The sequence below is a fragment of the Gilliamella sp. B2828 genome (assembly GCF_026537125.1).
Lineage (GTDB): Bacteria > Pseudomonadota > Gammaproteobacteria > Enterobacterales > Orbaceae > Gilliamella.
The window spans coordinates 57672-99719 of the sequence record NZ_JAFNMU010000009.1; the positions used below are offsets into that span (position 1 = coordinate 57672).

Annotated in this window: 39 protein-coding genes and 1 tRNA gene (1 of these 40 cut by a window edge); 27 read left to right on the forward strand and 13 right to left on the reverse strand. The window is 34.4% G+C overall.

Annotation, left to right across the window (positions count from 1 at the left end; genetic code table 11):
- The 3 genes from J3U19_RS08640 to J3U19_RS08650 form a co-directional block, all read left to right on the forward strand.
- Positions 1 to 300 carry the 3' portion of an MBL fold metallo-hydrolase gene (locus J3U19_RS08640; protein ID WP_267346051.1) on the forward strand. 699 nt of this gene lie to the left of the window's left edge, so only the last 300 of its 999 coding nucleotides appear in the window; the start codon falls outside the window, past its left edge; the stop codon is at positions 298 to 300.
- 67 nt (positions 301 to 367) lie between these two features.
- Positions 368 to 574 (forward strand): hypothetical protein, encoded by a 207-nt coding sequence (locus tag J3U19_RS08645; protein ID WP_267341485.1) that lies wholly within the window; start codon positions 368 to 370, stop codon positions 572 to 574.
- A 1-nt stretch (position 575) separates the two neighbouring features.
- On the forward strand, positions 576 to 1004 hold the full coding sequence (locus J3U19_RS08650) for an EamA family transporter (protein WP_267341483.1): 429 nt from the start codon (positions 576 to 578) through the stop codon (positions 1002 to 1004).
- Positions 1005 to 1089: 85 nt separating this feature from the next.
- Here the strand turns inward: J3U19_RS08650 and moeA are convergent, their stop codons facing one another.
- The 3 genes from moeA to rsmI all read right to left on the reverse strand — a co-directional run bounded on the left by moeA (position 1090) and on the right by rsmI (position 4571).
- Positions 1090 to 2316 (reverse strand): molybdopterin molybdotransferase MoeA, encoded by a 1227-nt coding sequence (gene moeA, locus J3U19_RS08655; protein WP_267346053.1) that lies wholly within the window; start codon positions 2314 to 2316, stop codon positions 1090 to 1092.
- A 148-nt stretch (positions 2317 to 2464) separates the two neighbouring features.
- Positions 2465 to 3556 (reverse strand): redox-regulated ATPase YchF, encoded by a 1092-nt coding sequence (gene ychF, locus J3U19_RS08660; protein WP_267346054.1) that lies wholly within the window; start codon positions 3554 to 3556, stop codon positions 2465 to 2467.
- Between the two features lie 187 nt (positions 3557 to 3743).
- Positions 3744 to 4571: a 16S rRNA (cytidine(1402)-2'-O)-methyltransferase gene (rsmI, locus tag J3U19_RS08665; protein WP_267341478.1), complete on the reverse strand. Its 828-nt coding sequence runs from the start codon at positions 4569 to 4571 to the stop codon at positions 3744 to 3746.
- Positions 4572 to 4938: 367 nt separating this feature from the next.
- On the opposite strand from rsmI, the gene nlpD reads away from it, so the two are divergent.
- The 6 genes from nlpD to J3U19_RS08695 all read left to right on the forward strand — a co-directional run bounded on the left by nlpD (position 4939) and on the right by J3U19_RS08695 (position 10589).
- Entirely contained in the window at positions 4939 to 6060 is a 1122-nt protein-coding gene (nlpD, locus tag J3U19_RS08670) for a murein hydrolase activator NlpD (protein WP_267341477.1), read from the forward strand.
- Between the two features lie 101 nt (positions 6061 to 6161).
- Positions 6162 to 6914 carry a 2,3-diphosphoglycerate-dependent phosphoglycerate mutase gene (gene gpmA, locus J3U19_RS08675; protein WP_267341475.1) on the forward strand — a complete coding sequence of 251 codons (753 nt, stop codon included), beginning with the start codon at positions 6162 to 6164 and terminating at the stop codon, positions 6912 to 6914.
- A 98-nt stretch (positions 6915 to 7012) separates the two neighbouring features.
- On the forward strand, positions 7013 to 7591 hold the full coding sequence (locus J3U19_RS08680) for a thymidine kinase (RefSeq protein ID WP_267341473.1): 579 nt from the start codon (positions 7013 to 7015) through the stop codon (positions 7589 to 7591).
- A gap of 181 nt (positions 7592 to 7772) precedes the next feature.
- A complete protein-coding gene (locus tag J3U19_RS08685; protein ID WP_267346056.1) occupies positions 7773 to 8981 on the forward strand; it encodes an aldose 1-epimerase family protein in 1209 nt (402 codons plus the stop codon).
- A 582-nt stretch (positions 8982 to 9563) separates the two neighbouring features.
- Positions 9564 to 10157 carry a UbiX family flavin prenyltransferase gene (locus J3U19_RS08690; RefSeq protein ID WP_267346058.1) on the forward strand — a complete coding sequence of 198 codons (594 nt, stop codon included), beginning with the start codon at positions 9564 to 9566 and terminating at the stop codon, positions 10155 to 10157.
- 3 nt (positions 10158 to 10160) lie between these two features.
- Positions 10161 to 10589, forward strand: coding sequence for a pyridoxamine 5'-phosphate oxidase family protein (locus J3U19_RS08695; protein WP_267341467.1), 429 nt, complete (start codon positions 10161 to 10163; stop codon positions 10587 to 10589).
- Between the two features lie 331 nt (positions 10590 to 10920).
- Here J3U19_RS08695 and pdxT read toward each other — a convergent pair whose 3' ends face one another.
- Positions 10921 to 11514, reverse strand: a complete 594-nt coding sequence (gene pdxT, locus J3U19_RS08700) for a pyridoxal 5'-phosphate synthase glutaminase subunit PdxT (protein ID WP_267346060.1) — start codon at positions 11512 to 11514, stop codon at positions 10921 to 10923.
- Positions 11514 to 12401 carry a pyridoxal 5'-phosphate synthase lyase subunit PdxS gene (gene pdxS / locus J3U19_RS08705; protein WP_267341463.1) on the reverse strand — a complete coding sequence of 296 codons (888 nt, stop codon included), beginning with the start codon at positions 12399 to 12401 and terminating at the stop codon, positions 11514 to 11516. The genes pdxT and pdxS overlap by 1 nt, the downstream gene beginning before the upstream one ends.
- Before the next feature lie 422 nt (positions 12402 to 12823).
- Here pdxS and J3U19_RS08710 point away from each other — a divergent pair, with 422 nt between their 5' ends.
- From J3U19_RS08710 to tenA, 6 genes are all read left to right on the forward strand, one after another.
- Entirely contained in the window at positions 12824 to 14224 is a 1401-nt protein-coding gene (locus J3U19_RS08710) for a PLP-dependent aminotransferase family protein (protein ID WP_267341461.1), read from the forward strand.
- A gap of 35 nt (positions 14225 to 14259) precedes the next feature.
- Positions 14260 to 15483, forward strand: a complete 1224-nt coding sequence (locus J3U19_RS08715) for an MFS transporter (RefSeq protein ID WP_267346061.1) — start codon at positions 14260 to 14262, stop codon at positions 15481 to 15483.
- A gap of 281 nt (positions 15484 to 15764) precedes the next feature.
- The gene (locus tag J3U19_RS08720; RefSeq protein WP_267341458.1) at positions 15765 to 16028 is read left to right on the forward strand and encodes a SemiSWEET family transporter; all 264 of its coding nucleotides are present in this window, start codon (positions 15765 to 15767) and stop codon (positions 16026 to 16028) included.
- A 709-nt stretch (positions 16029 to 16737) separates the two neighbouring features.
- A complete protein-coding gene (locus tag J3U19_RS08725) occupies positions 16738 to 16962 on the forward strand; it encodes a hypothetical protein (protein ID WP_267341457.1) in 225 nt (74 codons plus the stop codon).
- Between the two features lie 127 nt (positions 16963 to 17089).
- Positions 17090 to 17446, forward strand: coding sequence for a DUF1161 domain-containing protein (locus J3U19_RS08730; RefSeq protein WP_267346062.1), 357 nt, complete (start codon positions 17090 to 17092; stop codon positions 17444 to 17446).
- Positions 17447 to 17784: 338 nt separating this feature from the next.
- Entirely contained in the window at positions 17785 to 18447 is a 663-nt protein-coding gene (gene tenA / locus J3U19_RS08735; RefSeq protein ID WP_267346063.1) for a thiaminase II, read from the forward strand.
- 46 nt (positions 18448 to 18493) lie between these two features.
- Here tenA and asnA read toward each other — a convergent pair whose 3' ends face one another.
- On the reverse strand, positions 18494 to 19486 hold the full coding sequence (gene asnA / locus J3U19_RS08740) for an aspartate--ammonia ligase (RefSeq protein ID WP_267341452.1): 993 nt from the start codon (positions 19484 to 19486) through the stop codon (positions 18494 to 18496).
- Positions 19487 to 20141: 655 nt separating this feature from the next.
- Here asnA and J3U19_RS08745 point away from each other — a divergent pair.
- On the forward strand, positions 20142 to 20831 hold the full coding sequence (locus tag J3U19_RS08745) for an OB-fold protein (protein ID WP_267341451.1): 690 nt from the start codon (positions 20142 to 20144) through the stop codon (positions 20829 to 20831).
- 319 nt (positions 20832 to 21150) lie between these two features.
- Here J3U19_RS08745 and allD read toward each other — a convergent pair whose 3' ends face one another.
- The 5 genes from allD to allC form a co-directional block, all read right to left on the reverse strand.
- Positions 21151 to 22200 (reverse strand): ureidoglycolate dehydrogenase, encoded by a 1050-nt coding sequence (gene allD, locus J3U19_RS08750; protein ID WP_267341449.1) that lies wholly within the window; start codon positions 22198 to 22200, stop codon positions 21151 to 21153.
- A 33-nt stretch (positions 22201 to 22233) separates the two neighbouring features.
- The gene (locus J3U19_RS08755) at positions 22234 to 23157 is read right to left on the reverse strand and encodes a carbamate kinase (protein ID WP_267346065.1); all 924 of its coding nucleotides are present in this window, start codon (positions 23155 to 23157) and stop codon (positions 22234 to 22236) included.
- A gap of 41 nt (positions 23158 to 23198) precedes the next feature.
- Positions 23199 to 23978: a (S)-ureidoglycine aminohydrolase gene (gene allE, locus J3U19_RS08760; RefSeq protein ID WP_267341446.1), complete on the reverse strand. Its 780-nt coding sequence runs from the start codon at positions 23976 to 23978 to the stop codon at positions 23199 to 23201.
- 142 nt (positions 23979 to 24120) lie between these two features.
- The gene (locus tag J3U19_RS08765) at positions 24121 to 25380 is read right to left on the reverse strand and encodes an MFS transporter (RefSeq protein ID WP_267341444.1); all 1260 of its coding nucleotides are present in this window, start codon (positions 25378 to 25380) and stop codon (positions 24121 to 24123) included.
- A 12-nt stretch (positions 25381 to 25392) separates the two neighbouring features.
- On the reverse strand, positions 25393 to 26619 hold the full coding sequence (gene allC, locus J3U19_RS08770) for an allantoate deiminase (RefSeq protein WP_267346068.1): 1227 nt from the start codon (positions 26617 to 26619) through the stop codon (positions 25393 to 25395).
- 420 nt (positions 26620 to 27039) lie between these two features.
- Here allC and fdrA point away from each other — a divergent pair, with 420 nt between their 5' ends.
- The 8 genes from fdrA (at position 27040) to J3U19_RS08810 (ending at position 35711) form a co-directional block, all read left to right on the forward strand.
- A complete protein-coding gene (gene fdrA, locus J3U19_RS08775) occupies positions 27040 to 28704 on the forward strand; it encodes an acyl-CoA synthetase FdrA (protein WP_267341440.1) in 1665 nt (554 codons plus the stop codon).
- A gap of 13 nt (positions 28705 to 28717) precedes the next feature.
- Positions 28718 to 29974 (forward strand): DUF1116 domain-containing protein, encoded by a 1257-nt coding sequence (locus tag J3U19_RS08780; protein ID WP_267346071.1) that lies wholly within the window; start codon positions 28718 to 28720, stop codon positions 29972 to 29974.
- Between the two features lie 3 nt (positions 29975 to 29977).
- A complete protein-coding gene (locus J3U19_RS08785) occupies positions 29978 to 30934 on the forward strand; it encodes a DUF2877 domain-containing protein (RefSeq protein ID WP_267346072.1) in 957 nt (318 codons plus the stop codon).
- 3 nt (positions 30935 to 30937) lie between these two features.
- Entirely contained in the window at positions 30938 to 31861 is a 924-nt protein-coding gene (gene allS, locus J3U19_RS08790; protein ID WP_267346074.1) for an HTH-type transcriptional activator AllS, read from the forward strand.
- A gap of 64 nt (positions 31862 to 31925) precedes the next feature.
- Entirely contained in the window at positions 31926 to 33158 is a 1233-nt protein-coding gene (locus J3U19_RS08795; protein WP_267341433.1) for a pyridoxal-phosphate-dependent aminotransferase family protein, read from the forward strand.
- Positions 33159 to 33438: 280 nt separating this feature from the next.
- Entirely contained in the window at positions 33439 to 34215 is a 777-nt protein-coding gene (locus J3U19_RS08800) for a basic amino acid ABC transporter substrate-binding protein (protein WP_267346075.1), read from the forward strand.
- 25 nt (positions 34216 to 34240) lie between these two features.
- Positions 34241 to 35002 (forward strand): amino acid ABC transporter permease, encoded by a 762-nt coding sequence (locus J3U19_RS08805; protein ID WP_267341429.1) that lies wholly within the window; start codon positions 34241 to 34243, stop codon positions 35000 to 35002.
- Complete coding sequence (locus tag J3U19_RS08810; protein ID WP_267341427.1) at positions 34989 to 35711, forward strand: amino acid ABC transporter ATP-binding protein; 723 nt, start codon at positions 34989 to 34991, stop codon at positions 35709 to 35711. Before J3U19_RS08805 ends, J3U19_RS08810 begins: the two co-directional genes overlap by 14 nt.
- A gap of 78 nt (positions 35712 to 35789) precedes the next feature.
- Here the strand turns inward: J3U19_RS08810 and fabB are convergent, their stop codons facing one another.
- A complete protein-coding gene (gene fabB, locus J3U19_RS08815) occupies positions 35790 to 37001 on the reverse strand; it encodes a beta-ketoacyl-ACP synthase I (protein ID WP_267346076.1) in 1212 nt (403 codons plus the stop codon).
- A 296-nt stretch (positions 37002 to 37297) separates the two neighbouring features.
- Here fabB and J3U19_RS08820 point away from each other — a divergent pair, with 296 nt between their 5' ends.
- Positions 37298 to 38563, forward strand: coding sequence for a putative DNA modification/repair radical SAM protein (locus J3U19_RS08820; protein WP_267346077.1), 1266 nt, complete (start codon positions 37298 to 37300; stop codon positions 38561 to 38563).
- Positions 38564 to 38566: 3 nt separating this feature from the next.
- Positions 38567 to 39415, forward strand: a complete 849-nt coding sequence (locus J3U19_RS08825) for a TIGR03915 family putative DNA repair protein (protein WP_267346080.1) — start codon at positions 38567 to 38569, stop codon at positions 39413 to 39415.
- 69 nt (positions 39416 to 39484) lie between these two features.
- Here J3U19_RS08825 and J3U19_RS08830 read toward each other — a convergent pair whose 3' ends face one another.
- Positions 39485 to 40243 (reverse strand): MlaA family lipoprotein, encoded by a 759-nt coding sequence (locus J3U19_RS08830; protein WP_267341420.1) that lies wholly within the window; start codon positions 40241 to 40243, stop codon positions 39485 to 39487.
- 135 nt (positions 40244 to 40378) lie between these two features.
- Between J3U19_RS08830 and J3U19_RS08835 the strand changes: the two genes are divergently transcribed.
- A tRNA-Arg gene (locus J3U19_RS08835) sits at positions 40379 to 40450 on the forward strand.
- Positions 40451 to 42048: the final 1598 nt, after the last annotated feature.

Sequence of the window (42048 nt, forward strand, 5' to 3'; positions counted from 1 at the left end):
TTAAAAGAGATAGGTCAACGTTTTACTTGTATTGATCTGGCCTTAATTCCAATTGGTGCTTATTCGCCGCGTAGATTGTTGCAATCACAACATATCGATCCTATACAAGCTGTGCAGTTGTATGATGAACTCAATTGTCATGAAGCGGTTGCCATTCACTGGGGAACATTTGAATTATCTGATGAATCATTAGATGAGCCTGCGCAACAATTGTATGAACATCGGGCTGATCGGTACTTTCATCTTTTAAAAATAGGTGGCAGTTTAGCTATTAATCATTATGATTCTGGATTAAAATAACTTAAAAAGGTTTGGATTTTAAACCATATTTAGTCTGTTATTCTTTGCAAGAAAATAGGGAGGAGGTATGAAATTAGCAACGTTTGGATTGACTTGTATCATCTTAAGTTTAATTTTAGTAGGATGTGGAGGTAAGAATGATCAAGGGAGAAAGTATCATTGGTCAAAGGCACATGGCGTTTTAGAAGATTGCCAAGGTATGATGCGTAAATCACAACAATGTGAAAATAATTCAAATAATCAGCAGTTCCTTTTCCAAGTCGATAAGTATTAATATGAGTGCATGGCTTATTTATGCTTTACTTTCAGCCATTACCGCAGCTGGTGTGGCGATCTTAGGTAAAATTGGTTTACAGCAACTCGATGCCAATACAGCCACAGCAATTCGCGCTGTTGTTATGGCGATTTTTTTGGTTGGTGTGGTTGTGGTACAAGGAAAACTCAATCTAATTAATACCTTTTTCAATGATAAAAAAGCATTATTCATTATTGCACTTAGTGGTATTGCTGGTGCGTTATCTTGGTTATTTTATTTTATGGCAATTAAAGAAGGTAAAGTATCGCAAGTTGCACCAATCGATAAATTAAGTGTGGTTTTTGCAGTAGTTTTTGCTGCAATTTTATTTGGTGAAAAGATCAGTTTCTTATCTGGCGTGGGGGTAGTAATGATTGCAGTTGGTGCTATTTTAGTTGCTCTTTTCTGATTACTTTTTAACATAAATCACACCCTATTGAAATAGTGTGTGATTTATGTGTTACAAATTAAACTTCTATATTAAATTTACGAAATTACTTAAGCAATGTATTAAATAGTTCAATCGTCACCAACTCACCTTTATTTACATCACCGCGTTCTTGTTCAAGAATAATAAAACAGTTAGCCTGATTGAACGACTTTGTAATATGTGATCCTTGTTGACCAGTACTAATAACTTCTAATTCTCCTTGATCATCAATTTGTAATTTACCACGTTGAAAATCTAACCGACCAATACTTTTTTTAAGATTGTTTGCGGCTTTTACTTTGAAGCTAAAATCAGTATTAGATGTTGTAAGCCCAGAAAGCGCTAAAATTAACGGTTGAACGAGTTGATAAAAAGTCACCAAGGTTGATACTGGATTGCCAGGTAAACCACAAAACAACGCATTGCCAATTTGTCCAAAAGCAAAAGGTTTACCTGGTTTCATAGCAATCTTCCAAAAATTGATATGCCCTAAATCTTCTAATGCTGTTTTGGTAAAATCAGCATCGCCTACCGAAACGCCACCACTAGTTATTACAAGATTTGCTTGATTTGATGCCGTCACTAAAGCTTGTTTAATTCGGATCGGATCATCAGGAATAATACCAAGATCAATAATCTCACAGTTAAGTTTTGTTAATAATAATTTTAATGTGAAACGATTGCTATCATAAATTTTACCTTTGCCTGATAGAGGCATGCCAATTGGCGTGAGTTCATTACCTGTAGAAAAGATAGCCACTTTCAATTTGTTAAAAATGGTCACTTCGCTAATACCCAGCGTTGCCAGTGTTGAAAGTGTAGGTAGTGTTAATTTGGTACCTTGAGTAACCGTTATTGAATCTTTTTTTACATCTTCACCACATCGACGAATATTGTCACCAGATTTGATTTCTTTTAAAAAACAGATTCCTAAATCAGATTGTTTTGTATGTTCTTGCATTACAACTGCATCCGCTTCAATAGGTACAGGGGCACCAGTCATGATACGTAAACAAGTACCTTCGGGCCATTGTAAATGACCAATATCATCACCCGCAAAAATAGCACTAGCTACTGGTAAAATTTTTGATTGCTGTAGATCCGATAGTCTGACTGCGTACCCATCCATTGCTGAATTATCAAATTCTGGTACATTAATTGGCGAAATTATGGGTGTGGCTGTTATTCTGTCTAAAGCGTCAAACAAGGAAACATTCTGAAAAGTCAGTGGTTGCGCTTCAGTAGCGGTTTGTAACATATTTAGTTTAGCTTGTTTGTAGTTGAGTAACATTGATGTGTGCTTTCCTTATGTAAATAATCCGTTATTTTGACAAGAAGTTTCAGGTTAGGTATACGTTTAAGTAAAAAACTTTATTATATTCAATCTTAATGATAACTCAATGTCACAACGTCGCCAAAAGGCGACGTAAGATAGATGACTATACATTAAATAAAAAGTTCATAATATCGCCATCTTGTACGATATAGTCTTTACCTTCAGAACGCATTTTTCCTGCTTCTTTAGCACCTTGTTCACCACCATATTTGATAAAATCATCAAAAGCAATGGTTTGTGCCCGAATAAAGCCTTTTTCAAAGTCGGTATGAATTTTACCCGCTGCTTGTGGGGCTGTATCACCTACGGAGATTGTCCATGCACGAACTTCTTTCACACCCGCGGTAAAATAAGTCTGCAAATTCAGTAAGCTATAACCAGCTCGGATAACGCGATTTAAGCCAGGTTCAGTTAAACCCAAATCATTCATGAATTCATCACGATCAGCATCATCAAGCTCGGCAAGTTCCGCTTCAATTGCTGCACATACAGGAACAACAACAGACTTTTCTTGAGCTGCTATTGCTTTTACTTTCTCTAAATAAGGATTATTTTCAAATCCATCTTCATTAACATTAGCAATGTACATGGTCGGTTTTAAAGTTAAAAAGCTCAAGTATTTAACTGCATCAAGCTCTTCTTTACTCAAATCCAAAAGCAACAGTTTTTTTCCTTGCTCTAAATGGGGTAAGCATTTTTCAAGAATTTCGAGTTCAAACTTAGCATCTTTATCTCCACCTTTAGCACGTTTTTGTAAACGTGTCATTGCTCGTTCGCAGGCTTCTAAATCGGCTAATGCAAGTTCTGTATTTATGATTTCAATATCTTCAGCCGGATCAATTTTACCCGCAACATGAATAATATTTTCATTTTCAAAACAACGAACAACATGACCAATGGCTTCAGTTTCACGAATATTAGCTAAAAATTGATTACCTAAACCTTCGCCTTTTGAAGCTCCCTTTACTAATCCTGCAATATCAACAAATTCCATAGTTGTCGGTAAGGTGCGTTGAGGTTTAACAATTTTAGCCAGCTCATCTAAACGTGGATCGGGCATTGGTACTACACCCGTATTGGGTTCGATAGTACAAAATGGAAAGTTAGCTGCTTCAATGCCTGCTTTGGTTAGTGCGTTAAAAAGAGTTGACTTGCCGACATTTGGTAGTCCGACGATACCACATTTAAATCCCATACTAGTTGTTACCTTTAATTAAAAATGTCTTGAATATAAGGGGTAATTATATACTAAATCATGCTATTTATGCCAATGTTCTTATTGACATATTGGTTATAGATATGCATTAGATAGTGATGTATTTTTTAACTCGTTACTCTGCTTAAATTTGTTATACCTGAAGAGCATTATTTAACTTGTTAAATTAATCTTCAAAATTCAAACCAATTTGATAGAGTTGATTCTTTTTTAGACCATAAATTTCAGCAGTAATAGCCGCTGCTTTTTTTAATGGTAGCTCTTTTTGTAATAATTTGAGGGTATTGATGGCTTTCGGATCAATATCATTATTAACTTCTGTATAGCCAGCGACAATTAAGACAAATTCACCTTTTTGACGAGAAGGATCTTGATTTAACCAGTTGATGAGTTCATTGACAGGAAAGCTAACAATGGTTTCCCATGTTTTGGTAAGTTCCTTAGCTAAAACAATTTGCTTATCGGCACCAAAAATAGTTTGCATATCTTTCAGTGTGTCTAATAAGCGGTGGGTCGATTCATAAAAAATCAGAGTGCGAGGTTCAGTAATTAATGAAGCTAAGCTATCTTGTCGTGCTTTACTTTTAGCAGGTAAGAATCCTTCATAAATAAACTTATCGGACGGTAATCCAGCTACCGACAGTGCTGCAATCGCAGCACAAGCTCCAGGAATCGGAACTACTTTTATATCATTTTCACGGCAAGTTTTCACTAAATGATAGCCAGGATCATTGATTAATGGCGTTCCAGCATCTGAAATCAATGCAATAGAAAGACCTGATTGAAGTTTTTCAATCAGAATATGTACTTTTTCTTGTTCATTATGATCATGCAGGGAGAAAAGTTTCGCCTTAATACCTAAATGTTGTAATAATAAACCGCTATGGCGGGTATCTTCAGCAGCGATCAGATCAACACCTTTCAGTGTATCAATTGCTCTAAGGGTAATATCATCTAAATTTCCAATGGGTGTAGCAACAATATATAAAGTCATTAATTTGAGTCACATTAAAATTTCATAGAAAATAGAATAAATCTACTGTACGAACAAGTATTTTATTGTATATACTCACCACTTTCAAAAATAAATTCTATTTTCTGCTATTTGTTATAATAGTGATAATAAATAAAGATGTTGCTGATTAAATGTTGACTATTTGTCGAACAACCCATTGATAATCGAGAACAGAGGGTATATTTGTGCGAATTTAGTAGAAATTCGATGGATCGTAGTTGATTTAAATTGTATCTTTAACTATTTTATTATAGCTAGCATAACAAGGACCCGATATAATAGCTTTATATATTAAAAATGATAGATTATGCTCTTAAAACAATATTAACGAATGAAAGGTACTGCTTTGAAAAAGATTCTTACGCTAACTTGTTTAAGCTTGGTCATTACTGCCTGTACACAATCCAATCCTGCTCAAATTGAAGATATTTCGGATTTTCCTAGTAATTCATCAGAAACAGGTTATTCTAAACCTCCTGTTAATATTTCTACTGGAAGCGGGATTTCTGCACCTTCAGTATCATCAAATGCTCATTCAAAACCGGCACCTGACTCAGTAATGACGTCAAGCTCCAATAGTAATGATGCGAATAATCATGTTAATAATACAAACAGTAATAATGGTGTTGTTGTAACTAACGAACGTGTTTCATATAACCGTAATTATGATGAAATTCCTAAAGGTGGTTATCAAGGTGATACTTATACTGTAAGTCGAGGTGACACATTATATTATATTGCATGGGTAACGGGGAATGATTATCGTTCTTTAGCGGCTAAAAATAATATTAAGAAACCTTATTCCGTTGTAGTTGGACAGGTATTGGATGTAAGTGGGGGAACAACTGTTGTCACACAAAAAGTAACCAGCAATCAAACGACTCAACAAGTGGTAGCTGCCAATCCTCAGTCTACATCAACAGTAATTAAAACTACACCTATCTTAACTACTACCACTACCACTACCACTACCACATCGGGTAAAAATCAAACAACGCCTAATGTTGTTCAGACCGTTGAAACTGTTACTGAACCAGTTAATAGTAGTACAAATAATATAACAACCAATTCGTCAGATACTGGAAAGTCTGTTTCTAAAGTTGCAAATATTTCATGGCAATGGCCGGCAAAAGGCAAAATTATTGAAAAATTTTCTAATTCTAGCAAAGGGATAGATATTGCTGGCGGATTAGGGAATAAAGTAATGGCTGCCGCAGATGGTCGCGTGGTTTATTCAGGTAATGCTTTACCAGGTTATGGTAATTTAATTATTATAAAACATAATGATGATTACTTAACGGCATATGCACACAACCAGTCGATTTTGGTGAAAGAGCAACAAGCGGTTAGAGCTGGAGAGCAGATTGCGACAATGGGCGCCACGGGAACTTCGTCAGTGAGATTGCATTTTGAAATTCGTTATAAAGCAAAATCCGTTGATCCTTTAAAATATCTATCAAAAAATTAATCATTATTAACTGTAAAACAGTTAATATATCGAATTTACAAGTATTATAAAGATTATTTAAGTTAAACAGTTTTATTCTACGTAACAAAGGAGTTAGACTCATGGCAGTAAAAAAATTAGTTCTTATTCGACATGGAGAAAGTGTTTGGAATCAAGAAAACCGTTTTTGTGGTTGGACTGATGTTGATTTATCTGATAAAGGTAATAAAGAAGCAGCTGAAGCAGGTAAATTACTGAAACAAGAAGGTTTCCAATTTGATTATGCTTATACTTCTGTTTTAAAACGTGCAATTCACACTTTATGGCATGTGTTAGATGAAGTTGATCAAGCTTGGTTACCTGTTGAAAAATGTTGGAAATTAAATGAACGTCATTATGGTGCACTACAAGGTCTAAATAAAGCTGAAACTGCGGCTAAATATGGTGATGAGCAAGTAAAATTATGGCGCCGTGGTTTTGCAATTACGCCTCCTGCACTTGAAAAATCGGATGAGCGCTTTCCTGGACATGATTCACGTTATAGCCAATTACCTGAATCAGAATTACCATTGACTGAGAGTCTAGCGTTAACAATCAAACGTGTACTTCCTTATTGGGAATCAACAATTGCACCGCGCGTTGCTAAAGGTGAACGGGTAATCATCGCTGCTCATGGTAACTCTCTTCGTGCTTTAGTTAAACATTTAGACAATATCAGTGACGATGATATTATTGAATTAAATATCCCAACTGGTGTACCATTAGTGTATGAATTTGATGACAACATGAAAGTTATCAAACATTATTACTTAGGTAATGCTGATGAAATCGCAGCAAAACAAGCAGCTGTTGCTAACCAAGGTAAAGCGAAATAATTAAGCTTTAACCATTAAAAAGGTAAGTTATGCAACTTACCTTTTTTCAATCAAAACTATCTCTGTTATCCATTAATTTTATCCTTGAGAGTCTTATTTTGTCGAAAATATACTATATTTATGCCGTAATGAATGCAGGTAAATCTACTGAATTATTACAAATTGACCATAATTACTTAAGTAATAATATGCAGACTTTATTGCTTAAATCTTCGGTCGATACTCGTGATTCGGCAGTTGAAATTGTTTCACGTTTAGGTTTGCGTAAAAAAGCATTACAACTTGATGACAATAGTGTTGATGAAATCATTGAATTAATAAAGAAAAATAATTACGCTTGCATACTCATTGATGAAAGCCAATTTTTATCTCAAAGCACTATCTGGAAACTATCTGATGTGTGTGATGAATACGGTATACCGATGATGTTTTTTGGTTTAAAAACGGATTATATGGGACATTTATTTGAAGGTTCAAAAACATTATTAGAAATTGCCGACAATTTTAGAGAACTAAAAACAGTTTGCTGGTGTGGAAAAAAAGCAACCATGAATTTGCTTGAAGGAAAAGATGGGCAAATTGTTAAGTTTGGTAATTCAATTCATTTAGGGGACAGTGAGTTTCATTCAGTTTGTCGCAAACATTGGAAAGCTGGACAGATTAGACCTAAACAATAATTTTCACAATATTTCACACTTATTCAATCAAACTAATCAATTTGCTGTTTTTATTATTTGATTTTGTAAAAGTGTGAATGACCTCTCATTTTAATGATTTTTCTTTGTCGATTTCTGATGATTTATGTCATATTGACTGAAACGATTCAGTGTTGTTTTCTTAATCATAAGAGGAATTATCATGAGAGTTCAATTAGTTTCATTAGCTGCGATACTTAGTTTAGCTAGTTACAGTGCCGATGCTAAAGAATTCATATTAACGGATGTTGATAAGGGTCTTGCTAAAGGTAACTGGTCAATTTCGAGTCAAGATTTAGGTATAAAAGCGCATAAATTTACTGTCAAAAACACTGTGCTTCAAGGTGGTAAACAAGATGGTACTGAACTTTTAACCATTGCTAGTGACAACCTTACAATCAAATTAATTCCAAGCCGTGGATTAGGTATTTTATCTGTCGTTGGTGATGGCATCCGTCTGGGATGGGATTCACCCGTAGATGAAGTTGTCAATCCTAAATACCTAAATTTGGAAAGTCGCGGTGGATTAGGTTGGTTAGATGGTTTTAACGAATTGATGGTACGTTGTGGTTTTGAGTGGACTGGTCATGCAGTGCAAGCCGATGGCATGATGTATACACTTCATGGACGAGCACAAAATACTCCAGTATCAAAATTGATTGTTAATGTATTAGACAAAGCACCCTATACCATATCAGTAAAAGGATTAATTAAAGAAAATACTTTCAAAAAAAGTAATTTAGAAACTTGGGTATCGCTGAGTTACATGCCAGGTAATAAAGATTTCACTGTTCATGATGTGGTTACCAATAAGGGCGATTATGCTCGTGATTATCAAATTATTTATCACAGCAATTATGGCACACCGATTCTTGAAGAGGGCGCTCGATTTGTTGCACCAGTAAAAGAAATTTCCCCCTTTAATGATTACGCCAAAGAAGGCTTAAAAACATGGCAAACGTATTTAGGTCCAACTAAAAACTTTGATGAAATGGTCTTTAATATTTATCCTTATGCCGATGATCAAGGACAGACTCAAGTAATGATTACTAACAAAGGGGGGGATAAAGGCGCTGGTATATCGTTTAATACCAATCAATTACCTGTTTTTACCTTGTGGAAAAATACTGATACTCTAAAACAAGGATATGTAACAGGATTAGAACCTGGAACCAGTTTTGCTTATCCAGTTACGATTGAGCGTGAACAAAAACGTGTCCGCCAATTAGAACCAGGGCAAAGTACCGAATTCACCTTAGTTTACAGTTTATTATCAAGTAAAAAAGCTGTTGAGCAATATGAAGCACAAATTAAGTCCATACAAAGTAATCAAGAAACCAAAGTGATTGAAACACCACTGGCGAAAGAATAAATTTGTGGAACACAACTAACAGGGAAGTTAGTTGAAATATAATTGTTTATTACTTCATAAATCGATTATTTTCATGCTCATGAACGCATCGTTATTTATTGGCAAATCTTGCTATTTTTTTAACAAAAAAATGCATATAACATTGATTCGATACAATAAATTATCTCATTAAGGTTCAAAATCAATTATCTACGTAGATGCTCACTTGATAGCGACCTCTTATATCGGTATGATTATTTATATTTAATTATTTAAAATCAATTTTTGAAATTTATAAACGTTAAATGCAGCTTGAATAATTATCAAGAGTTATCTGATTTTATCGTGTTTGAAATGATTGATATTATTATGGTAAATCCAAGAGAATTTTTATGATTTACGATAGGTGATTAATCAACTAACACAATTTTTTATAGACTGGTGACAACTGATATTGTCTCTGACCCTATGACAAAATTAGAGGGTATTTATCGTTGTTTTGATTGCACGTTCTCCTTTATTGAAAAACAGAATTGGAATGAGTGCGTTTTCAATAAGTTGATATAAAAGTTTGGCTTGATTTTAAATAAAATAGGAATGAATATGACAGTAAAACGACTAGTAATTGGTATCAGTGGCGCAACGGGTTTTGCTTATGGCATTAAAGCTTTAGAGCTTTTAAAACCATTGGATATTGAAACACATCTAGTAATTTCAAAAGCTGCACAATTAACGCGCTCTTACGAAATACCTACTATGAGTTTGACTCAAATTGAATCATTGGCGGACAAAGTTTATTCCGTCAATAATGTTGGTGCAGCTATTGCTAGTGGTTCCTTCAAGACTATGGGCATGCTCGTTGCACCTTGCTCAATGCGATCTTTAGCTGCAATAGCCCAGAGTTTATCGGATAATTTATTAACTCGTGCGGCAGATGTCGTACTAAAAGAACGTCGCCGTTTGGTAGTAATGATAAGGGAATCCCCCCTTCATTTAGGCCATATAAAAAACATGGAGATGGTCACTCTAATGGGGGGAGTGATCTTTCCACCTGTACCAGCACTTTATCAACATATTGACAGTATTGATGATATGATCACCCACAGTGTAGCACGAGCCCTTGATCTGTTTGATATCGATATCCCGTCACTACCACGCTGGGGTGAAGATATGCACTTAAATATCAAGCCAGAATAACGTATGTTAATCGATCCTAAGATTCTTAAATTTATAAAAATTAACCATATATTAACACTGAGTGTCATAACACCAGATAATTCACCATGGGCGTGTAATGTGTTTTATGTATTGGATGAGGTGCCGTTTAATTTGTATTTTTTAACTGAATTAAAAACAGAGCATGCTAAGGCGATGTTAATGCACCCGAATGTAGCAGGCACTATTACAGTTGAACCTAAAACAATTGCTCAGATTCAAGGGATCCAATTTCTGGCACAAGCAAAACAGTTACAAGGTGAGCAAGCTAAAGATGCTTATAGACAATACTATCGTGCATTTCCCTTTGCCAGAATGATGAAGGCACCAATTTGGTCTTTACAGCTGCAACAGATAAAAATGACGAACAATCTTTTAGGTTTTGCCCATAAAACGCATTGGCAACGAAAGTGAATTCTAGTTGATAGTAGCTCAGTAATAAAAAGTCAATGGCTTAAATTTAAACATGTTAAACTTCTATCTCATCAAGTTTTACAGGAGTTTTTCATGCTTATTTGGGTTGTATTTAAAAAATAGAATGATAGAAAGTATTCTGATATTTAGTATTCATGCAACAAGTAAAACAGCAATTTGCTTCTAAAAATAATCTCAATTATCAGATACCCTTACCCAACATTAAACAGACACAAAATTTAACTCAAAACTAACAGATTATAACTTTCTGTTAGTTTACTGGGTAATGCTCAGTTAGAATTAAATTAATGCTCAATCTTACTAAGATTTATTAACAGCTGTTTACAAAATATTGCGTAATGCGATTGTCTTGTGTTAATTCAGGATGAAATGCACAAACCAAAATTTTACCTTGCTTAGCCATTACACAACGCCCATCAATAAAAGCAAGTTGTTCCACTTGTTTACTTGCTTTGGCAATATAAGGAGCACGAATAAAAACTGCTGGAATTTTTTTGCCGATTAACTTAACATCTAACCGTGTTTCAAAGCTGCTAATTTGTCGACCAAAACCATTACGTTCAACATTAATATCGATTAACGAAAGCTGTTCGATTTCATTATGGGTGGTCGTTTTTCCACATAATACTAATCCAGCACATGTTCCTAAAATACCTTTACCTTGTTGAACAAATTGTTTAATGGGCTCAAACAGTCCATTTTGTTTTATCAAACGGCTAATTGTAGTTGATTCTCCACCAGGAATAATCAAACCGTTTAGTTTAGCTAATTGCTCAGGATTTTTCACTGCTATCGCTTGCACGTTATCTAAACTGTTTAGCATAGTGATGTGTTCACTCACTGCTCCTTGTAAATTGAGCACACCAATTTTTTTAAAATGATTGGATATTTTCGATTTTGTCATTACCAACCTCGTTCTTGCATACGTTCCGATTCGGTAAGTTTACTGATGTCTATTCCTTTCATTGCTTCACCTAAGCCTTTTGATAATTCTACCAAACGTGGGTAATCATCAAAATAGGTTGTCGCTTGCACAATTGCTTTAGCAAATTTTTCAGGATTTTGTGATTTAAAAATACCGGAACCAACAAATACGCCATCAGCCCCTAGTTGCATCATCAGTGCTGCATCGGCAGGAGTTGCTATGCCTCCAGCAGCAAAATTGACAACTGGTAATTTCTCAAGTTGTTTGATCTGTTCGACAAGCTCAAAGGGTGCACCAATTTCTTTAGCAAAAGTCATCAATTCATCGTTCGATTTACTGATAACTATTCGAAGTTGCTCATTAACTTTACGCATATGGCGCACCGCTTCAACAATATTACCCGTACCGGGCTCGCCTTTGGTTCGTAACATTGATGCTCCTTCACCAATGCGGCGCAATGCTTCGCCTAAATCACGACAACCACAAACAAATGGCACGGAAAAATGGCTTTTAAGTAAATGATATTGTTCATCGGCAGGGGTTAATACTTCACTTTCATCAATATAATCGACGCCTAATGATTCTAACATCCTAGCTTCAACAATATGCCCAATACGTGCTTTTGCCATGACAGGAATCGTCACTGCCTTCATTACCTGCTCTACTATCGTTGGATCCGCCATTCGGGCAACACCTCCAGATGCTCGTATGTCTGATGGTACTCGTTCTAAAGCCATTACAGCAACAGCCCCTGCTTGCTCGGCAATTTTGGCTTGTTCGGCATTAACAACATCCATAATTACCCCTCCTTTTTGCATTCGAGCCATGCCACGTTTAACCGTTTGGGTACCTGTCACTTGATTCATATTTGCTCCTAGTAAAGTTCTGAATAATAAAGTTTGTGAGTTGGTTTTTATTATTCATAAAGATAAGAGTGGAATAAACGGCCAATTGGACTATAATTAACCCATCCAATTTTATTTTTGTGTTCGGTTTAAATCAGGCAGTTGGAATGCATTTTTAAACATTACTTAAATAACTTTTGTCTCAAAACGATAATTTCGTTTTGCAATGCAGATCGCAACAAAGTTTATATCATCAATAAAAGAATTATACGCTTGAGCCAACTTATCGGTTTCTTTGTTCGAAATAAAATTTTTTTATATGAAAAGGCATTTTACATCGTCAAAAAATAACCTTATAAAAATCATAATGGCAGTAGAAAAAACACAATTAATAATCGTTTCAAAAAATTAAATTTATCACCACGATACAAAAAGAGCAAAATATGTGGCATAAACAAAAACTTGAACCTTTTAAAGGTCCATTATTCAAAAAAGTTATTCAACTCATTGAATATTATATTGAACAGGGGATTTTAATTTCTGGTGAGAAATTACTTTCGGAGCGAGAACTGGCTAAACAATTGCAGGTTAATCGCTCAACAATTGTACATGCGTTGAACCTTTTAACTGAACGCGGTGTATTAATTCGTAAACGAGGTAGCGGTACTTATATAAATAATCAGAAATGGGGGGTACAAGTTTACTCGACAATTAATTGGCGTTTACCTAGGCATTTTTATCAAAACAAACAAACACTGTATCAGCAAAAAATTGACAAAATACGAAACAGCAAAAATCAAATATATGATCTTGCTAATGGAGATTTACCCACAGATTTAATCCCTAAATTACATTTACCCAACATTTCGTCGCAAGAATTAATTATGCACGAAAAACAGAGTGATTTGATGCAGTTGGGTTTACCTTCTCTCAAAGAACAGATTGCAAACTACATGAAAACCTGTTTTGCTATGAAAGTTAATCGTGATGAGATCCTAATTACTTCAGGTACTCAGCAATCATTATTTTTAATTACGCAGGGTTTACTGAAACCAGGAGATGCGATAGGCATAGAATCTCCTTCATACTTTTATTCTTTACCATTATTTCAAGCGGCCGGATTACGATTATATGGTATAGAATGTGATCATCAAGGCATAGTGCTTGAAAGTTTAACAAAAGTAGTCGAACAACATCAAGTTAAATGGTTGTTTTTAAATCCTGTATTTCAAAATCCAATGGGATTTGTTATGAGTGATAAACGAAAAAAGAGAATACTTGATTTTTGTCGTTCACAATGTATTGGTATTGTCGAAGATGATGCCTATAGTAATTTAGCCTTTAAGAATAATTTAGCGATTTCGCCGATTAAAAAATTTGATAATAGTGATCAGGTCATTTATTTAGGCTCATTATCTAAATATATCGGTCGAAATATTCGAATTGGATGGATGATTGCTCCTAGAACCGTTATTGAAAACCTAGCTAAAATCCGCCAACATATAGATTCAGGATTAAGTATTTTACCTCAGTTATTGGCAGAACAATATTTGCAAAACCATTATCTAGCCCATCAACAATTGTTACGCCATAAATTAAAATGCCGATCAGAGCAATTAATAGATTGGTTAAACTCGAAATTCAATGGTGAGATAACTTATCAAGTGTCATTAGGTGGATTTCATTTATATGCCAATTTACCGGTGACAAATCCGGTTCAAGAATTAATGTTTTTAAATCAACTGTTATCACAAGGTATGATAGTTGCACAAGGTTCAGATTTTGGGGATAGCTTAGGTAAAGTCAGATTGAGTTATGGACATTTTATTCAGAATTTGATTTGATGAGCAAATTCAAATTATTTTATCTGTTAATTATCATGGAAAATTTCAAAGTATCATCATCATTATCGATTAATAAACTGTTATTTGTTGCTGGCACAGGTTGGCTGTTTGATGCAATGGATATTGGGTTATTATCTTTTATTTTAGCCGCGTTAAAGCAAGATTGGGGGCTTTCCCCTGCTCAATTAGGTTGGATCGGCAGTGTTAACTCTATCGGCATGGCGGTTGGGGCATTTGTATTTGGTATTTATGCTGATCAAAAAGGGCGAAAATCGGCCTTTTTGTTTACCTTACTCATGTTTAGTATTGCCAGTGGATTAAGTGCCTTTGCATGGGGACTTGGTAGCTTACTTATATTACGATTTTTTATTGGTATGGGATTAGGTGGCGAATTGCCTGTTGCATCCACTCTGGTAAGTGAAAGTGTGGCACCAGAAGTACGCGGTAGGGTAGTTGTTTTATTGGAAAGTTTTTGGGCTATTGGTTGGGTACTTGCGGCATTGATTGCTTATTTTCTTATTCCTCTTCCAACCGTTGGCTGGCGAGGAGCGATGATAATTTGTGCTGCTCCTGCTTTTTATGCCCTTTATTTACGATTTAACTTACCTGATTCACCAACCTATATACAGTTAAATTCTGATGCCAAAAAAGATTCCATTTTGAATAAAATGCGGTCATTGTTATCTACAAAATTTCTTCGTCAAACATTAATGCTATGGATTGTTTGGTTTTGCGTAGTCTTTTCTTACTATGGCATGTTTTTATGGTTGCCAAGCGTTATGATGATAAAAGGGTTTGGTATGGTCAAAAGCTTTAAATATATTTTATTAATGACTCTTGCTCAGTTACCTGGTTATTTCACCGTTGCGTGGCTGATTGAACGTTTCGGGCGCAAATGGGTATTAGTTACCTATTTATTTGGTACATTAATAAGCGCTTATCTGTTTGGCGTTTCCGAATCTGCACATCAGTTATTCGTTTTTGGTGCATTACTTTCGTTCTTTAATTTAGGTGCATGGGGAGCGATGTACGCTTATACGCCAGAACAATACACAACCAATATTCGTGCGACGGGTGCTGGAATAGCGGCATCAATTGGTCGTATCGGCGGTATTTTAGGTCCGTTAATGGTAGGTTTATTAATGGCAAATAATGTATCAATTAGTCAGATTTTTGGGCTTTTTAGTTTATCGATCTTAGTAGCAATTATCTGTATTGTATTTTTAGGTTATGAAACGAAACAAACTAAACTAAACTAAACTAAACTAAACTAATTATTGTTAATTTTACAACTATCACCAATCGTTGAAATAAATTGATTTGTGTGGTTTTGATCGTATAAACCGATAAACCACACAATGCATTTTATAACTTAATGAATAATTAAAATATTCTACAGATGATGCAATCTCATCTGATTATCCCGTTAATTTGTTTTAGCGATAATGAGCTCTTTTGACCGAAATCGTGTAATTGCAGGCAATACTATACCTGACTATAATCATTTCAAAATCTTTAGAAAATTAAAAAGGGGACAATTTTGAAACTATCAGAAAAAGCTTTCCATTATTTAGGTATTATCGCAACGGCAGCTTCGTTATGTATGTATATTTCTTATATCCCGCAAATTATTGACAATCTTCATGGATTAAAATCTAATCCTACGCAACCCTTAGCTGCTGCGATCAACTGTTTACTGTGGGTATTTTATGGATTATTACGGGAAAAGAAAGATTGGCCAATTGCTATTGCTAATTCTCCTGGTGTAATATTTGGCTTTATTGCATTTTTAACCGCGTTATAAATTCTGGTGAGGTAATATGACAATCAATATTTGTATTGATTGTCGCTTATTTGTTGCTTTTTTCGTGAATTAAAAGGTTTATCATATCAATCCCAGTAAGTGAAAAATAATTAAATCGTTGCAATTAACTGTTTACTACAAATTTAAGTATTACAATAAAGATATGGATTGATTAATTTAAATATTAACTATTGAGAATTCTTGTTGCCTTTATGGTATTTTTCACCACTTTGAATAAGAATAATTATAATCAACAATCAATATTAATATGTGGTTGTTGCTTTTTTATTGCAATTTTTAGGATAAAAAGATTGACTCTTTAAAAAAAATAAGAAAAAAATACTTGCTTTTTCACCTGATATGTAATTGAAAAATTAAGTGGTCACTATTTGGCCTTTAAAAAATAATATTATAAATCAATACTATAAAGAGTTATCAACAGGTTTGTTAAATACTTATCAAATAGTATAGTGAATAATTTTGGGGATATATCATTAAAAAAATTTTATTAATGATTAATATTTGTCCATTGTAAAGAGTTTAATATACTATTATAGTAAAAGTGCTAATAATACTTTGATAAGGATTTAAATTTTAGGATTGATGGAACTTGTTATTCGAAGAAGTTGATGATATTAACCTTAAAGACTGGCTAATTTAAGCGAATCGTTGTTAAGTAGGTAATGACAAGACAAAAGGAATGAATATTATGACTGAGATAAATTTTTCAGATGACCTGATTAGAGAATTCATCTACTCCGTATATCGTAAAGAGGTATTGTTAAATTTAAAAGGCGTAGTATTAACTCAAGATGATCGTAAAAAATTGCACGAAAAAAGGGATTTTGTGAATAATTTATCGGAAGATGAGTTAAACGATATTCGTTCTTGGATTGTGAATAGATTGAAATTATTGGAAATTCAACACTTGTAAACGCTATTTCATTTTTTTATATTAGGCTTATCTTTATTTGCTTTTATAAACAATTATGTTTAACACAAATAGACAGATTCACCAATAATTTTATAATATTAGTAGTTGTATATTTAAAGGAAAGGAAATGAAAAAGTTAGTTTTGGTTCTTTCATTAGGTTTACCCGCGATGTCTATAGCATCTAATTGTGAGAACATTAGTGCCAATATAGCAGAAAAAATAAAAAATAATGGTGTTGCTCCTTCTAAATTTCAATTAAAACTTATACCAGTAGATCAAGCAGATCAACAAAATGAAAGTAAAATTGTTGGATCTTGTGATGGTGGTCAACAAAAAATTGTCTATGTGCGTTTTGAAGATATCTCCTTAACTACTGAATCAATCGAACAAACACCAACTACACAAGACCAAAATACTCAATCTGATACCTCAGCTCAACAAGAAGCTGCCCCCCCACCAACTATCAAAAATCAGGAACCTTAAATTGATTCAAATAATCGATATAGACGTTAATAGAATAAGTGCAATAAGTTAACTCTGCAAAGATTTCTAATAAACCTGCTGAACGGCAATGATAAAAATAAAGATTCATTTTTAGTCAAAAAATAGAAGAACAAATAAAGAGTAAAATTTCTTAATAAATTATTACTCATGTAAACGTTTCTCATTATTCCGAATGTTTTATTTATCTATGGTGCTATAGTCCGAAACTCTATCCGTAGCACCTGATTTGATTAATACCGACTAAGGGAGTTTAAAAGACGCTTTTTGTGCAAGTCTGTTTTACTCGTTAGTAACTGAGTTGTTAGAAAGGAGCTGTTATGTCATCGTTTTACTCACTTATTAAATCATGTCAAGCCGATTGGGATCATTATATTCAACATGAGTTTATCCAACGATTAGGCAAAGGAACATTAGATATCACTTGTTTTCAACATTATTTAAAACAGGACTATCTATTTTTATTCAATTTTTCTAGAGCTTGGGGACTTGCTGTGTATAAAAGTCATGATCTTGCTGAAATGAAGCAATCTTTAAATAGTTTAAAAACCATCGTTGAAGTTGAACTTGATTTTCATATCGAATATTGTAAAAGATGGCGAATAACTGAAAATGAACTCAACACGTTAACAGAAGCCAGAGCAAATATGGCATATACACAGTATGTGCTTGATGTTGGATTAAAAGGTGATATTTTAGACTTACACATTGTATTGGCTCCTTGTTTAATCGGTTATGGCATGATTGCCAATTGGTTAAAAAAACAACATTGGTATAATGCGAAAAATAATCCATATTCCAGTTGGATCAAAATGTATGTTACTAAGGAGTTTCAACAAGCAATGCAAAATGAAATTGCTTGGATTGATCAGCGCTTATTAAATATAGATACAAACCGCTTAGAACAGTTAAAGACACTATTTAAACATGCTACTCAACTTGAAGCTGATTTTTGGCAAATGGGGTTGGATAAGAGCTTTTAGTAATAAGCATACTTTACCATTTAAGGTAAAGTATGTTGATTGCAAACTAAAGAAGTTCTGTATAATTTTGTTTGGTTGATTCATCCCAAACGCTCGCTTGCACTTGACCGATATGTTTTTGTTGTAAAAGCAACATAACTAGACGAGATTGACCAATTCCGCCACCAATGGTTTGTAATAGTTCGCCATTGACTAAAGCTTGGTGCCAAGCAAATTGCAAACGATTCTCGTCACCAGTGATTTTCAATTGACGTTTTAATGTTTCTGAATCGACACGAATACCCATAGATGAAATTTCAAATGCACTATTCAAAACTGGATTCCAAACTAAAATATCACCATTTAATCCTTTAGAACCCATTTCATTATCCGTACTCCAATCATCATAATCCGGTGCGCGCACATCATGTTTTTCGTTATTTGATAATTTACCTCCAATACCAATTAAGAACACGGCACCAAGCTCTTTAGTTATGGAGTTTTCACGCTCTTTAGGTGATAAATTTGGATAACGTTTTAAAAGTTGCTCACTGTCCATAAACGTTATTGATTCAGGTAAAAATCGGGAGAGATGATATTTTTCCGATACTGCTTTTTCGGTCGCTTTAATAGCCGAATAAATTTTTTCAACAGTCCTTTTTAAATAGGTTAAAGTACGATCTTCTGGTCGGATTACTTTCTCCCAATCCCACTGATCTACATAAACGGAATGAATAGGTGAAAGACAATCTTCATCAGGACGTAGTGCTTTCATATTAGCATATAAGCCTTCTCCTATGGTAAAATGATGATTACTTAAAATTTTACGTTTCCATTTAGCGAGTGAATGTACCACTTCAAATTGGGCATTATTGATTGTTTTTACCCTAACTTGCACTGCATTTTCAGTGCCAGATAGGTTATCTTGTACACCATCACCAACTTTACTTAGTAGGGGGGCTTGTACTTCAATTAATGATAAGTTTTCAGCCAACTTCTCGGCAAAAAATTGTTTAACAAAGCTGATTCTTTGTTGTTGTTCTTTAAATGATATCTGCATGTTTAGTCTCTAATTATTTATAATTTGTATAGGTAAAGTAAACTAGAAAATAAAAATTTGCAAGGTACAATAAGCTAAATGCAAATAACAGCAATATTGCTCAACCAATTATGGTTTTGAATTAATCGATGATAGATAGTTTATTTTGTTAAATAACTTTCAGGTTAACCTTACGTTTCAGTAAAAAATCAATAAATAATTTTAATTAACTTTACGGTTATAAAGGAAAATATACTGTAGATCCAGTATAACCGTTTACTTTTAATATTAACTAATAAATTTAGCATAACAGACTTGTGTATTAGTTTGCATATAAAAAATTTCTTAACAAAGTTACATAAGAATGCCACCCAAAATATCAATAGTGGAAGCAATAAAGATCGTTAATACAGGGTTATTTCACTAACAATGAGAAGTAACACTATTAAAAATTGTTTGATAGTTAATGAACGATTAAATGATGTTTTAATTGCATAATTTAGCCGAAGTGTGTCTGTTCAGATGGACTCATAATTAATTCATCTAACCGCTTTGGCGGTTTTTTATTGCTCAACGCATCTAAATAAAATACTATTACAAAAAATAAGATTTAAGGTATGAAAAAATTTAATTATTTTTTCATCTGTTTTGGTTCGATAATAAATGGAAGTAAGGAATGAAAAATTTAATTGCTATCTCAATATTCACTCTAATGAGTTTCAATGCTTTTGCCAATGATAATGCAAAAAGATTAACTGAGTTGCTTATAAATGAAGATATTGCTGTTTTTAAAACAGACGGTGAATCAATTATTGGTGAAAAAATACCAACTGTATCTGTATCAGCTTTAAATGAAGAATTCAGTAATGACCTGATTAACTACGAAAAAACATACGATCAGAAGTTAGTTAATATCATAGCAGAAGCATCAGATGTTAAAACGGATTTAAATGGTAACCCATATATTATTGCAAGTGATGAGGATCCATCTGAATTTGTTGTTATCAAATTGAAAAATAAAGATGATATGCAGAGTATTATTAAGGGAAGTGAATTAGACTTAATTTGTTTAGGTATAAAAGACAACAAATTTCCGTCGTTAGAAAATTGCGTCACTACTGACAGTTATCTTCAAAACTTTCTTGAAAGGATAATGAATAATATCAGCCAACTAAAAGAAGGGGACGTTCCAAAAGATTTTTTTGAAGCGATTTATCTGAGTTTTAAAGAATTTGATATTCAGAATCCTAATAGATTAGATGAAAAAAAATTAGAAAATAACCCAGATGATATGAATGCTATCATCAAAATAGTAACGGATAGCATTAAAGATGACGCCAAACAATTTACAATGCCTCACCCATAAAAAAGCCCGAAAGGGCTTGATTCCAACAAATTGATTTTCATTTTACATTATTAAAAAATTGCCGCTTTATATTAACAGTAGACTTTTCTATGTTTTAAATTAACACAGTTTATGTTATCGGTATGTACATCAATTCATCACTTATACTATAATATCACGCAGTTTTTTTGTGTTCCTTGTATGTACAGGGATAAACCGTTTAGACGAAAAGAATAGTAATTGAAGCTATAGGTTCCCTGTTCATACAGGGATTATTAAATAAAAATTATTGAAGGGGCAATGTTCATCCCCCCCTTGTTTACTTACACGGGGGAATATTTTATTCTGCAAACTTATTTTTATGATCATACCGATTGTAGTGGATAGTATCACTCATTAAGTAGTTGTAGATTTCATCTACAATATCGATACCATTTTTTAAGTAATTCGCTTCGCGTTTTTTGCCTCGTTCACCAGGGAAAAAGATTTCACTGTTTCCTTTAGCTGGTTTGACCTGTTTAAGTTGGTTAAGCATTGCTGACATATTCTTTTTGAATGCTTCAATACCGATAAAATAATCGGGATTGATCACAATATGCAAATGCCCAAGATCGCGTCCTTTGGATAAATTGGCATACATTGATGATACGTTTTTACCAAATGGAAGGCCCAATAAAATGCCTGACAATATATCGACCATCATCATTAACCCATAACCTTTAGCATCTGCTATTGGTAACAAAGCGTTGACTTTATGGGGATCGGTTGTTGGTTCTCCCTGTTCGTCTACAGCCCAGGTTGGCGGAATCGGAACACCTTTGGAGCGAGCATAAAGTATTTTTCCCCAAGCTTGTACTGTGGTAGCCATGTCGAAGGAAACAAGGCGATCGTCGGCAGTTGGTGCAGCAAAGGCGATAGGATTAGTACCAAAAAACTCTTCTGCACCACCATAAGGTACAGCCATCGGATCAGATTGGCACATTGATATCGCAATTAGGTTTTCTTCAGCGGCCATTTCAGTAAAATAACAAAGTGAACCACTGTGTGACATACGACGAATACCTACCACTGCAATGCCATTTTTTTTCGCCATTGCTATTGCTTTGTCCATGCCAACTTTAGCGGCCACCAAACCGCAACCATTGTCAAAATCTAATATCCCACTGGCAGGCCCAGTTTCTTTGTAAGTGACATTAGGATTAGGAGTCATACCACCTTTGGCGATACGTTCGGCGTAATATTCAACTCGTACCGCACCATGTGAATGGATACCACGCGCATCAGCAAAGGATAGGGCATCGGCAGCAATATTAGCATGTTCATTTGTTAAACCTGCTTTATGCAGTTTTTTCGCGATTAAATTGTGTAAGGTTTGTCTATCAACTCTCATAGTAAAACTCCTGTCTTTTATCAATATGTTTATTTACTCATTACATTGTTGATTTGATGGGCTGACAATAGTGCCTTTACTGGTATCTAATAACGCTTCAATATCGGTCAAAGTGCCAATATAAGCCCTGCTTCCTGTCTTTTCGACAAATTCAATTACAGATTTTATTTTGGGACCCATCGCACCATCGTCAACAGCGAGTGGTTTTAGTTGTTTAGGGGTGACATGACGTAACGCAGTTTGGGCAGGTGTTCCCCAATTTTCATAAACTGCATCGGCATCGGTTAAGATCATCAGATGATCGGCCTTGAGTTGTGTTGCAAGTTTTGCAGCTGAATAATCTTTATCTATCACTGCTTCAATACCTTTATAACCCTTTTCGTCTTTTATTACTGGAATACCTCCACCACCGTTACATATCACAATGGTATCATCGGTTAGTAATTTTTGTATGGTATCAATTTCAAGTATTGTCTTCGGTTTCGGTGATGGGACAACTCGACGAATATATTGTCCATCTTTCTTAAATGTCCAACCATATTGTGCTTCCAATTTTTGCTTCAAATCGGGTTGATAGACGGGGCCTATGTACTTAGTTGGATGCTTAAATGAGGGATCGTGCACATCGACTTCAACTTGTGTTAATAGTGTCACAACTTTATTAACTCTTTTATATTGTTGTAAGCTGCGCCCTATCATATAACCTAACATGCCTTGTGTCTGGGCAACTAAAATATCCAACGGGTAGGCAGTTATTTGAGTATAAGCCTGATTTTGTAGAGCCAATAATCCTACTTGTGGTCCATTGCCATGTACAATTACCAATCGATATCTACCAGCAAGTTTGGCAATAATTTTCGTTGTTGCATCTATATTTTCATATTGATTATCTACTGTTAAGAGTTGTTTGCGTTTAGCAATGGCATTACCGCCTAAAGCAATGACAATAAGTTCCATTTTGTTTCCTTAATCATTTTTTATGGTTGCTAGTTTTGTATTTATATTTCTATATCTCGATGGCAATCTTTAGAATAGATGTAACTTAATGGCTCTTTGCCAACAGAGTAGCAAGCTTGCAGTGCATAAGCACCCATAAAAATATAATCATCCTTTTTGACTGGTATCCACTCATTATCAAGCAAATATATACCCTCACCACTAAGTAAATATGCACCGTGCTCTTGAACATGTGTTTCAATGTACCCATGACTCGCTCCTGGTTTAAAAGTTAATATATGGAAGTTCATGTCAAAACCGAGCTCTTTAGGTAGTAGGTCTTGCACAAATACGTTATCCATATCTTCGTAACAGACGTAATCTAGCTTTTGAGCATGGTTGCTTACTATATGTGCTTGATGACCTACGAGCGATATATAACGGCGTTTATACAAAAATAGTCGTGACAATGGGACGTTATTTTGCAAATACAGTTTAACTCCTGCAGGACAGTATACATAGCCAGTTGTTTTAAGATTATAGGTTTGATCACCGGCTTTTACTGTCACTTCACCACTAATCACATAAACAAAAACTTCAATATCTTTACCGCCAAAACCTTGTTGATTTTTGCCATCTTGATGCATAGTGACAAGATAATCCACAAACGATGCCCCTAATTTTGGCGTGGATAGGATGGTAATGTCACAGTTTTCAAATCCTGGAATGATATTTTTGACTAATCCATCAGGCGGTATTAATGCGTAATTATGGCGTTTAATAATGGCTCTGGAGGCAAGTAAATCTTTTGGATAACCAGTGTTGTTATTGATATACCCCATTTTCATTCTCCTTGTAAAATGACGATTTTTTGACTATTTTTTATTGAATGTTTCGTTGATTTTTATTTAGGTAATAGCAATCCCAACTTATAAAAAGCAGTGATTTGTTTAACCGGCATAGGTATTTGGCCGGTAATGATGTTTATTGGTTGTTTGACATTTTTTTCGTATTGATCAGCATGAAGATTAGTGTAGCAACGACCAATATGCCGATGGCAACATAAAATCCAGTGATTTTAGTACCAGTAAGATCGGCTAAGTAACCAGTTAATGGCGGTGCAATTACTGATGAGCTCATGCCAAAAAAATTAAAGACACCAAAGGATGTGCCGTAATTGGATTTTGGCGCTGTTTCGGCAACATGTGAAATCAATATCGGTTCAACAGTGAGTTTGCCAAATAATCCATAAAACATTAATCCCGCAAGTAAAAAACTAATGGTTGTAGATTGTACGGTAATCAATAAGGTTGCAGCAGCAATCAGTTCTAATACGATAATGAAGAGTAGACGTTTACTTCTAAATTTATCAGATATTTTACTGATGATTAAGGCACCAGGTATTGCTGCGAAGGCTACCAATGATGACGCTGAGCCAATACTTCCACCAGTAAATCCACGTTCAGTTTCCAAAAAGTTTGGTAACCAACTGACAATCATGTAGTATCCATAACATGTTGCAAAGTATATAATGTAAGAGGAAATCATTTGAATACTGAAGAAACGGTGTTTTTTCTCAGACTGAATGGGCGAAATTGTCGTTTGTTTATCGATTGTATTATTTATAATTTGTTGTTTTAATTTATGTTTTTCTTTTATAACAATAGCAAATCCTGCAACTAAGCAAAGTATTAAAGCTGCTATAATATAAAGCATGTATTCCCATGGCATACCCCATGATTTCACTAAAAAACTGGTAGCCAACAAACTTATGCCCATTCCTAAGGCCGACCCCGTATTGATAATTGCCGAAGCAAATCCACGATGTTCTGCTGGGATATTTTCGGCTGAAAGTGACCAGGCTGAACCATAATAAGAACCACAACCTAAGCCAGCTAATAAACTTCCAACATAAATCATTAATATGGAATGCGCATTACCGATGATTAAAGCGGCGATAGCAAATAATAAGAAACCGGGAATAACCACGGCTTTTTTACCAAACTTATCAACTAACATTCCTGCTGGAATTTGCATTGCGGTGTAAGCAAAAAAATAGCAACTAGCAATTAAACCTAATTCAGTATTGGATTGCGGACCTATAGTTTGTTGGACTTCCGGAAAGATAGCGGTAAGGACTGGACGATAGATCCACATTACAGTCCAACCAAGACACAATAAAACTACTATTTTATGCCAATATTGAATACCGCCTGCTTTAGCTATTGTGTTAACTGTTGTCATGCTAACTCCTCATTATTCTTGGTAAGCTAATTTATAAAGGGCATAGGTCAGCGCTTTTATACCTTCAACTAAGTCTACGGTTTTGGTATCTTCAGCGGTATTGTGGCTGATGCCTTTGATACTAGGTACAAACAGCATAGCGGTAGGTACCCGTGGAGCAAAAATTTGTGAATCATGTCCAGCACCACTGTGCATTACACGATAACTGAGCTTCTCTTTTTTGCAAATGTCTTCTAACATATGGATCAGTTTGTTGTTCATTGGTATTGGGTCTTCATCCATCCAGCGGTGGATTTCAATTTTAAGTCCTAGCTCTTTAGCAATACGTGTCATATCCGCTTCGATTTCTTCAGTAAATCTAATCAATTCGGTTTTATCAGTATGGCGACAATCCATAGTAAATAGCACTTCACCAGGCACGACGTTAACAACATTAGGTTTTGGTTCAACATGACCAAAAGTCAGCACTAAAGGATCGCCTACTTTTAGCGCCTTATTAATGGATTCATGACAGATACAACTAAAAGCATACACTGCATCTTGACGATAACCCATTGGTGTGGTGCCTGCATGGTTTGCTTCACCAATAAGTCTGATGTTATAGCGTCGTTGACCAACAATACTGGTTACAATGCCAATACTTTTTTGTTCTTTTTCAAGTACACCACCTTGTTCAATATGAATTTCTAAAAAAGCTTTAATATCGCTGCGTGCAGGTTGAGTACTAAATTGAAATCCACACGCTTGCATGGCATCAATAAATTTGATTCCTTTTTCATCAGTGATATTTTCCACATCTTTTTTGTTTGCAATCGCAAAAACATTTTTACTTCCCCAAAATACATATGGAAAGCGACTGCCTTCTTCTTCTGCCATTGAGATAAGTTCTAAGGAACGAAGTGGTTGACCGTAGTTTTCTTTCAAGTATTGCATGGCAAGTAGGGCGGCAATAATACCGAGTTGCCCATCTAGCTTTCCACCATTGACAACAGTATCAACATGCGAACCTGACATAATGATTTGATCTTTAAATTTACTACCTTCAAAGCGACCATATAAATTACCCACATCATCAAAATAGCTTTGCATACCAATATTTGTCATACGTTCTTTCAATGCATTTTGTGCTGCAAGCCATTGAGTTGTGTAAAGTAAACGCGTTGTTCCTCCTTGTTCAAGTCCCCCAAAACTGGATATCCACTCTACTGCATTTGCCACATCATCATGTAAGATTTTCATAAGCATCTACCTATTTTTAATCATTCTATTATTAATAATTATTCTGGTTATGTTTGATAAGTAACATACTATTAATAACAAATAATAATGTGATCAAACACTCTTTTTTAGTTTTATAAAATTTAATTAATTTAATGAGTTACTATTATAAAAAAATTTTTAACAATATCTTATCATAATGATTTATAAAGAATTTTTTTAGTATAATAAGTTATTGATTTGTGACATATAACCTATTTATTCTCAGTTTTTTTCGTAATATATAAATAGTGTGAAATTTTAAATTTGATAGATAAACGTATAACGATTTATCGGCGTTTAACAAATACCATTGGTAATAATTATTTAAGTTATTTATCAATTTACGTTTATTGCATATTTAAAAATAAAGAATTACTAAATAACTGAGAGGCAATTGGCATGATTCAATCTTTCATAAAAAAAGGAAGCTTTCAAGATTCGGTCAGTTTAATGTTAATTTCAAAAAAGCTGAGTAGTCTTGACGAAGTTGATGAAGTTTCCGTCATGATGGGGACACCAGCCAATAAATCCTTACTTACAGCAACGGGTTTTTGGAGTGATATATTTAATGAGGCTTCCCCGAATGATATTTGTGTTGCCATTAAAACGCATAATGATTCAATTAATGTTGTGGATCTAATCAGTGTAAAGCTTGAAAACTCGTTAAAAAATATCGTTCAGCAGCAAGGTAGCAGTAAATTACTCAAAGCAAGACGTTATGCTAGCGCAATTCAAAAACTACCTGACGCAAATTTAGTGTTGATATCGATTGCTGGTGAATACGCCGCAGATCTTGCTGAACAAGCCATTGATGATAATAAAAATGTAATGATCTTTTCAGATAATGTGCCTGTGACAGATGAAATTCGATTAAAAACTAAGGCTTCTAGTAAAGATTTGATTGTGATGGGTCCTGATTGTGGTACAGCGATTATTGCTGGTGCTCCATTGGCTTTTGCCAATGTGATTCCCAAAGGGAACATTGGGGTAATTGGTGCATCGGGTACAGGTATTCAAGAAGTCATCTCACAAATTGCGTTATTAAACCAAGGTATTACACAAGCTATTGGTTTAGGCGGGCGTGATTTATCGCAAGAGGTAGAGGGAATAAGCGCTTTAACCGCATTAAAGATGCTCGCGGCAGATGAGCAAAGTCAAGTCATTGCGTTTATTTCAAAACCTCCTGCTGAAAATGTGAGGGGAAAAGTTATTGCTTCCATGAAGCTGATTAAAAAGCCAATTGTGGCACTGTTTTTAGGATCAACTATCGACAAAGCACAAGATGAAAATATCTATTTTGTCAAAACATTAGATGAAGCAGCACGTTTAGCGTGTTTATTAGCCAAAGTAGAAATAGTTGCACATCAATTACATAAGGTAGCTAACAAAACGATTTCAGGACTTTATACCGGTGGAACTCTGGCTTCAGAAGCTGCGATACTACTTGCACAAGAGTTACATTTATCAGTCAGAAAAAATCATGATAAAGGCATATTGCTTGATGAAAACGGTCATAAAATTATTGATCTTGGAGATGATTTTTACACTGTTGGACGACCACATCCAATGATTGATCCTTCTATTCGTGAACAAGAAATTAGTAAACTAGGGGAACAAAAGTCAGTTGGGGTAGTATTACTTGATTTAGTGATTGGTTATGGCGCTAACTCAAATCCTGCTGAATCAATTATTGCCGGATATAAAGCAGCCAGTGCAGCGCGCTCAGCGGATAATCCCTTAATTGCTATCGCTACGGTAACGGGCTCACAGCAAGATCCACAATGCCGTAGAAAGCAAATTGATACCTTAACAGAGAATAATATTGTGGTGATGGATAATCTGTTCGAGGCGATATTATTAGCTAAAAAATTAATTACACCAATCACATCATCAAATTCACATAAAACATATCCTTTGCTTAATCATATAAGCGTAATCAATGCTGGATTGCGTAGTTTTGCAGAAGATCTTCAATCATCCAATGTCCCTGTTGTGCATTATCAATGGACACCAATAGCTGGCGGAAATCCAACATTAGCGGCTATTTTGAAAAAATTAAATTAAGAGGTTTTGACGAATGAATAAAGTAATTAATGAAGCAAACCAAGCCATTATGGAGCGAATCAAAGCCGCTAGACCACATTGGATTGGGGTAGTTGCTGCGAAAGAAGCTATACCGACTTTAGCACAAAATTATAAGTTATTACATGCTGGTCCTCCTATTGTCTGGAAAGATATGACAGGACCAATGCAGGGGGCATGCATTGGCGCCTGTCTGTTTGAAAAATGGGCGAGTGATGAAAAACAAGCTTTGGATTTATTAGAAAATGGTGGAGTTGAATTCATTCCATGTCATTCCGTTAATGCGGTTGGACCGATGGGCGGTATCACTTCAGCCAATATGCCAATGTTAGTTGTTGAGAACCTCACTCATGGTAATCGAGCGTACTGTAATTTGAACGAGGGTATTGGCAAAGTAATGCGCTTTGGTGCATATGGTGAAGAAGTACTCAATCGTCACCATTGGATGAAAGAGTCGTTAGGACCAGCATTAAATGATGCTCTTAAACTGTTTGAAAATGGAATTGATCTTACAGCCTTAATGGCACAAGCCATTACTATGGGTGATGAGTTTCATCAACGTAATATTGCGGCTTCAGCTTTATTGCTAAGAACATTGTCACCTAAATTAATTATGCTTGATCGCAATAAAACAGAACTGGCTAAAATATTTGAATTTTTAAGTGTAACGGATCAGTTCTTTTTAAATCTAGCGATGGCATTTTGTAAATCGGTCATGGACAGTGCAGCATATCTTCAAAAAGGGACTATTGTTACAGCTATGACGCGTAATGGTAAAGATTTTGGCATCAAGGTCAGTGGTTTAGGTGATGAGTGGTTTACTGCACCTGTTAATACTCCGCAAGGTCTATTTTTCACTGGCTATTCACAAAATGAAGCCAATCCAGATATTGGTGATAGCGCTATTACTGAAACTTTTGGTATTGGTGGTGCGGCTATGGTAGCTGCGCCAGGAGTAACCCGATTCGTTGGCGCAGGTGGCGTAGATATTGCATATGAAGTATCAGAAGAGATGAGTGAAATCTATCTTGACCATAATATGTTGTTACAAATTCCATCTTGGAACTTCCAAGGATGCTGTTTAGGTCTTGATCTTCGCCGCATTGTTGAAACGGGTATCACGCCTTTAATCAATACTGGCATTGCCCACAAAAAGGCCGGTGTGGGTCAAATTGGTGCAGGAACGGTACGTGCTCCATTAGCCTGTTTTGAAAAAGCACTCGAGGCATTAGCCAAAAAACTTAAAGTTTAATTTATGAAATGTAAATATGCAGAGAATAAATTACAAACAAAAGCGATAAGTACTTCACTTACGGCAACATCATTTGCTGCCGATGCAAATCGGCAGTTTTTCATGTCATCAACCCAAAATCACTTACAGCAATTTAAACCATTAATCATCAGTGCCCATGCACCAAATGTAGAGGGAAAATTATCTCTATTTAGTTTACATGAACATACAGTGAATTTAATCAATCACCAGCAACAATTAGTCACATTACATCAATATGGTAGTGGTTTATCACCTATGGGTTGGGTTGTTAAAACCGATGATTTTAATGTAATTCAAACTATGCTAGCTAATGATTATTTAACTCTAAGACAACAGAGTAATGGTGATTTATTACTCGGCGATATTTTGTTAAGTTATAATACTCATATCTGCAATATGACATTAAAGAGTAGAACACACACCGAATTAGATAAAACCGCGATTAGACAATTATTCATGCAGATAAATTATCCAACAGGCTTATTTGGGTTACTTCGAGAAAATATTGTCAACAACCCCGCACCAGAACTAATAAGTTTATGTAATAGGTTGAATAGTTTAATGTTGGGGGAAAGAGTAAATATTACTCAATTTATTGGATTAGGTCCGGGTTTAACTCCTAGCTTTGATGATATTATAGTCGGAATAATTGCAATACTTTTCTGTGATCATCGTTTTAAACCCAAAATACAACGAATAAAAACGACATTGCAGAATTTGCCATTAGAGGTATTGACAACAAAAATTAGTGCTACATTTTTAAAATATGCATTACAAGGTAAATTTTCATTACCTGTTTTAAATGTTATTGAACGCCTGAATCAACATAGGTATAACCATTGTGCAATTCATAATCTTTTAAATTATGGACACACATCAGGAGCCGATCTTTTATTAGGGATCTGGTTGGGTATTGATCGTTTTGTTATAAAGGATTGAATAATGTTAGATACAGAAACTATGCGAACCTTCACAAAAGTAGTTGAGTGTAAAAGCTTTTCCAAAGCAGCCAAATTGTTATTTAAAACTCCAGCTGCCATTAGTTATCGTATCAAATCATTGGAAACGGATCTTAATACTCAATTGTTTGAACGCACAACACGAACAGTATCATTAACTCTTGCAGGTCAACATCTCTATGAGCATTGCAGCCAATGGCTACTTTGGTTGACTACTATGCCTGAAGAGCTACATCAAATACGCAATGGCGTCGAACGCAAAATTAATCTGACCATTAATAATTTACTCTATGATGTTGATGCGGTCACGGAGCTATTAAGCCATTTGCAAAAAAAATTTCCATTTACTAATTTTACCTTTAATCGACAAGTATATATGGGCGTTTGGGATTCGTTATTATACGGTGAATATCATCTTGCTATTGGGGCAACAGGAACTGAATCATTAGATAATATGATTAATATTTTTCCATTAGGTGAAATTAATTGGGTTTTTGTTGCAGCAAAAAATCATCCGATCACTCATCTAGAAGGTCCGTTATCAAATGAAACATTACGTAAATATCCCGCTATAAATATTGAAGATACATCAATTCATATGAATAAACGAGTTGCGTGGCTATTGCCAAGTCAATCTGAAATTATTGTGCCTAATATTACAACCAAATTATCCTGTCATTTAAAAGGGCTAGGGATTGGATTTTTACCACGTTCGGTTTGTCAAAAGTATTTGGATTCGGGTGATTTAATTCAATGCCAAGTGATTAATGAACGTAAACCTTCACCATTATCTTTAGCATGGAAAAAGTCGCATAAGGGAAGAGTGATGAGCGAAATTGTTAATTTATTTAAGTTCCACCATCCATTAGCCAGTAGTTTTTTAAAAAATATCGATGTAAAAAGATAAACAATTCATCACAACTAAACGTGATTGTTAACAAATAAACAAGACTTAACTCAAGGAAAATCACATGTTAGATTTAGATAACTATGATCAAATTAATCCACCAGCACGATTACTGATGGGACCCGGTCCAATTAATGCTGATCCACGTGTAACGCGAGCAATGGCTGCGCCTTTAATTGGTCAATTCGATCCTGTTATGACTGATTATATGAATCAAACGATGGCGCTTTATCGTGACATATTTAAAACCAAAAATGAACAAACTTTTGTTATTGATGGCACCGCCAGAGCTGGCATTGAAGCTGTTCTTGTGTCAACCCTTCGTCCAAGGGATAAAGTGTTAGTGCCAATATTTGGACGATTTGGTTTATTACTTTGTGAAATTGCTCATCGTTGTAGAGCAGATGTGCATACTATTGAAGTGCCATGGGGAGAAGTATTCGATCCTAATGTAATTGAAGATGCCATAAAAAAAATTAAGCCACGCTTGTTACTTTGTGTGCAAGGTGATACTTCAACTACTTTACTTCAACCATTAAATAAAATTGGTGAAATTTGTCGTAGATATGGTGTGCTTTCTTACGTTGATGCAACCGCTTCAATTGTTGGTAACGATTTAGAAGTCGATAAGTGGCAACTTGATGGTGTGTCAGTGAGTTTGCAAAAGTGCTTGAGTGGACCTCCAGGCGTGGCTCCTTTAACATTAAGTCCAAAAATGGTTGAAATCATTCAAGCACGCAAATGTGTTGAACTTGGTATCCGAGATCAAGGGGATAGCAGTGGTAGTGATGAAATGATATATTCGAACTATTTTGATCTTGATATGATTATTCGTTATTGGGGATCTGAACGGATTAACCATCATACTGAAGCTACCTCTATGCTTTATGCAGCCAGAGAGTGTGCTCGTATAGTATTGCAAGAAGGATTGGATAATGTCATTGAACGTCATCGCATTAATGGTTCGGCTATGGTCGCAGGTTTACAAGCAATGGGACTTGATTTGTTTGGTGATATTAAACATAAAATGAACAATGTGGTTGGGGTTATACGTCCAGAAAATATTAACGACCTAGAAGTACGTAGTTTAATGCTCAATGATTTTGGTATTGAAATTGGTGCATCTTTTGGTCCTCTAAAAGGTAATGTTTGGCGTATTGGTACTATGGGTTATAACGCTAGAAAACAGTGTGTTTTACAAACATTAACTGCCTTTGAAGCAGTATTAAATCGTGTTGGTTTCAAAACCATTCAAGGCGCTGGATTACAGGCGGCTTGGAATATTTATCAACAATAAATCATATTCTTATAACAAACACTCAATTATAGTTTAACCATAAAAATCAAAAAATAATGCTTTTTAAAAAAGCAGAGCAATACTCTGCTTTTTGTTGTTAAGATGACAAAATTCTCTATTTCAATTGAAAATTGAATTCTTTTTTCAACTTTGTCTTACTCATTAATCCTTTAATACTTCTCAAAAAAGTAAATAATATAATGAAATCTAAATATTAATTTGCATTATTTCCCTTAAAAGCTATTATGTTTTTCATATTTATTTATAGATAGGAATTACCATGATTAAGTCTTGTTTTTCGTTAATTTTATCTGCTTTTTTATTAGTTTCTAGTTATTTAAGTTACGCAGATAAGGCAACAACTTATGTAGTAGGCGCCGGTGGTACGTACCGACCTTTTGAATATGAAAATAATCAGCGTCAGTTAGAAGGCTTCGATATTGATATTATTCAAGCGATTGCTGATGTTGAGAATTTTAACATCAAATTAATTAATACACCTTGGGATAGTATTTTTGCAAGTTTGAACAATGGTGAACGTGATATTATTATTTCAGGTATTACTATTACCGATAAACGAAAAAAATCGGTCGATTTTTCGTTTCCTTACTTTCCCGCTGAACAAGTAGTTGTGACCCAAGCAAACTCTAGTATTACTTCATTGGAAGATTTAAAAACAAAAACGGTTGGCGTTGTAAATGGCAGTACGGGGGATGTGGTTGTTTCAAAAGTTTTAGGAATGAATAGCAAAGCGATCAAACGTTTTGATAATACTCCTCTTTTGTTGCAAGATCTTTATGAAGAAGGGATTGATGCTGCGGTTAGTGACGTTGGGGTAGTTAAGTTTTATATTAAAATGCATCCAGGAAAAGATTTCAATCTAATTGCTGATCAAAATTTCGAAGCTCAATATTTTGGTATAGCTGTTGCCAAAGGAAATGATAAATTACTAAATAGTATTAATGAAGGACTTAAAAAAATTATTGTTAATGGTACTTATGCTACCATTTATGCAAAATGGTTTGATGAAAATGTACCAACTTTGCCCATTAATTAATCTACAGCAATAGGATATTTGATTTATGCAGTTTAATTGGGAAGTGATTAGTGATTATTTGCCTCTGTTTATTGATGGCGCAATAATGACCATTACCTGTACTCTAGTTTGTGTAGTGTTTGGTACGTTTTGGGGATTAATTTTAGGTCTTGGTCGAGTCGCTCAAGTAAAGCACGGTATTTATAAATACACTTTATCAATATTAGTGAAATGGCCAATTAAAATTTATGTAAGCGCCTTTCGCGGTACCCCTTTATTTGTTCAAATTATGGTTATGTATTTTGTTATCATGCCATTTTTGTTACACCCTCGAGAGGGTGTTTTGGTCTCAGATTATTTAATATCGCCTGAAACCGCGCGTTATTTACGAGTGCAATATGGTGCATTTATTTCTTGTGTTTTAGCGATAACTTTAAATGCAGGTGCCTATATTTCAGAAATCTTTAGAGCTGGCATTCAATCTATTGATAAAGGACAAATGGAAGCTGCACGATCTTTAGGTATGAGTTATAGTAGTACTATGCGTAAAGTAATTTTACCTCAAGCTTTTCGACGAATGCTTCCTCCTTTAGGTAATAATGCGATTGCGATTTTAAAGGATTCTTCCTTAGGTTCGGCAATCGGATTGGTTGATTTAGCTTATGCAGCAAGAACGGCTGGTGCGGCGAATGCAGTTTATACTGAACCTTATCTAGTCATTTCTTTAGTTTACTGGTCTATGACATTTTTATTATCCCTACTGGTTAAATATATGGAAAAAAGGTTAGGCAAAAGTGATTCACATTAATAATCTACAAAAGCAATTTGGCGATATCCATGTATTAAGAGGTATAACATGCGATTTTCAGGAAAAAGAAGTTATTTCCATTATCGGTCCTTCAGGATCAGGTAAAAGTACTTTTTTGCGTTGCATTAATGGGTTAGAGGATATCACCGCAGGTGAAATTGAAGTGAATGGCTTTAAAGTACATGATCCAAGAATTCCTATTAATCGCTTGCGAGAATCTGTGGGTATGGTGTTTCAACGCTTTAATCTATTTCCGCATATGACAGTGTTAGATAATTTGATTTTAGCACCTCGTGATGTCAAAAAAATGGCTAAATCCGAAGCTATTACCAAAGCAGAAAGTTTATTAATTAAAGTCGGATTAATTGATAAGATTGATGCTTACCCAAGTCAGCTTTCAGGTGGTCAACAACAGCGTGTTGCCATTGCTAGAGCTTTAATGATGGATCCTAAAGTAATGTTATTTGATGAACCAACTTCTGCACTCGATCCCGAATTGGTTGGTGAAGTTCTAGCTGTCATGAAATCATTAGCTCAAGAAGGTATGACAATGGTGGTTGTAACTCATGAAATGGGCTTTGCCAGAGAGATGTCAAGTCGAGTGATTTTTATTGATCAAGGAATTATTCAAGAACAAGGATCACCAGATCAGATTTTCAAAAATCCACAAAATGAACGGACACAGTTATTTTTAAGTAAAGTGCTCTAGTTATTCATTTAGTTAATGATTTGAAAAAAACCGTTCTTAATAGAACGGTTTTTATTTACAGATAAAAAAATTGTTCAATTAAGCTTTGTATTTTTTCATCACAATTGAGGCATTCGTACCACCAAAGCCAAAGCTATTTGACATAACGGTTGTTAATTCACGTTCGGTTGGTTTTGTAATAATATTCATGCCAACTGCTGCTTCGTCTAATTCATCGATATTAATACTTGGTGTAATAAAGCCATGTTCAAGCATCAATAATGAATAGATAAGCTCTTGCGCACCTGTTGCACTTAATGAATGGCCCGTCATAGACTTAGTTGATGAGATTGCTGGAATATTGTCACCAAATACTTGTTTGATTGCCCATAACTCTTTTACATCACCTACTGGTGTTGATGTACCATGAGTGTTGATATAATCAACTGGCACATCTAAATCTTGAATAGCAAGTTGCATACAACGCATTGCACCTTCACCTGATGGAGCAACCATATCATAACCATCTGATGTTGCACCATAACCGACTAATTCACCATAAATATGAGCGCCACGTGCTAATGCATGTTCTAACTCTTCTACAACAACCATACCAGCTCCGCCAGCAATAACAAAACCATCACGATTGGTATCATAAGCTCGTGATGCTTTTTCTGGACAGTCGTTATATTTCGTTGATAACGCACCCATTGCGTCAAATTCACAAGACATTTCCCAACAAAGCTCTTCACCACCACCAGCAAAAACGATATCCTGTTTGCCCAGCTGAATAAGTTCAGCAGCGTGACCAATACAGTGCACAGACGTAGCACAAGCTGATGTCATAGAATAACTCACACCTTTAATTTTAAATGGTGTAGCTAAACAAGCTGAAATTGCAGATGACATTGATTTCGTCACTGCATAAGGACCAACGCCACGTAATCCTTTCTCTTTCATACCAGCTACAACATTATATTGAGTTTTAGTTGAACCACCGTAACCTGCAATTAAACCAGTACGTGGATTAGAAACTTGTTCTGGAGTTAACTTAGCGTCTTCAATAGCTTGTTGTAAAGCGAGATAACCATAAATAGAAGCATCGTTCATAAAGCGAACTATTTTACGGTCAATGAGACCTTTAGTATCTAATTTAACATTTCCGCAGATATGACTACGCATTCCGCTATCTTTCATTTCTTGTGAAAAAGTAATACCACTACGGCCAATTTTTAAAGATTCTAAAACTTCTTTGGTATTATTTCCAATACTTGAAAGAATTCCTAATCCTGTTATAACAACGCGTTTCATACAATATTCTGCTCCTAAATTATCTGCTTCTAACAAAAATTGATGTGATTATAGCGTACACTTGTAAGCTCAACAATACCTGAGTAATTCTTTTATCTTTATTTTTTTGTTAATAAATTGATTATTAATATATTAATTAAAAGAATGCGACATTGAATTGATTAAGAATCTTCAAGTTATTGATAGAGTGATGGCTTCAGTTTGCCAAATTAATACCGATTAAATAGCCACACACTTGCAGAGTGTAATGCAGTTACGATATACTGTATATAAATACAGTTTTATGGTGATGCTAAATGAATGAAAAAATGATTGCGAAACTTGAGATATTAGCCGAATCGGCAAAATATGATGTCTCGTGTTCATCGAGTGGATCAACGCGTCGCAATAAAAATAAGGGTATTGGTAGTGCAAGCAAGAGTGGTATTTGCCACACATTTACTGCCGACGGGCGATGTGTATCGTTACTTAAAATTATGTTAACTAACTACTGCATGTTTGATTGTGCTTATTGTATTAACCGGCAAAGTAACGATATTCCTAGAGCAGGTTTTACTCCGCGCGAACTGGCTGAGCTGACCATTGAATTTTATCGCCGAAACTATATTGAAGGGTTATTTATAAGTTCGGGCATTGTACGCAGTCCTGATCATACTATGGAGCGCATGATCCGCGTAGTGAAAATTTTACGTAGTGAGCACCATTTTAATGGCTATATTCATATGAAAGCGATCCCTGGTGCCAGTGATGAACTGATTAATCAAGCTGGATTGTTGGTTGATAGAATGAGCGTTAATTTGGAAATTCCAACCGAAGAAAATCTCAAATTACTTGCGCCAGATAAAGATCATAAAAGCATCTACCAACCTATGCGCCAAATTCATCAAAATTTGCTTGAGAATATAGAAGATCGTAAAAAATTTAGATCTACGCCGAAATTTGTACCAGCAGGGCAGAGCACACAAATGATTATTGGTGCAACGGATGAATCTGACAAACAAATATTACAACTCACTGCCAAGCTTTATAAGCGACCGAGCATGAAACGAGTTTATTATTCAGGATTTGTTCCTGTAAATGGTTATGATAAACGTTTGCCTGTTGTGCAAGATGTACCACGCGTGCGTGAAAATAGACTTTATCAAGCCGATTGGTTATTACGGTTTTATGACTTCAATATTGATGAAATTGTTAACGATAGATATCCTGACCTTGATTTAACCATTGATCCCAAACTGTCTTGGGCGATCCGTAATCCGCAGTTTTTCCCAATTGATATAAATCGTGATAGTTACCAAAAAATATTGAGAGTACCAGGTATCGGCGTTAAATCAGCCAAATTAATTGTCATGGCAAGGCGTCATCGCCGTTTAACATTTGATGCACTCAAACGGATTGGTGTAGTGTTAAAGCGTGCGCAGTTTTTTATTATTTGTCATGATATGAAAAAATTTAAAATACTCGGCTCATCAGCAGAATATATTAAATTGTCTTTGCAAGATCCCCCTTTGTTGGAAGATCAAATAATTCATCAACCGCATCAACTCGTAATGGGGTGGTAGAGTATGTTAGCATTTTATTACGAAAAGACGTTTGAAGGTGTGCTATGTGCGGTATTTGATGCTTTTAAACTCAAAAAAATGCCGGAATGTTTATTAGCAGCAGGACAGGTGGAACCATTACTGGTGACCGATAGACATCATGTCGAATTTCGAGAATTTAAGTATGAACGTGTGCGCGTAGCATTAATCAATAAATTGAGTAAAACTGCTTTACGACAATTAATGTATGTATGGTTATCTGAATTACCAGATAGTGACTTAATTATCTTTCGATATATTTGCAAAGTGTTTAAAGCCACAAAATCTATCGAAACTGATTTTGCCGATCCCGATGTACTAACGGTGCGCGAAATTGCGAAAAAAGTGAGTAACGAACGTCATCGTATGCTTGAGTTTATTCGTTTTAATGCCATAAAAAATCCACTGAAAAAAATGCATAAGCAAGCATCAGATGACGACGAAAATGAAGTATGCGAAAAAATCTATTTTTCTGTGATTGGTCCTATTTATAATGTACTACCTCTAGTACTCACTTTTTTTAAAGATCGTTTTGCAGATCAAAAATGGGCAATATATGATGAAAAGCGCCAATATGGTTATGTCTATGATTTGAATAGCATTGAACAGGTATCATTGGTAGATAAAGATGATTTAATTATTAATAGTCAAGTTAATCAAAATTATCTCACCGAAGATGAGGTGCTGTTTCAAACAATGTGGCTAAAGTATTGCAATGCGATAACTATAAAAGAACGTATGAATCTCAAATTACAACGCCAACATATGCCAAGTCGGTTTTGGCGATATTTACCCGAAATGAAACTCGCAGTAAAAGATTACAATGATAATTAGAAAAAAATTTTATAAAATACATAAAAAACCGCCAAACAAGGCGGCTTTTAAAAATATAATTAATTGAGCTTATTGAGAATCTATGTCATTAATTATGCTATTAATGCTTTCTTGCCGTTGCTGCTGTTTTTGCTCATCAACTTTACCACCAGACGCATTAAAATCATTACGTTGGAAGTAAGCATTACGCATAAAGTTATAAGGATCATCACTATTTTTAAGCAAATCTTCATACTCAATTGCCATAGCGCGAGCTTCAATACCATCAAATACGCTTCGGACTAATGCCCATTCCCAATCTAACCAAACAAGTGGCGGATATAAAGTATCGACAATATCACCACCTTCTTGGCGGATTGTTGCAGAACCATAGAAAGGTAACACAACATAGGGACCATAAGGTGTATCATAATGACCTAATACATCACCAAAACTACGTTTAGAACCTTTTTGTAATTGTGGATCAGCCATACCTGCAACATCAAATAAACCGGCTACACCAAAAATGGTATTTAAAAAGAATCGAGCTAAATGTTTACCTGCTTCATGACCTTCACCTTGTAGAGCACTATTGACCATTGATGCGGGTTCTGAAAGATTAGATGAAAAATTAACGACTCCTTTACGTATCGGTGTGGGTACATAATCTTTCCAAACAACTGCGGCAGGTCGCAAAATGTAAGGATCGAGTGCATAATAATTAACATTAAACATAGTTCTATTGAACCCAGATAACGGGTCAGAATAACTATTTGTCTCAGGCTGATAAGTTGCACAACTTGTCAGTGCCAAAACCGTAAACATCATACCTATTATTTTTTTTTTCATAATGTTACCGAATTATCGAATAAAAATGGTAAAGTATTGAATGAACATGATTGTATCATGTTTACTCAAAATAGAAAATTTTTCATGATTTGAATAGCAATGTTTGTTAAAATTTATTAAAATGCATGCTTCTATGACCTCATAGTTAAATGGATATAACGAGCCCCTCCTAAGGGCTAATTGCAGGTTCGATTCCTGCTGAGGTCGAAGTGTTTAATATCGTATCCATTTTATTTAAATCATTTTTTATTCCTATCAATCAAATAATAGATATTTTATAAATAGTATTTTTATCTCATTCAAAAATAAAACGCTATTTATTTAACCTACTGAGGATTTATTACTTTATTAGATTCTTCAATTTAATAGATTGGTCTATAAATAATGTGCAATTTTAAGAATATTTATAAAGTAAATAATTGCATGACGTAAAAAGATCTTTAAAAAAGGTTTAAACTCATTAAGTGCAAATTATCATTGTTCCTTAAAGGAAGAAGTAAGCTAAATAATCGCATTTTATGAAAAATAGCATTAAAAATAAAGATTAACATTTTGAATAGTTGAAATTTTTAGTAATCTACTTTACCTTCTCCATTTTAAGCCCAAATGAGCTTATAGACAAAATTATTTATTGTTTTTCTGAAAAAAAATAAAAGGATTATGTCTTAATTGCTATAGAGTTAACGTCACAATATAGGTTAAAATAAAACCTATCAATTATTAAAAATCATTTTTACATAAAAATCCATTTACTAAATATTAGAAGTCTCGGCTAAACAATGATTAGTAATAACCATAAATTTGTATAATATCCGATTAATATTAAATAAAATTATTTAATTAAAAACTAGTATGATAAAGCAAATATAGCTATTAAAGCTGATTAGCAACTTCAATTTGCTTTAGTTAATTTTTTTACACTAAAAGCACACAAATTATGGTGGATTAATTATCATTAAATGAATTTAAAATCTAACTTTCTTTCTTATTTTATAATTAATTTTTAAAACGTTAATAAAAAATTGTACGGGAAAATGGAACTTATTGTATAGTAAAAAGTTATGAAAAAAGAATATAAAATTAAAAAATAAGGGGTTAAGAAGAAAAAATTCCTCCGGTGATCAACACCAGAGGATCATATGCAAGGGATGACGCATATAACGAGAAAGTTGTTAAATAATAGAATTTTTAATCTTATTTTGTCAAATTTGATCCGAAAAGAAATCGTAAAAAAAATTTCAAAATATTGAAATTGATAGCTAAACCGTTAATACCAATGTTTATATAATTTACAGGGTAATTAAATGTCTATTTAGTAAAAAATATGGCAATAAATGTAAATAATTCGAAAATAAAAAACAAAAGTTAATTATCTGATTTTTCATTGAACAATAAAAATTGAGATGTTTTTATAAAAAATTCCATTCACGTATGGATCGTTGATGTAAATTCTTTTCTTACAATGTTTAAATGACAAATCGTTATTTTTTTTGATTATTTATTAATTATATCTGTAAGTTATCTTCTTAAATTAAAATTAAAGTATTTTTCAAAAAAAGGTTGCAAAATACACGAAACAGGGTATTTTATATTCTTTTTTAGGTTATTTTTTAACACGAATTCACTTCAGGTTTGAATGATGTTTCTCAATAAAAAAATCAACCTTTTGTTGTCAAAGTAAAGTTAAATAATTGTTCATAACAATAGCAACAACAATAACAACAATAATCTATATTTCGTAAGCATGAAATACTAAAAGAGGATAACATGGATAAAGGATTAACCCATCTGATCAATCCATTGGA

Excerpts from the sequence above, each read along its gene's own strand:
- J3U19_RS08645 (WP_267341485.1), top strand. The coding sequence starts at position 368 with ATGAAATTAGCAACGTTTGGATTGACTTGTATCATCTTAAGTTTAATT.
- J3U19_RS08650 (WP_267341483.1), top strand. The coding sequence starts at position 576 with ATGAGTGCATGGCTTATTTATGCTTTACTTTCAGCCATTACCGCAGCT.
- moeA (WP_267346053.1), bottom strand. The coding sequence starts at position 2,316 with ATGTTACTCAACTACAAACAAGCTAAACTAAATATGTTACAAACCGCT.
- ychF (WP_267346054.1), bottom strand. The coding sequence starts at position 3,556 with ATGGGATTTAAATGTGGTATCGTCGGACTACCAAATGTCGGCAAGTCA.
- rsmI (WP_267341478.1), bottom strand. The coding sequence starts at position 4,571 with ATGACTTTATATATTGTTGCTACACCCATTGGAAATTTAGATGATATT.
- gpmA (WP_267341475.1), top strand. The coding sequence starts at position 6,162 with ATGGCAGTAAAAAAATTAGTTCTTATTCGACATGGAGAAAGTGTTTGG.
- J3U19_RS08685 (WP_267346056.1), top strand. The coding sequence starts at position 7,773 with ATGAGAGTTCAATTAGTTTCATTAGCTGCGATACTTAGTTTAGCTAGT.
- J3U19_RS08690 (WP_267346058.1), top strand. The coding sequence starts at position 9,564 with ATGACAGTAAAACGACTAGTAATTGGTATCAGTGGCGCAACGGGTTTT.
- J3U19_RS08695 (WP_267341467.1), top strand. The coding sequence starts at position 10,161 with ATGTTAATCGATCCTAAGATTCTTAAATTTATAAAAATTAACCATATA.
- pdxT (WP_267346060.1), bottom strand. The coding sequence starts at position 11,514 with ATGACAAAATCGAAAATATCCAATCATTTTAAAAAAATTGGTGTGCTC.
- pdxS (WP_267341463.1), bottom strand. The coding sequence starts at position 12,401 with ATGAATCAAGTGACAGGTACCCAAACGGTTAAACGTGGCATGGCTCGA.
- J3U19_RS08710 (WP_267341461.1), top strand. The coding sequence starts at position 12,824 with ATGTGGCATAAACAAAAACTTGAACCTTTTAAAGGTCCATTATTCAAA.
- J3U19_RS08715 (WP_267346061.1), top strand. The coding sequence starts at position 14,260 with ATGGAAAATTTCAAAGTATCATCATCATTATCGATTAATAAACTGTTA.
- J3U19_RS08725 (WP_267341457.1), top strand. The coding sequence starts at position 16,738 with ATGACTGAGATAAATTTTTCAGATGACCTGATTAGAGAATTCATCTAC.
- J3U19_RS08730 (WP_267346062.1), top strand. The coding sequence starts at position 17,090 with ATGAAAAAGTTAGTTTTGGTTCTTTCATTAGGTTTACCCGCGATGTCT.
- tenA (WP_267346063.1), top strand. The coding sequence starts at position 17,785 with ATGTCATCGTTTTACTCACTTATTAAATCATGTCAAGCCGATTGGGAT.
- asnA (WP_267341452.1), bottom strand. The coding sequence starts at position 19,486 with ATGCAGATATCATTTAAAGAACAACAACAAAGAATCAGCTTTGTTAAA.
- J3U19_RS08745 (WP_267341451.1), top strand. The coding sequence starts at position 20,142 with ATGAAAAATTTAATTGCTATCTCAATATTCACTCTAATGAGTTTCAAT.
- allD (WP_267341449.1), bottom strand. The coding sequence starts at position 22,200 with ATGAGAGTTGATAGACAAACCTTACACAATTTAATCGCGAAAAAACTG.
- J3U19_RS08755 (WP_267346065.1), bottom strand. The coding sequence starts at position 23,157 with ATGGAACTTATTGTCATTGCTTTAGGCGGTAATGCCATTGCTAAACGC.
- allE (WP_267341446.1), bottom strand. The coding sequence starts at position 23,978 with ATGGGGTATATCAATAACAACACTGGTTATCCAAAAGATTTACTTGCC.
- J3U19_RS08765 (WP_267341444.1), bottom strand. The coding sequence starts at position 25,380 with ATGACAACAGTTAACACAATAGCTAAAGCAGGCGGTATTCAATATTGG.
- allC (WP_267346068.1), bottom strand. The coding sequence starts at position 26,619 with ATGAAAATCTTACATGATGATGTGGCAAATGCAGTAGAGTGGATATCC.
- fdrA (WP_267341440.1), top strand. The coding sequence starts at position 27,040 with ATGATTCAATCTTTCATAAAAAAAGGAAGCTTTCAAGATTCGGTCAGT.
- J3U19_RS08780 (WP_267346071.1), top strand. The coding sequence starts at position 28,718 with ATGAATAAAGTAATTAATGAAGCAAACCAAGCCATTATGGAGCGAATC.
- J3U19_RS08785 (WP_267346072.1), top strand. The coding sequence starts at position 29,978 with ATGAAATGTAAATATGCAGAGAATAAATTACAAACAAAAGCGATAAGT.
- allS (WP_267346074.1), top strand. The coding sequence starts at position 30,938 with ATGTTAGATACAGAAACTATGCGAACCTTCACAAAAGTAGTTGAGTGT.
- J3U19_RS08795 (WP_267341433.1), top strand. The coding sequence starts at position 31,926 with ATGTTAGATTTAGATAACTATGATCAAATTAATCCACCAGCACGATTA.
- J3U19_RS08800 (WP_267346075.1), top strand. The coding sequence starts at position 33,439 with ATGATTAAGTCTTGTTTTTCGTTAATTTTATCTGCTTTTTTATTAGTT.
- J3U19_RS08805 (WP_267341429.1), top strand. The coding sequence starts at position 34,241 with ATGCAGTTTAATTGGGAAGTGATTAGTGATTATTTGCCTCTGTTTATT.
- fabB (WP_267346076.1), bottom strand. The coding sequence starts at position 37,001 with ATGAAACGCGTTGTTATAACAGGATTAGGAATTCTTTCAAGTATTGGA.
- J3U19_RS08820 (WP_267346077.1), top strand. The coding sequence starts at position 37,298 with ATGAATGAAAAAATGATTGCGAAACTTGAGATATTAGCCGAATCGGCA.
- J3U19_RS08825 (WP_267346080.1), top strand. The coding sequence starts at position 38,567 with ATGTTAGCATTTTATTACGAAAAGACGTTTGAAGGTGTGCTATGTGCG.
- J3U19_RS08830 (WP_267341420.1), bottom strand. The coding sequence starts at position 40,243 with ATGAAAAAAAAAATAATAGGTATGATGTTTACGGTTTTGGCACTGACA.